Genomic DNA, 57,671 nt, shown 5'->3' with positions numbered 1-57,671 from the left:
TTGAATGCCAATAATAGTGGAGGTACCAGTAGCGGAATAAAGGCAATATGAATGGGGATTAAGTTCTGGCTAAAGCAGCTCATGGTGATGAGGCCTGCAAACAGCATGTACTTAATCATGCCACTCGTGCCAGCAGTATCTATACGCCTAATCACAGCACCTGCCAATGATTGCGGCAAACCCGAATGGGCAATCGCGACCGCAAACGCCCCTAGCAGCGCATACGACAGTGCAATCTCTGCGCCATTACGAATGCCTTCTTGAAAGGCATTTAGCGTATCGGTAATGCCGAGACCGGCTAGCAGTCCACCTGCCAGCGCCCCGATTAATAAACTGAGCACCACGTGCACTCGCGAAAGCGACAGCCCTAGCATAATAATAACGGCTAGCAATACTGCATTGATGGCCATGTGTTGCCCCTTGTTCTTTATACTTTGGTCGTATTGAGACCTATGAATATTGCAACTGATGAATAGCGCTCGATTGTCTATAACCTCTCAATATCAGAGCCTGTTTTAGACGCGCGCCAGTTTACCTTATTTTGGGTATAAAGCCTACGTATAGAACCGAGTAGATATCCACACAAGCAAGCAAGTTTGATCCACATCGACCAAACCCTCTTTATATTTGCTGACTGTCGTATCCTTCATAGACCAATGCCATCATTGACGAAACAGCATTACCGACATTAATAGCATTGTTTACTGGGTACTCAAGCAACTATTTAGCAAAGATAAGCAGGCGACTTTGCCAATCAGCCTTGCAATTTTTTGTGTGAACACCATTTATCTAAAGATGAACCACGAACTTGACTTTACAAGTCTGGGGAACGAGGAAAAATACATGAGTGAACATAATATTGATAAAGACAACATCGACATCGATGTATCATCTGCCCTTAACGTTGACACTGACACAACGACTGGCACTGACGCTAATATCAGTGCTGACGCGGATAATGAGACAGAGAGCTCATCCACGGATGAACTAACTGCCTCATCTGACACTGTCAAAGATGACGAAGATGAAAGCTATTTACCACTGCTGGCATTACGTGACGTCGTCGTCTATCCGCATATGCAAATTGCACTCTTTGTGGGACGCGCGCCATCGGTAAAAGCCGTTGAGCTGGCACAGGCTGAGTATGGCAATAAAGTACTGGTCGTCGCTCAAAAAGACTCACTGACCGAAGACATTGATCAAGACAACTTGTATCAGTACGGTACGGTATGCCGAATCGTCAGCACCATGCCGCATGACAGTGATGAGAATTGCATCAAAGTATTGATCGAAGGTCAGTACCGCGCCCGTGTCGATAATATCGAAAGTCATGACGAGCTATTGATGGCGAGATTTGAGCGTGCCGATCTTGATGTCAGCATGGATGAGAGCCAGCAAAAGAACACCATTCAGGCGTTAACAGCCCTATTCGAAAGCTATGCAGATGCGCGCCTGCGCAATGCCCGTGAGCTGACTCGCGTGGCCAAGCGTATTGATGACTTGCTTGAGCTTGTGTACTTCATCTCAACTCGTGTGTCGATGGACCTTGATATCAAACAATCTTTCCTAGAAAAAGACGATATCAAAACCCACATCAACACCTTGACGGAATATCTGGTCAAGCAAAGTGCTGAGCAAAACATCGAGCAGGACATCCAAGAAGCGGTTCGTCAGCAGATGGAAGACAATCAGCGCGAATATTTCTTGAACGAAAAAATGAAAGCCATCAAAAATGAGCTGTCAGACATGAATGACGGTGCATTCGATGGTGAAGATGATGTGGCTGAGCTAGAGCAGCGCTTAGAAGACGCTGACCTGCCAGAAGATGTGCGCAAAAAAGCTGAGCAAGAGTTTAAAAAGCTCAAGATGATGCCGCCTGCATCGAGTGAATCGTCAGTTGTACGCAACTACATTGAGTGGATTTTGGACACGCCGTGGAATGCGACGACCAAAGTTTCAATCAATTTAGACAAAGCCAAAACTGTATTAGACGAAGACCATTATGGCCTGCAAGATGTGAAAGACCGCATCTTGGAATACCTCGCCGTGCAATCACGTGTGAAAAAACTTCGTGGCCCGATTCTATGTCTCGTCGGTCCTCCAGGTGTCGGTAAAACCTCATTGGGTGAATCGATTGCCCGTGCCACTGGTCGTAAGTTCGTACGTATGGCGCTTGGCGGCGTGCGTGATGAAGCGGAAATTCGTGGTCATCGCCGTACCTATATCGGTGCAATGCCAGGTAAAATCGTTCAGTCACTGGCTAAAGTCGAAGTCAAAAATCCGCTATTCTTATTGGATGAAATCGATAAGATGGCGCAAGATTTCCGTGGTGATCCAGCATCAGCATTGCTTGAAGTGTTAGATCCCTCACAGAACGATACGTTTAACGACCATTATTTAGATATGGACTTAGATTTGTCGCAAGTGATGTTTATCTGTACGGCAAACAGCATGGATATTCCGCCTGCGCTGCTTGATCGGATGGAAGTTATTCGCTTGCCGGGTTATACCGAAGAAGAAAAAGTGAATATCGCACAGAAGTACCTCGTGCCAAAAGCGATCAAGAATAACGGTCTCAAAGAGGGTGAGATTGAGATTGTAGAAGCGGCTTTGCACAGCATCGTGCGTAGCTATACGCGTGAAGCAGGTGTCCGTAACCTTGAGCGCGAAGTGAATAAAATCTGCCGTAAAGTGGTACGCGGTTCGGTTGAAACTCATGGCGCACGTGCTCCGAAAAAAGCAGAACGTCAGCTAGTGACAGTCGATGACAAGAACATCGATGACTATCTAGGTGTGCATCAGTATGACTATGGTCTGGCTGAAGAAGAGCCTGAGATTGGCCGTATTACTGGTTTGGCTTGGACACAAGTCGGTGGTGAGTTATTAACTATCGAAGCAGTCGCCATGAAAGGTAAAGGTGAGCTTAGCTTTACTGGCTCACTTGGTGACGTGATGAAAGAGTCAATTCGCGCGGCGATGAGTGTGGTTCGTGCTCGCGGTGATAGCTTAGGTATTGACTACGAGACGTTTAAAACGATGGACATTCATGTTCATATGCCAGAAGGTGCCACGCCAAAAGATGGCCCATCAGCTGGTGGTGCATTGACGACAGCACTGGTCTCTGCGTTAACGGGTATTGCCATTCGTCCAGATATTGCTATGACAGGTGAGATTACCCTGCGTGGCAAAATCCTACGCATCGGTGGTCTTAAAGAGAAGCTACTCGCAGCGCATCGCGGCGGTATTAAGCATGTCTTGATTCCAGCGACCAATGAGCGTGATTTGGCTGATATCCCTGATAACGTTAAAGCAGGTTTGACCATTCAACCAGTTGCCACGATTGAAGAGATATTAAAAGTAGCATTGGTCAGTATGCCAGTTCCAATCAAGCCTACTAAAGTGACGGTCGATAAAACCAAAGGTAAAGCATTACACAGTTAATAAGTGGTTCTGTTATTCACTCAACCTAACTAATCCTAATAAGCCGCTCATCACATGATGGGCGGCTTTTTTATACGTTTATTTCAAAAAAACGTGTATTTGTGCTGATTTTAAAAGCATACGATACTTACATTTATTCACTGATTGTTGCGCTTTTGGTGAATAACTATAGAGTTAGCTTGGCTATACTAACTCCGATGTTAACGAATATTTATACGAGTCTTAATAGAACAATAACCATAAATATTCGAAAGCTAATGACGACTAAAAATAATGACTAAAATAATTGGAGAGAATAATGAATAAGACAATGCTTGCAAGTGCCCTATTATGCGGTTCAGCGTTAGTGATGACTGGTTGCCAGACAGTAGAAGGTCAAATGCAGACAGGCAATCCATTAAACCAACCTGCTCTAAAATCAACGATACACACCGTCAGTAGTGATAAAAAAGAAGTCGGTCAAGTATTCTTACGCCCAGTGGATGACGGCGTACAAGTATACGGTAAGCTGATGAATCTACAGCCAGGTCAAACCGTAGCGCTGCATATTCATGAAACAGGCAGCTGCGCCGATATGGGCAAAGCGGCAGGTGGTCACTTTAATCCAGACAATAAGCCACATTCTAACCCAGACGATATGAATGGTCATGCAGGTGATTTACCTAACTTAACCGCCAATGAAAACGGCGTGGCGACCATCAACTATGTGAACAAGAAAATATCTGCGGTTGAAGCAGGTAAATACAGCGTTAACCGTTTGGCCTTTATTGTACATGGTGGTACGGATGACTATACCAGTCAGCCAGCAGGTAATGCAGGCGACCGCGTTGCTTGCGGTATTATCGAAAAGAATTAATAGTGTCTGACCTTGGCTATTATTGATATCAAAAAAAACCTCTTAACTATTGTATATGGTTGAGAGGTTTTTTTGTTATCGATAGAAAAATATTTATTCTTCTACCCATTCGCCTTTACGCCAGTACACACCCCAACGTGTGGCTTTGCCGTTTTTCTCAGAGCCAATATACTGCTCTTTTTTCTTACGTGACCAGCGCAAAATCGTTGCATTGCCCTCAGGATCTTCATCTGGCCCTGCAAACAGATACTGGAACTTGTCTTCCATTTTATCTTTGATTTCTCGCAGTTCAGCCAGCTTTGGCGGACGTGTCTCGCGCACTTTCGGGAACTTAGACGCTGCTAAGAACATACCAGCTGCTCCTTCACGCAAGATGAAGTAATCTTCATGCTTGACCGATTTTAGCTCTGGCAAGTGGATTGGATCCATGCGCGGCGGAGCAGCTTCGCCTGTCTTTAAAACTTTGCGAGTGTTGTCACAATTCTGACAAGCAAAGTATGGACCAAAACGACCCGTTTTTAGCTCCATCTGCCCATCACATTTATTACAGTCGATAGTTGGCGCATCTGAGCCTGGTACTTCAAACTTACCTTCTTCTAGAATATAGCCGTCGCAGTCAGGGTTGTTACCGCAGATGTGCAGCTTTAGACCACCATCCACGATATAGCCGTTCATCGCTGTGCCACATTTCGGACAGCGTTTTTTCTCCATCAAATCTTTGACTTCGGCCGCTTCGTCATCGCCTTCTGGATCATCCAGATTGGCAAATGCTTCGACTGGCATTAGATTTTTAGTGCCTTTACAACGCTCTTTCGGTGGCAAATTATAGCCAGTACACCCTAAGAATACACCGGTTGATCCCGTACGCAGCTGCATCGGACGATCACAAATATCACAATGGACATCTGGCACATCGGTTGGGTCATTTGGACGCATGCCGTCTTTTTCTTTGGCACGATCCAGAGTGGTCTTGAACTCACCATAAAAGTCATCAAGCACATCTTTCCAGTTTTGCTCACCCTCTGCCACGTGATCGAGCTTGTCCTCGAGCGCCGCGGTAAAGGTATAATCCATCAAGTCTGGGAAGCTGGCTGTCAGTCTGTCAGTGACGATATCACCCATTTTTTCGGCAAATAAACGTTTGTTCTCAAGCTTCACATAGCCACGATCTTGAATGGTTGAGATAATAGACGCATAAGTTGATGGACGGCCGATGCCTTTTTTCTCCAGCTCTTTGACCAGACTGGCTTCGGTGAAACGAGGTGCAGGCTTGGTAAAATGCTGACTTGGGTCTAGCTTGTCTAAAATTAACTGGTCGCCTTTTTTGACATCTGGCAACAATGTATCGTCAGTCTTGGCAGGTGGCATCACTCTGGTATAGCCATCAAACACCAAGGTACGACCACGGGCTTTTAGCTCTACATCATTGGCACCAACGAATAGGTTCACGGATAAATATTTGGCAGGCAGCATCTGACAGGCCACGAATTGACGCCAGATCAGCTCATACAGACGTATCGCATCACGCTCAACCCCTTTAAGCTGGGTTGACTTCATGGTGACATTAGACGGACGAATCGCTTCATGCGCCTCTTGCGCGCCTTGCTTATTGCCATAGAAGTTTGGTTTTTCTGGTACATATTTTGCGCCATAGCTGTCTTCAATATGACCACGAACCGCCGCAAGCGCGTCACCAGACAAGAACGTCGAATCGGTACGCATATAAGTAATATGACCGGCTTCATATAAACGCTGCGCCAAAATCATGGTTTTCTTGACAGAAAAGCCTAAACGCGTACTGGCAGCCTGCTGCAAAGTCGAGGTAATAAACGGCGCGCTTGGGCGTGATTGCGTTGGCTTCTCTTCACGCTCTTTGACGATGAAGTCGCTGGTATTTAGTATCTCTAAGACTTTATCAGTCTGTTCTTTATTTACCAGCTTGAGGGTTTTACCGCCTTGTTTGGTCGCCTCTAGACGGATGCCTATTTGCTCAGCGTTTTTTTGGCTAGTAGCGATATGCGTGTCTGCATGAATCTGCCAGTACTCTTCTGGAATAAATGCACGGATTTCATGCTCCCGCTCGACCACCAATCGCATAGCAACCGACTGTACGCGACCTGCAGACAGTCCGCGGGCGATTTTTTGCCATAATAGTGGCGATACCATAAAGCCAACGACGCGATCCAAAAAGCGACGGGCTTGCTGGGCGTTGACACGGTCGATGTCGAGCTTTGATGGCTGCTTAAAGGCATTTTGAATGGCGGATTTGGTGATTTCGTTAAAGACCACGCGCTCATACTTACTATCGGCGCCGCCAATGACTTCTTTTAAATGCCAAGCGATTGCTTCCCCTTCTCTATCCATATCCGTTGCGAGATAGATTTTGTCAGCGTCTTTGGCTAAGGCTTTAAGCTCTTTAATGACTTTGGTTTTGTTTGGCAGCACTTCATACACTGCCGCCCAGTCATGCTCTGGATCCACGCCCATACGGCGCACCAATGCCTGCTGAGCCTTTTCTTCTTTGGTTAGACTCTCATCTTTTTTAGCCGTCGTTGCTTTCTTTGCGCTTTTGCTCGCACTGACCGGTAGGTCACGGACATGACCAATACTTGAGCGTACAATAAAGTCATCACCAAGGTATTTATTAATCGTTTTTGCCTTGGCTGGTGATTCTACAATCACCAAAGACTTTCCCTTTGGGCTGTCAACAGCTGCTGCTGGACTTTTTTTGGTTGTGGTTTTTGCCATAGTTGACGACACCATAATATAAGTAGATTAAAAGATATAAGTAAATTAAAAATAGAGGAATGTGGCAATTTATGAATACTGATACTCTTGGTTCAGTGATTTATAGTAGTAATAGTTACTGATAAAAAAGGTTATAAAACAAATAATAACCATAAAATAAAGATATAGTTATAAAGAAGTTACACTGCTAAGCGTGAAAATGTCAACTTTAAATAATTAACATACGACCAAGCGCTGAGTTATTACCGTTCAATGGCGATAGAAAATACATAGGCAACGTTATGATTGCTGCTTCATCTCTAATGCCCACTTTTCCAAATTGGCTTTGAGCGCCAGTAGATCCCTTTCAATCAATGTATGATGATAGGCAGGGTTGCTCAATGGGCGAACATAAGCGATGTCTTCCCAATAAATGATAATGCTATTGGCCTTGGTCAACATGCCTTTGACAAATGGCTCAATACTCACAGGTAGATCAAGAGGGGTTTTATCCAAGATAAATTGGGTCTTATTGACCGCTGCTGTGGTAGTGATATGGCTTGAGCGAATGGCGCTTGGAATGGTCAGCGTCTTGTCCTCTGAGCTTGTATCCACAAAACTGCTGTCCGGTCGCCATTGGCCATCGATGACCTGATAACGTGTGTGCGGCAGTTTGATATCATCCAACACGAGGCAATACTGACCCAGCATGCCGCGGCCATATTCATTGTCCCGACCTTTTATCCAATCAGGACAACCGACCAGCTTTGGATTGAGCTGTAGACGACGCGCGGTCATACGCAGCTTATCCAAGCGCTGATCGATACCGTTAGGTTTGAGCGCCATCATACTCCCTAATACAAATAGTACAATGATAATGCCAATCAACGTGCCCATAACGGTCTGACCTTTTGACGAAATGAAAATGATGCTATACAGCTTAAATATAGTTAACTCAGTTTAAAAGAGCGTCAGGTCAACCGAGTGCAGAGGTAACTGTGATACTTCAACCGAGGTTAACGCTGTTATAGAGGATTGACTATACAATATCGCGACTTATAACTGCCGCCTCTATATCTATAAAGACTTATAATGAGCGCAAACCTTTAAAAATCAAGCAGTCCTTATTAATAAGCACCCAACAACGGGCACTCTCACTCACTATAAACTCATTCGTTATACTGTTAAATCATATAGTTAACACGTATAGACAACCCTGTGATAAAAGCTGACAAAAACTTGTCTACCCAAAAAAGTGCTATGATAAACCATAATTTTAAACGCGCGCAGGTTTATTATGAATTATCTTATCAAGCCAAACTCATCGAGCAATCATAACGCTCGCAAGCTAACAAGCAAGCTCATGAGTAAATCCAGCGTAAGTCTGTTATTAATGGGCTTAGTCGTGCTGGCAATCTCGGGCTGTGCCACTACTCAAAGTCTAACCCCCCAGCAATGCCAAACCAGTAACTGGAAAGAAGTCGGTCATGCAGATGGTAGTATTGGTCGCTCAGGGGCATATTTTGGGCACTACGCCAACAGCTGCGCCAGCATAGGCGCTGCAACACCCAATCGCATCCAGTGGGAACAAGGTCGCCAGCTCGGGCTCAAAAACTACTGCACCGAGCTCAATGCCTATAAAATAGGCCGTGAAGGATATGAGTGGCAGCCTGTTTGCCCACTAGAAGGTATCGAGAAATTAGAAGAAGCGTACTCTCAAGGACGCTACTATCATATCCGTCAGCGCGATCTCGATTACTTGCGCTCGCCTTATCCCTTTGGCTACGGGCACCTAGGTTTGGGTTATCATCCATATCGGTATGGCTGGTAAAAAGAAAACCCCACTGAGTACTTAATTTGAGGTTTAAGTACTTAGTGAGGTTAAAAAGTATTTTATTGTTTTTATTTTATCGTTATATTAGCTACCATCTCGGTGGTTGGCTATCTAGCAACTGCCTGATGGCAATCATGTCAAAAACCATACCTTTTATAGCGTTGCTTTACTCATTGACAAAGGCTATCTTGCTCAGTCCCGCTTCACTGGCTGCTGCCAACACTTGAGCCACCGTGTCGTACTTACCTTCTTTATCCGCACGCAGTTGTATAGAAGGGTCTTTGCCAGCAGCCCCTTGCTGTTGCAAGCGCGTCTCCAGCTCCTCCATACTGATGGGATCACTGTCCCAAAATATCCCTGCATCTTTATCAATACTGATCTGAATGGCTTCTGGCGGTGTCTCGTTCACCGACGCACTGGTCTCTGGCAGATCTAAAGGTACTGTTGGATTCAGCACGGTTGCTGTCAATAAAAAGATAATCATCAATACCAACATGATATCGATCAGCGGAATGAGATTCATCTCATCCATGCTGCGTACATCATCATCGCCCAGTTGAAATGCCATAATTACTCTCAATGCTGTTGGTTCTTTTTATATAGCCAAAATAGCTCAGTGATACTCATACGCTGACTGATTCATTGGCTTATCTATCGATTCATTATTTTAGCGGGTGTAGCTATACTTATCGGTGCCTGTTACAGCTGCTTTGATACGGCGTTACTATAATGGCTCGTGTTTTGAGTATCTGCTGCCGATGAGCTCATAGATTTTGCAGCAGATACTGGTGCAGAATTATTGACCGCAGATGGTGCTGTGCCCGCTAGGCCAGTCGATTGTGCCAATAAATCATGCGCTCTATCATTGGCCTGATACATGATGCGGCGATTGATACGTACAGCAAGGTTATAAAACACCACGGCTGGAATGGCGACAGCAATACCAAGGCCTGTCATAATCAGTGCTTCACCCACAGGCCCCGCCACTTGTCCTAGTCCTGCCTGCCCGCTCATACCGATATTGTGCAAGGCATGGAAAATACCCCATACTGTCCCAAACAAGCCAATGAACGGTGCAATCGCTGCTGTCGTACCCAAAATAGGCAAACCGCGCTCGCTTGCAAAACGATAGCGACCGATGTGCTTGAGCAAAGTCTGCTCAGTCACCAAACGGCGAGTGGCAGCATCAGAACCTATCAAATCCTGCTGTCTTGCCTGCAGCTGATGACTTAAATCATCTGCCACGTTAGCCGCCAGTTTACGGCTTTGCAATACGCGGACGATACCTGTCACCCAAGAGAGAATAGATAATGCAAGCAACAAAAAGAACAACGTTTTTGTCACCATGTCGCTGATCTGCCAGTATTGCATAAAGTCCATTTCAGACTCCTTAATGTTTTGTACAATCAAATGCTACCGTAGCAAGCATCATGTCTAGACTGATTATGAAAGATTATTGGTACATACGTTGTTATAAAATATAACTACTTAAGGAACGGTATAGCTGATAGGCAGGGTCACATTGCCTACTACAGGTGCACCATTCTTATTAGTAAAAGGTTTGAACTTGCCTGATCGCACTTGACGCTGGGCTTCTTTATCTAGCAGAGGGTTACCCGAAGAGGTGGCCACTCGCACACTATCAATACCGCCTTGCTTGTTGACTCGTAATACCAACACCACATTGAGCGTGTCACCTGAGCGTGCACGACGGGCAGCACGATCAGGGAAGCTGAGGTTTGGCGCAGAGGCCCAGTTGGCCGAAGTGGCGGTGAAACTTACCGGCTCATCACTTTGCGCTGCTGCCTCAGCGGCAGCTTTAGCCTGTGCGGCTGCCGCAGCATCTTTTGTCGCCTTAGCTGCCGCTGCTTCTCTAGCAGCTTTTGCTTGGGCTTCTGCTTTGGCATCCGCGACTCTTTTCGCTTCTTGAGCGGCTTTCGCATGCGCTTCTAGTTCTGATTTTTTGGCTTGTGCCTCAGTGAGTCTGCGCTGCTCATCAGCGGCTGACGTATCGACCTCTGGTTTGGGCAATATTGGTTTTTGCTTGGTTTCAGACGGTGTCTGTTCTTTAGCGATTACAGGCAGCGTTTTAGGTTTTGGTTTTTTTACGACAGACTCTGCCGGTTTTTCTATTGTCTTGGGCGTCTTAGTAGGTTTTCTAGGTTCGGGCTCTGTTTTTTGTGGCTGTTTTGGTTGAGACTTTACCGGTGGTGGTGCTTCTTTTTTGGCAGGTGCTGGTAGTTTTTCTGCCTGTACTTGGGTTTTAGGCGACTCAGTCTTAGCAGGTAGCGTCACAAACTGTATCTCAACAGGTGGCGTATTTTTTGGGGGTTCAGGTATTGGCTTAGGTGTTTTGATCGCCACCAAGGCAACTGCTGTGAGCACATGTAGTCCTATGACGACTATCACAGCGAGCAGTATTGAGCTAAGTGGTGGCGCGTCTAAATCCGTTGAACTCATAACAGCCTAATGTTTATTACTCAGAGTAGAATGGCGTAGATAATAATGCAAACGATAATTATTATCAATAATAATTTATAATATTTTATCTTTCCAAACTGTCTTTAACACCTAGCTTTGACACCTAGGTTTTTTGGCAGCTGTGTTCATCAAATCTTTCGTTTTAATCGATATCATTTGTCCATTACGTCTCATCATCGAGGTCGTACATAACCCTCATAGCATCAGATGTCACCAGTTATTTTTTAACACGACAAGTATTGCTAATAAAAACCATTATCATTTATATTGATAATGAGTCTCAACTACTTTATCATGACGGCTGTCTGATTTGCTCATGCCGTTTTGCTAAAAATACGCAGCATCAAAAATTCAAAGTTAATTGCCATTTTTATGACTACTTTCACGTTGAAGACACGCCATAAAATATTGCTCACACATTTTTCGATATACCGAGTTTACTATGCCTACTACCCTATCATCTAGCCAACCTACTACGCCTTTTTTCAAACGCCCATTATTGACTGTTGTTATGACAGCGATGATAGCAACTGCCGGCTTGGCAGGCTGTAGCGCTCCTGATTCTAATGACTCTGAGCCAGCCGATGCCAAAACCGAAAACCCAACGGCTGATGAATCAGCGAACGTGGCGAGCAACGATGCCGTCTCTGCTGAAAAAATTATGATTGATACAGTAAAAGGTGATGTAGAGCTCGCAATCAATCCCTCACCGCTCGTCGTTTATGACATGACGCTGATGCAAGATTTGGCAGCGCTTGATGTGGCAGTAGATGGCGCGCCAAGTGGTCTAAAACTAGATAATTTGCACGCTAAGACTCAACCTGAGCCAAAATCTGTTGGTACGGTGTTTGAGCCAGATCTTGAAGCGTTGAATGCCATGCAGCCACAAGCCATCTTGGTCGGCTCGCGTATGGCAGAAAAATACAACGAGCTATCAAGTATCGCCCCAACATTAGATATGAGCATTGATACGGCAAACATCTATGAATCAAGCAAGCAGCGTTTGCATGATCTAGGTGCTCTATTCGGTAAAAGTGATCAGGCAGCTAAGCTACAACAGAACATAGATGGACTCATAACTGAGACCAAAAATCTGACGAAAGACAATAAAGGTACTGGCCTAGTCGTCATGGTCAATGGCAATAAAATGTCAGCCTATGGTGACAAGTCTCGCTATGGCTTTATCCACACTGTGTTAGGTGTACCGATGGCAGATGACAAAATTGCCGATGCGCCTCATGGTCAGCCGATCTCTTTTGAGTACATCCAAAAAGCCAATCCAGATTGGTTATTTGTCATTGACCGCAGTGCCGCGATTGGTGAAGATGGTATTGGTGCCAAGGCAGTATTAGACAATCCATTGGTTGCTCAGACCAATGCATGGAGCAAGCAGCAAGTGGTTTATCTTAGCCCAGACTCTTACTTAGCATTTGGCGGCTACTATCAATGGATGCAGGATTTGACAACGATTAAGGGCGCGTTTACTAGCACTAAATAATGTCGTTTGCTATACAGTCGATTGTTATGCTAGTAAGTATTACTACCTTTAACACTGCTCATTTTTAAGCCAGTAGAGATTATGTCGTTATTTTCACACCGTGCTCATGCTGGGATCAACCCCAGCAAGTCTCTAGACCATAAATATCGATGTACTGTCATACCACCGTGGTTCATCAATACAGCAAGCCTCATTGTCATGGGGCTTTTGGTGTTATTGAGTTTGTCTATTGGTGTGGCTGACTTTTCATGGTCAGGTATCCTGCAGAGCCTTCTGACTCAGAGTGCCAATTCCGATAGCTCACTCCTATTAGTCAGCCGCATACCCCGCACCATCGCTATTATTTTGACTGGTATTGCGATGGCAGTGGCTGGGATGATTATTCAAGTGGTGCTCAAAAACCGCTTCGTCGAGCCCTCTATGGTCGGTGCGACTCAAAGCGCTGCACTTGGTTTGCTGGTGGTCAGTCTGCTGTTCCCTGCCAGTGCACTCATTGTCAAAATGAGCGTGGCAACCATCGCTGCAGTGTTCGGTATGATGCTATTTATGCTGCTGATTCACCGTATTCCGCCTACCGATTTTTTGATGATTCCACTGATTGGCATTGTTTTTGGCGGTATTATTGAAGCAGTGACTACCTTTATCGCCTATCAAACTGAGTCACTACAGATGCTGAGCGTCTGGCAGTTTGGTGATTTTTCGGGCGTATTGGCCGGACGCTATGAGCTGTTGTGGCTGACGGGTGCGCTGTGCGTATTGGCCTATATCATAGCCGACAAGCTGACCATCGTCGGTTTGGGTGACAATATCGCATTGAACCTAGGTATCAGTAAGCGTCAGGTCACTTGGATTGGCGTTGGTATGGTCGCCATGATGAGCGCGGTCGTCGTCGTAACTGTTGGCATGATTCCTTTTATTGGTTTGGTCGTACCCAATATCGTGAGCCGATTAATGGGTGATAAGTTACGTCGTAGCCTGCCAGCAGTCGCGCTATTGGGTGCTTCAGCTGTGCTGCTATGCGATATTATCGGGCGCTCGATTCGCTATCCGTTTGAAGTGCCTGTCGCCACGGTCTTTGGCGTGGTTGGTACAGTGCTGTTTTTATGGCTGTTATTGCGAGCGCCCTCTGAGCAGTAGCATCGCGAGTGTCAACCTTTTAAGGGTCACTTACCATCGTTCATTTTTGGCTTTAATAGGGCTTGGCACCATAGGATTTTTGTATGTTCTCACCAACTAAGCTTATTGCTACAAAAACTGGTGCCACCAAAACCAGCACAGCGATAGGTAACTTATCTTCGCCAGACAGCCAGTATTCAACCGCTGATCAGAGTCGCCTAGCAAAACTATGGTCATTCATCGCTAATCATCCAAAATCTATCGCAGCCATCATTCTACTCATTTCGATGGCTTTGTTTCTGACACTTAATGTCAATGGTTACTGGGACTTTGCGCTGCCACTGCGCGGCAAAAAACTGCTGGCACTGATGGTGGTTGGCTATGCGATTGGTGTGTCGACCTTACTGTTCCAGACGTTGACCCACAATCCAATTTTAACGCCCTCCCTACTTGGGTTTGACTCACTCTACATTCTGTTGCAGAGCTTATTGGTTTTCTTTTTAGGTGCGATCAGCTTTACCAGTCTCGATCCTATTGCCAAATTCACGCTAGAGATTGCCTTAATGTTTGGGGCATCTCTATTGTTATTTAAGCTACTATTTTCTAAAAGCAGTCAGGATTTGACGCGCTTGATATTAGTAGGTGTGATCTTTGGCGTGTTATTTCGCAGTTTGTCCGCACTCATTGCACGGCTGATCAATCCTGATGATTTTGTGGTGGTGCAATCTGCTAGTTACGCACAGTTCAACACAGTTAACCCTCAGCTGCTGGGTATCAGTTTATTTATCTGTGCTATCACTGCGATATTTGTGTGGCGCTGGCGTTACCAGTGCGATGTATTGATGCTCGGTCAAGCGCAAGCGATCAACCTTGGCATTAACTATCAGCGACTGGCATTTGGCTTATTGACCGTTATTGCGGTGTTGGTCGCTACGGCCACTGCATTGGTTGGGCCAGTAACCTTCTTTGGTCTATTGGTCTGCGCCTTGACCAACCGTATCGCTCGCCATATGTATCATAGTGAACGACTGATATTGGTCAGCTTGGTCGCTATGATTTGCTTAGTGCTCGGTCAGACGATCTTTGAGCAAGTGCTCGACATGGCAGGTGTATTATCGGTGGTGATAGAGTTAGCGGGCGGATTGATGTTCTTGGTATTGATTTTTATGTCTCAACGTCGCTCTTTATAACTGAGTGTCACTGCTAAAAAAACTATCGCTTAGATGAGAGCTGCTTTGCGTCATTTATAAGATTTTTAAGATCAGACTTTTGAGATAAGACTCCCTATGATTACATTGAACAACATCTCGCATCATATTGGTAAACAACAAATCTTGCATGACATCACATTGTCTCTGCCACCTGCCCAAGTGATTGCGTTGATTGGGCCTAATGGTGCGGGCAAATCTACGTTGTTTTCGGTCATGGCTCGCCTGCAACCGCTACAATCTGGGCAAGTGTGCTTTGGTGAGCATGATATCGCCAGTTGCCATGCTCGGACGTTATCCAAGACGGTGGCAATGCTCGGGCAAGACAATCAAGTACAAGGGCGCCTGCGCGTACATGAGCTACTGATGTTTGGTCGTTATCCTTATCATCAAGGGCAACCGACCGCAGACGATCAGCAAAAAGTACAAGAAATTCTCGAACGCTTTGAGCTTGAGCCTCTTGCCGAGCGTTTCTTGTCAACGCTATCAGGTGGACAGCGTCAGCGCGTGCTGATTGCTATGATTGTCTGCCAGGATACGCCCTATCTATTGCTCGATGAGCCACTGAACAACCTAGACATGTATCATGCTGGTCGACTCATGCGTGAACTACGTCAGCTTAGCCACAATCAGCAGAAAACCGTGGTAATCGTCCTGCATGATATCAACCAAGCGGCACAGTTTGCAGATACAGTAGTTACGATGAAAGCAGGAGAAGTGACGGCTGTTGGTCGCCCTGCTGATGTTATTACTAAAGAAACGATGAAAGATTTATACAACGTCGATGTCACTGTCCTAAGTCATCAAGGACGTCCAGTAATTGTTGATACGGTTTAATGAGTGGTTAGACTCAAGTACGCAATAAAAAACTCAATATAGTGCCAGCACATTGGTACTAGCATTATATTGAGCACATTAATTTTATGTCTTAATATCTATTTAAGTTTTTGCGACGCTTTAAGTCGTTGCTGTCGACCTTTCCACCACAGATAGACGCCCGTCCCTGATAATACCGCCACCGCCAGACCAATGATGGCCAAGAACACTTGGTACAATCGATGTCCCCAACCTTGGCTGATATGCCCCATATGCAGGGTAGAGAGCCATTGGTCTGCTTTACTACCAAAGGCAGCTTGATGACCAAAATTAACCCGCTCGACAGTGCCTGTTGCCGCATCAACAGTGATAGAAGAAGCACCGCCTTTTTTGCCAATATCTCTGTTTGTTTTGAAACGCATCTGCCATTGCTTGTCTTCTTCGACCCAGCGGATACCCAATAGCTGCTGCACCGACACGCCATTCTGCTGTGCGGCACTATCGGCTTGCGCGCTTAGATAGGCAATGCTATTGGTCTTATTGACTACTTGAGTACTTACATCTGCATCATTTAAGCGATCATTAGCGGGCGCATTTGAATGTGCCGTTCTATCTGCTCGACCTTCTCGTTTTGAAGCGTTATCTGACTCAGGTTTGGCAGGTTTTCCCTCTCTTGGTGTCAGTCCGACCACCGCTTGCATCACTGGCTGATAGACCGCTTGCAAGTTAAACCCGACACTCGACCACGCAATGACAAACAGCATGAGCCATAACCATAGCCCAAAGGCATGATGCAGATCATAGTTGAGCTTAAAGAGATTGGTTTTGCGGCGGATTTTCCATGCAGGCAGCCAACGCTTCAAAAACGAGGCGCGCTTTTTGCCAGAGGCTATGTTGGTTTTATTTAATTTGACTGCTCGCGGGAAGGTTAGATAAAAACCAATGAAACAATTGATCGTCCAGACCACTGAAACAATGCCCAATATCCATTTACCAATATCCCCGAGCAATAACTCACGATGTAACCAAAATACTTTCCACATCGTATTGTGCCATGCCCACGCCTCCTTATCACGAGTACCGATGATGGCACTGGTATGGGGATTGACATACACCTCTTGAAAAGATGGTTTGGCCATATCCTTATCATCGCCTCGGCTTCGGTCAACCGAAAATACAACGGATTTATCCGCTGCGATCGACGTTGGCATACTTGAGAACTTGTGCTCTGGGTAAGTCGTTATCACCTTGTCATGAAGCTCAGCGATGGAGAGTACCGGCGTGTTTTGTGATTCTATATGGGCCAGCTTATGATTGAAAACATCATCGAGTTCATCATGAAAAGCCAGTAAAGTACCTGTAATACTGGCAATGATTAGAAAGGCTGCCATAGCAAGCCCTGTATAACGGTGAATCCATAGGCAGGTTTGACGAGGATTGAATGAAATCATTGGTCTTGGTTCTTTGTCATATGTTGTTTTAGTAGGTGCTTATAAGTTGGCATTTCATCGCTGTTGTAGCCACTTTAAAAGCTAATAGGCAATAAAAAGCCAGCTCTCATGTAAAGACAGCTGACTTTATAAATACGATTAGACTTACATTAAGCTAGATAAGCTAAATTAGAACTGATAAGTTAAAGACGTTTTGATATTACGTCCCATTTCAAAATCAGTATAAGCATCATCGATAGAGTTACGTGACGCATGGCTCGCATACGTCTCATCAAAGATATTGTATACACCTAGCGTGGCTTTTATACCTTCAACTTGCGTTGGCGTGTATGTCATAAAGATATCATGCACATCATAGCTTGGTTTTTCGTTGTCATCACTAGCAGTATTCGGTGTCACAGCGGCCACATAAGTACTGCGCCAGCCAAGCTCCGTGGTTTCAGTTGGCGCATAGCCAAGGTTGACCATGTACTTGTCACCAGACTCAGAGCTACTACCACTAACTGAAGCGATGTTATAGCCCGTGTCTTCGCCTTTGCTACGTGCACGAGCATAGCTTAGACCCATGTTAAACTTATCTGCTCGATAATCAGCTGACAGCTCTACACCTTTAATCTTGAAATCTTCGTCATTATTAATGACACCCTGACAGCTGCCATTTAGTTCTCCTGTTGCACAATCCAAACCGACTCGACCACTACCGGCACGTACAAACTCAATATAGTTTTCGATATTAGTTTCAAAGTACTTACCGCTCAACTTAAGAGAGTCATCTGCCATGGTCAGACCGCGAAGCGTTGTCGCAATACCCACTTCTGCATTGTCACCTTCTTCTGCTTTTAGATCGTCATTGACATACGTACCAGCGCCATCGGTATTAAAGATGGTTTGGCTAAGATCTGGACCATTAAATAACTGCGTATAGCTCGCAAATAGTTGGGTGCGCGGTGCAATCTCATAGCTGGCCGCTAGTGCGCCTACGACATTGTCATACGTTTTGCCCGCTGATACATACTCAGGAGACTCGTAACGGTCATAACGAACACCCGGCGTTAAGCTAAGCTTGCCCATTTGCCATTGGTCTTCTAGATAGACTGAGGTATTGGTTGCCTCATCGGTACTAGCATCAGCAAAGTCTCGTGACATCTCAGATTCTTTTTTGTAATGCTCAACCCCAGCGATTAGCTTATGGCTGCCTGACACACCATTGATAATGCTGCTATCGATAACACTGGTGTTTTGTACTTTGCCACCTGTAGTTTTGACTTCTGCATCAAACTCAAACCCAGGTACACCATCAGAGTTACGCAAAATCTGCGTGCTTGTCTGATAGACATTGGCATCTACATTGACCAACTGGTTGGCAGGTTTGTAATTGTAGTCAAGCGCATAGGTATCGCGTTTAACTTCCTGCGGAATGATTGGGTTCCAACCAGCATCTGCTGGGAAATCTGGACGTAGTGGGAATAACCCTTTGTTTTCAGTACGGCTAAAGCTTGCGCCTACATGATGGTCATCAGCAATATAAGCGCCCGCTTTCAATAGGAAGTTTTCGCCTTCACTATCTTGTGTTTGAATATCACGGCCTTTGCCATCTTCTCCAGCATTGGCATCACGCTTGCTATAATAAGCCAATAGATCCACATTTTCTGCCGGTGCGCCATAGACAGTGGCTGAGGTTAGCAGCTCATCGTTGTTGCTAGCATAACCTGTATGAAGCTTAGCACCTACTTTTTGACCGGGCTTGAGTAAGTCAGCTGCATCGACTGTCTCAAAAGCAACCGCGCCGCCGATGGCATCGTTGCCTAGCGTGACTGAGTTATTACCCACTGATACTTCAGCTTGTTTTAGCAAGTCGGGATCAATAGTGACATCACCCATATGGTAGAACAACGCGCCTTCTTGACGGGCACCATCAATCGTTACTTTTAGGTTGGTATCATCGAGTCCACGCACACGGATGCGTTGATTGACCGATGACGTACCGCCCACACCTACGCCTGGTACCACGTTTAAAAAGTCACTCAAATGGCTCGCTTGTGCCGCTGGCGTATAGTCATCTATATAGACAGAGTCTTCTTGTACATCTTTACGTACAGAACTATTGGCAGTCACAGTAATGGTCTGCAACGTTGCATTTGGCATATCTGCTGCCGTCGCAGCACTGGCAGCCTGCGTCCACAATACGGCGGCTACCCCTAGAGACAATACGGTCAACTGACTAGATAACTTTACTTCGCGCATAACTCACTCACTTTATTTACTATTAGAATTTTTAAAGCCGTCGATAAACGGTCTCTTATAACACTGCCTTTTAAGCGACTTGGTTTTGATATGTCCAAGCTCGCTACGCGAATAACATTATTAATGTTAATGATAATTATTAGCATTTAATTAGTGAGGCATCATAACGAAGTATTAACAATTTGGCAATAATTAATATAAAAAAATTGCACGAGTGCTGCAGGCTAACCGTCAATATAAAATGAAGCATTTTAGTGACTGTCAATACGGGGTTATTGACCGTTAAAACGACGACCAGCTTAGATTTGACTGAAGAGAGAAAATAGAAATTATTTTGATAAGTAATAATGATAAGGTCTGGCACTTGTTTTTCTTGTACTACTGTACTAGAATACTGAAACAAGATAGTTCTCAGCGAAAAATTGCTCGATGAGCGACTTATCTACTTTCTTTGGCTAAGATTACCTATTATGACTACCGATCCTTATCAGAGCTTAGTGAAACATTTGACGAACTGTACTAATGGCGCAGACATCGAAAAGCTACTCAGTGCCCTGCTGACCGATAAAGAGCAGCACGACATCGCCAATCGTATCCGGATATTTGACTTGCTTGGTCGCGGTATCACCCAACGTGATATCTCTGAGCAGCTAGGCGTGGGTATTGCCACTGTCTCACGCGGTGCTAAGGCCATGCAAAGCCATGACGTCAGCGCGTTATTGGCCACCCATAGAGACTGCTCTTAAGCCACTGCTTGCGATATTCTCTATCCTTTTACTGACTATTATCTTACTTATTAATCGACACACATTTGATGAATTTTGGACTTTGTTATGACCTCTAGTACCTATCAGCATACCCAACCTGCTCCTATCGATATTCCGAGCAAGCCAAAGCGTATCAAGCTCACACAAGACATTGATTTTTTTGCATTATTCAAACGTATTGAAAGCGCGTTTGACACTTGCTATTTGCTCGAATCATTAGGCGAAGACAGTCATATCTCACGCCATCATGCGATAGGCTTTGATCCTGTCATGACCATTGCAGCACTAGACCGCACCACGCTTGCTATCACTGACAATAAAACGGCTCAAACCGAGCAGTACCAAACTGATAACCCCTATCAGCTGCTGCGTAGCATCACGCCACAGCATGTCATCGCTCGCGATCAAAGCGGTGGCCTAGTCGGTTACTTGGGCTATGACTGCGTGAATTTTTTTGAGCCGAGTGTCAATGCAAAAGCCAGCGACGACTTTGAACCTTTTAAGTTTGGCGTGTATTTAGATGGCTTGACGCTGGATAAAATGACGGGGGAAATCTTCTACTTTTATTATCCAACCGAGCAACAAGAAAACCGTATCGAGCAAATCAAAGCCTTACTTGATACCACAGTGCCGAGCTATGAGTCACCAACGGTTGAGTTTTTGGGTGATGGCATGAGTCAAGAAGAACATGCCAAAGTCGTGATGCAAGTCAAAGAAGACATCATCTCTGGGCGTATCTTTCAGTGTGAGGTAGGTTTTAAGTCTAAGTATCGTATCGCTGGTGATAAGATGCCAATCTATGAAAAGCTGCGCGCGGTCAATCCATCACCGCACATGTACTTTATGAAATTTGCCCAGCAATGCATCATTGGTGCATCCCCTGAGCTGCTATTCCGTTTGCGCCAAGGTGAAATGGAAACTTATCCGCTAGCAGGGACTGCCAAGCGCGGCGTCGATGTGATAGAAGATCGTAAGCTTGCCCGCGCATTGCTCAACGATGATAAAGAAATCGCTGAGCATAATATGTTGGTCGATTTGCATCGTAACGATATTGGCCGTGTAGCGCGATTTGGCACGGTAAAAGTCCGTAGCTTGATGGATATTAAGCGCTTCTCGCACGTGCAGCATATCTCCTCTGAAATCGTCGGTATCTTACATCCTAACGAAGATATGTTTAGTGCGCTTGCGAGCAACTTCCCTGCTGGCACCTTATCAGGTGCGCCCAAGGTAGAAGCCATCAAAGTCATCAATGAGCTAGAGCCAGATGGTCGCGGTGCTTATGGCGGTGCATTAGGGTCTTTCAACTTTAATGGTGATTGTATCTTTGCTATTCCGATTCGTAGCCTCTTTATCAGCGGCGAGTCGGCTTATGCCCAAACTTGCGGCGGCAACGTTTATGACTCAAACCCAGCTGATGAGTACTTAGAGATTCAGCGCAAACTGTCGGCGATGAAAGTGGTGCTAGGCAGCTTTATGTAACTGTCGTTTGTACCAGCCGTAATCCATAACAAACGTACTTTGTACATTGACCATATTTTACCTAGCTATATTTTTACAAAAGAGTTTATGCCCCATGAATGTTTTAATTATCGACAACTACGACTCGTTTACCTTTAATCTCTACCAATATGTGGGCGAGATTTTGCAAACTTTAGGCGGTGATAAAGAAGCCAGCGTCATCGTCAAACGCAACAATGAGATTACCCTAGCAGATGTGCAAGCGATGAACCTTGATAGAATCATCATCTCACCTGGCCCAGGCTCTCCCGATGATCCGGCCTACTTTGGTATCTGTGCCGAAGTGATCGAAGTGATGGGTAAAACGACGCCACTACTGGGTGTGTGCCTCGGCATGCAAGGCATCGCGCATGTATTCGGTGGCGATGTGATACGGGCAAGTGTGCCGATGCATGGCAAAGTATCCTCCATTCGCCATGATGGTTTAGGCATCTATAAAGATTTGCCTCAAGAGCTTGAGATCATGCGCTATCATTCACTAATCGTAAAAGCCGATACCATACCAAGCTGCCTCACGATCACATCTGTGGTCGCCAATGACAGCCGTGCGGATTTGAGCTTTGATGAGTCAGCTCTGACTGGTGATGAGATTATGGGACTGGCGCACAAAGACTATCCAATCCAAGGCGTACAGTTTCACCCAGAGTCATTTGCGACTGAAGGTGCTAAGCGTCTGTTGAGTAATTTTTTAATGCAGGTATAGATCCATCATGTCTATCACATCCCCAAATATAAAGCGCGCATTCACACGTATGACAGTGTTTGCTAGCCTGATGCTAGTGACTTTTATGAGCTCAGCAGTGGCACCTATCGAGGCAAACTTTATATTGGGCATGGACGTTCAAGGTCAGCGCCTGAACCTTTATGAAGACTGTGCAGAAGGCAACGTGACTTGTGACAATATGCTACTGGTCGCACCTGATGTAGGGCTGTTGCTTCAAACAAAGCTGGCGGGCAAAAGACTCGGTAACACGCCTTATCCCGTTAAGCTTTATCCGGCCAAAACCAAGCACAGTGTCTGTAATGATGGCGTGACCCCTTGTGGGTTTCAGGGCTATACATTTAAGGGTGAAGACTTCAATGGATTTATAGATCCCTTAAATAATGAGCTATACATAACCAGTAACTGGACGACAGATAGCGATACTTTTCTCTACACAGAAAACCGCACGTATTTGCCATTGGCCTCGCAAGCCAAACTGATTGATACGATGTATAAAACATCCGACCAAACGTTAAATAATGGCTACAATAATACACGGCAGACAGTCAGACGCCTCTATGGCAAGAAAATGGAGTCCAGCTTAAGACAAGAGCAAGTAGAATGGATAAAGCAGCGCTCAAAAAACTGCGGTGCTGATGTCTCACATCAGCCCAGAACCCAAGCGGAGAAAGTGTGCTTTATCCAGCAAAATAGTGCCCGAGAGCAAGCGTGGTTTTTGTGGATTGATTAGGGCGTTTCCTAGACTTTTCTAATCCTTATAAATTCGATGCGTTCTTCTGCTATAGTCAGCGAACGACTAAACCGCTACGGTGTTACCCTCCCTAGAGGTACTATATGTACAATCTGCGGTCGGCTGCCTTGTAGCTGTTTTAGATTTCTTTGACTGTAAAGCTAATATCAGTCATGCCTATCGCCTATTTTCAACATACCTTAGTATTTCTGAGCGACTCAGTCATATTTTCATGATAGACTCAAATAACAAACAAAAGACAGCCTATAATAAGGCTGTCTTTTGTTTGTTCAGTATTGCTTGGCGCGTTTGAACCACGGGTAATCTTGCAAAAGATTGTATCATTCAGATAATAATAAGAAAACGATATGGCGAACATGGATACCGCAGTGCCATCACCAAATTCATGGATAGGCATCATTCAAATCATCACGGCAGCTATCTGCTGGGGCACGTTGGGTATATTTTCTACCTACCTCAATCAAATAGGCTTTAGCGGCTGGCAAGTGACCATATTACGTATCGTCACGGCTGCTTTTATTATTCTAGCCATGCTCCCAAAACTATGGCCACATCTCGTTAAATTGAAACCAAAGCAATGGATTGGACTGGCGATACAGTCTGTGATAGGTGTCCTTGGTATGTCGGTCTGCTATTTCTTTGCCGTCAGCTATGTGGGCGCAGGCCCTGCTGTTGCTCTGCTCTATACTGCACCGGTTTTTAGCTTGTTATTTTCGGCACTCTTGCTCAATGAATCTATTACGAGAAAATCAGCCCTGCTGGCGCTAATGGCTGTGTTTGGCGTGGGTTTGACCATGTTAGGCGAGCAGGCACAAGTCAACTGGGGTATTGTGTTGGGGCTATTATCAGGGATGTGCTACTCCCTATACGGTGTGCTTGGCAAACGCGCGATGCACGATGCTCACCCTGCCCCGTTGGTATTTTTTACCTCGATTATTATCAGTGCTGGTATGCTGCTACTCTTACCAGAAACTTCTCATACGTATGAGAAGCTACTGACCCTACCGCTAATGACTTGGGGCTATGTGCTAGGGCTTTCTTTGCTAAGCACCGTTGTACCATTTGGGCTATATATGAAAGCACTGGAGAAACTGCCTGCCAGTCGCGCATCCGTTTTTACCATCTTTGAGCCGTTGACAGCCATTGCCCTTGCGACCATATTACTACATCAATCCCTGTCATTGATTCAGTATGTGGGCGTGATACTCATTCTATTGGCCGCTTTATTGAATGCCATGCTGAACGGTACTGCGACTCGCGTGCCACGCTGGTTTAAAAAACGGCAAAAGATATAAATTTTTTGATATCTTTATAAAAAAGCCCCAACCATGACAACATGATTGGGGCTTTTTATTGCTTAGGGCTTTATATGACTCAGACCTTCACTTTACAGTAGAAGCACAGCACTCTAGCTCTATTGCTTTTCGATACGTTGTAAAAATGCCTGCGTACGAGGATGCGTTGACAGCTCAAACAACTGCTTGGCACTGCCTTCTTCGACGACCACACCATCTTCGATTAGCACCACATGGTCAGCGACGTCACGAGCAAAGTTAATCTCGTGCGTCACCACCACCATCGTCCAGCCTTCAGACGCTAGCTGCTTCATGGTCTCAAGGACGTCTTGTACCAGCTCTGGATCAAGCGCGGAGGTTGGCTCATCAAACAACAGTAACGACGGCTCAATAGCCAGCGCACGGGCAATACCAATACGCTGCTGCTGACCACCAGATAGCTGAAACGGATAGAGATCTGCTTTGTCCGACAGACCTACTTTCTCTAGTAATATCAATGCCTGTGAACGGGCTTGCGCTTTGCTCTGCCCTTGAACCACAGTAGGCCCAAGCATCAGATTTTCAATGGCCGTCTTATGCGGAAACAAATTATAAGACTGAAATACCATGCCTGATTTACGCTGTAAGGCCAATAACGTTTTTTTATTGGGCTTAGTGGCAAAGTCGACGCTCAAGCTGTCATCATCAAAAGCAATCACACCTTGATCAGGAATCTCTAGCGCATTGAGACAACGCAAAAACGTCGTCTTACCCGATCCTGAAGGCCCTAATATTACCACCACCTTGCCTTTATTAATGGTCAAGTCGATGCCTTTGAGCACTTGATTGCCACCAAAAGCTTTATGAATATTAGTGACTCTGATCATAAAAATTCCTGTTGTGCTGGTCTCTGTATTTCTAGTCTTAGTTGTGCTGATGCCTGTTGTGCCAATAGCAATGGTCTACTTTGCCACATAACGATCTAGCCTAGTTTCAAGCTTGCCTTGGATAAAGGTCAAGAACAGACAGATACCCCAATAAATAATCGCAGCTTCAGTATATACCAGCATAAACTCATAGTTACGAGCCGTGATAATCTGCGCTTGTTTGAATAGCTCAGTGACGAGTACCAATGACGCCAATGAGGTGTCTTTTACCAGACTGATAAAGGTATTAGACAATGGCGGAACTGACACTCTGAGCGCCTGCGGCAAAATCACATGGCGGAACGTCTGTAGATACGTCAAGCCAACCGTTGAACCTGCTTCCCACTGCCCTTTTGGAATCGACAAAATCGAGGCCCGCACCGTCTCCGATGCATACGCACCGATGTTCAGTGAGAATGCAATAATCGCTGAGGGAAAGGGATCAAGCTTGACCCCAACACTTGGCAGACCATAGAAGATAATAAACAACTGCACCAGCATCGGTGTACCGCGAATCGCAGAGACATAGACACGGGCTAATCGATAAATGACCTCATGGTACCAACTGGCACGCGGAATGATACGAATCAATGCTACCGCTAAGGCAATGGCCATACCAATCACAAACGAGATCAGTGCCAGCGGTATCGAATAATAGATACCGCCTTTGAGCATTGGCCAAAACGACGAGATGACGATCTGCGCCCGATCAGGACTCATAAATGGCAGTAATGCCAGTAATTCAGCCAGCATTGAGGTTATAGAGGCTAACATTATTTTTGCTGACTTATATCAGCACCAAAGAACTCTTCACTAAGCTTGGTGAGCGTACCGTCAGCAGCCAATGCCGCCATCGCTTCATTCAGTTTTGCCAACACAGCATCATCACCTTTGATGAGCACTAAGCCTGAACCAGTTTGTTCACTCGCAGGGGCTGTCAGTTTGATCTCAAGATCAGAATCTGGGAACTTCTTAAGATAATCAAGTACCGCTAGATTGTCGTTCATTGTAAAGTCAGCACGGTCTTGCTTCACTAGCTGAATCGCTTGTGCCATACCGTCAACAGGGACGATTTCTGCGCCATAACGCTCTGCCAACTCACCATAGTTACTGCTGAGTGATTGTGCGGTACGTAGACCTTTTAAGTTATCCCAAGAGCTATAACGATTGTCATCAGTCGATGCTAAAGCAACTGCACCTGACCAGCTATAAGCCGTGGCTTTGTCGTACTTCGCTTGACGCTCAGGCGTGGTCAAACTGACTTGGTTGGCCACCATATCAAAGCGTTTTGAATCCAAACCTGCTAGCATCGCATCCCATTGAGTCTCTTTGAACTCAACGTCTACGCCTAATTTATCCGCCACTGCACGCGTGACTTCGACATCGTAACCTGTCAGCTTGCCACTCTCATCATGATACGTGAACGGAGGATAAGTGCCCTCTGTACCGACGTTGATAGTGCCGCCATTATTGATACGTTGTAGCAAATCAGAACCGCCTGCAGCAGCGCTGTCAGTCGCACCAGTATCGGCTTCATTGGTAGTAGATTGGCCACAAGCGGCAAGGAACATAGTGCTGGCAGCAAGGGCTAAAAGCGTACGACGTTTCATAAGACGTCCTTATAAGAGTAAATGAATAGAGTGAAAATGATGAATATTAATAAAACGTATAATGCCAATAAATAGGGAAAAGCCGACATGTGAAGGCAGTAGTTAATACCTGCCCTGCGATATTCGGCTTTGGTTGCCCGATTTGAGGCTATTTGAGCTATTTTTCAATACTGTTTCTATATTATATTTTAATTTTTAACGATTGTTCAATTATTATAGCGCATTCAGTCAATGACAATTGCTGCTCATTAAATAGCAGCTTATGGATATAATATCTCACTTTAGACCGAAAAGACGTACAAAATCAGTGAGCATACGTAAGGTATAGTCAGTTCAATATAATTTCGATACAAGGAAACCGAGTGCAAGTTATACATTAGTATGCTTAGCGAGAATGACGATGTAGCGGATTTATATAGGCTTGACTATATCTGCTACAACTCGCCTGAGAACTGATAGCGATCTCCCGCATGCCACATTTTTACGAAGGTAACGACCTGACCGGCTGAGTAGGTCTGTCGACGCAGTACGAGCGTTGGTGACTGCGGCGCAATTTGCAAAAACTCAGCAATCTCATCAGGGGCTGCCAATGCTCGGATGGTATAGCTACCACTCTCTAGAGGGCTTTTGGCAATTAAGTAATCACTGGTATTGACCACACTAAAATCCTGATCAATAAACTTCGGCACTTTTTTGGCATCGACCCAGCGTTCTTCAAACTGTATGGGCTGACCATCGGCAAAGTGAATAATTTTTACTTCATACAGGACAGCTTCATCACTAGCATCTGTCTGAGCGCTTGTATTAGCAGGCACAGACTCTTCATCAATACCAAACTTACGACGCAACTCATTATCGAGCATAGCAGCAGTCACGGCGCGCTTGCTGACGACCTGCGCTTCATAGTCGCGATTGGCCGACTTCAAATCCTGTGCAATATTGCGCACTTCTACAAAGGTATGATTGAACTGCTGCTGCGCGACAAACGTGCCCGACCCTTGCCGACGCTCCAGTACCCGCTCCTCGCTCAGCTCTTTTAGCGCACGGTTGACCGTCATTCGTGACACACCAAACTCTTCAGCCAGTGCCATTTCTGTCGAAATCGCGTTGCCCGCTTGCCACTTACCAGAATGAATGTTGTCTAGTATGGCGTTTTTTATGCGTTGATACGCCGGAATCGTCTTTGTCATATCCGCCTTTGACCGTCAGTTTTGCTAATAGGAATGACCACATAATATCACGAGGCCACCGTGCAAGCCTTAGTCAAAATGTCTGAGCGTTCAGTATTAACTAAAGCATTTTTCAACTCACTCGATAGTTATCTAAATTGGCTGAGTGAATAACAAAAACAATCAGCTCATGAAAAAAAATCCTTGCATAGAAAAAGTATCTTTGATAATTTGTATATACAACTTTACGACAGTATTAATAATTCAGCACATTTAGCAAGCAGCTAGGTGAACGCTTAAACTGAACGTAAACCACTTATTTTAATTGCCCAATCGCCTCAAAATATTTCACAAGGATTTGACCATGACTACTGATATCAATAGCAACAAACCTAGCCGCCGTGACGAGAGCCGTAATATCGCTGCACCTACTGGTTCTAGGCTACATTGCAAAAGCTGGCTGACCGAAGCCCCTTATCGCATGCTGCAAAACAACTTGCACCCAGATGTCGCGGAAAACCCAAAAAGCCTAGTCGTGTACGGTGGTATTGGACGCGCAGCACGCAACTGGGAAAGCTACGATCAAATCCTAGAATCGCTAAAAGAGTTAGAAGACGATGAGACGTTGCTCGTGCAATCTGGCAAACCTGTGGGCGTGTTTCAGACACATGAAAATGCCCCGCGCGTTTTGATTGCCAACTCAAACCTTGTGCCGCGCTGGGCAACGTGGGAGCACTTCAATGAGCTGGATCGCAAAGACCTGATGATGTATGGCCAAATGACTGCTGGTAGCTGGATTTATATTGGCACCCAAGGCATCGTCCAAGGAACTTACGAGACTTTTGTGGAAGCAGGTCGTCAGCATTATGACGGTAGCTGGGCGGGTCGTTGGATTTTGACCGCCGGTCTTGGCGGTATGGGCGGCGCGCAGCCGTTAGCCGCGACCTTTGCCGGTGCAACCTCATTGAATATCGAGTGTCAGCAGTCTAGTATCGATTTCCGTTTGCGCACGGGTTATGTCGACAAGCAAGCAGACAACCTTGACCATGCTTATGAATTAATAAAACAACATACCGATGCGGGCGAAGCGGTTTCTATCGCCCTACTTGGTAATGCCGCAGATATCTTGCCAGAGATGGTCAAGCGCGCCAATGCAGGCGGCATGAAACCTGATCTAGTGACCGATCAAACCTCAGCGCATGACTTGATCAATGGCTATCTACCAAGCGGCTGGACAGTAGAGGAATGGAAAGCCGCACAAGAAGATCCAGAGCAACATGCAACATTGACCAAAGCAGCCGCTGAATCTTGTGCTGTACACGTACAGGCGATGCTAGATCTACAAGCGATGGGTATACCAACGACCGATTACGGCAATAATATCCGTCAGGTGGCGTTCGACAAAGGGGTCAAAGATGCCTTTAATTTTCCAGGTTTTGTCCCTGCTTATATTCGTCCGCTATTTTGCCAAGGTAAAGGCCCATTCCGCTGGGTAGCGCTGTCAGGCGATCCAGAAGATATCTATAAGACTGATCAAAAAATCAAAGAGCTATTCCCTGAAAACAAACATATCCATCGCTGGTTAGATATGGCAAAAGAACGTATTCAGTTCCAAGGCTTGCCTGCCCGTATCTGCTGGTTAGGGCTTGGTGAGCGTGACAAAGCAGGCTTGGCATTTAATGAAATGGTCAAAAGCGGTGAGCTAAAAGGCCCTATCGTCATTGGCCGTGATCACTTGGATACGGGCTCTGTTGCCAGTCCAAACCGCGAAACAGAAAGTATGAAAGACGGCTCAGACGCGGTATCTGATTGGGCACTATTGAACGGCATGCTCAACGTGGCGGGCGGCGCAACGTGGGTATCACTACATCATGGCGGCGGCGTTGGCATGGGCTACTCGCAGCACTCAGGTATGGTTATCGTTGCAGATGGTACTGACGCTGCAGCCAAACGCTTATCGCGTGTATTAGTCAATGATTGCGGCTCAGGGGTCATGCGTCATGCCGATGCAGGCTATGAGCTGGCGATCAAAACAGCCAAAGATTATGGTCTAAATCTGCCGATGATTAAATAATTCGAATCATTTTACTTTATAAAAATAAATAGCCAGATAGCTATGCAACTAGGATTACCCCTATGAACGACATCAAACAATTAACCCTACACCCTCGCCAGCTTAGCTTTAAGATGCTACGTGATATCTATGAGCAACCTGTCATATTGACACTACCTGAAAGCGCTTATGAGGCAATAGATGCCTCGCATGAAGATGTACGAACCATCATTGCACGAGACAAAAGCGCTTATGGTATCAATACCGGTTTTGGCCTGTTGGCAAAGACGCGTATTAGTGACGACCAACTTGAGCTACTTCAACGCAACTTGATCGTTTCTCACTCAGTGGGCACTGGTGAAGCGTTACCAGACAGCGTGGTACGACTGATTATGGTGATGAAAGTTGCCAGTTTGGCTCAAGGTGTCTCTGGTGTACGTCGCGAGGTAGTAGATAGTCTACTGGCCTTAATCAATAATCAAATCACACCAAATATCCCAGCCAAAGGTTCAGTTGGTGCCTCTGGTGACTTAGCGCCTTTATCACATATGACGCTTGCGATGATGGGCGAAGGTGATGTGTTTGTCGCTGGCAAAAAAGTGCCTGCCGCTGATGCCCTAGCCCAGCATGGACTTGAGCCTATTACTCTTGCAGCCAAAGAAGGCCTTGCACTGATCAACGGTACGCAAGTATCAACTGCATTGGCATTACGTGGTTATTTCTTAGCGCGTGATTTACTTGAGACTGCGACCATTGTCGGCTCGATGTCGATTGATGCTGCCAAAGGATCAGACTCACCATTTGATGCGCGTATTCACGAAGTGCGTGGTCATCACGGCCAAATTGAAATTGCCAAAGCACATCGTCAACTCATCAAAGGCAGTGCTATTCGTGCCTCACACGATGGCGAGCAAGATGACAGAGTTCAAGATCCTTACTGCTTACGCTGCCAGCCACAGGTCATGGGGGCCTGTCTTGATATCATCAACCAAGCAGGCAAAACCTTATTAATCGAATCCAATGCGGTGACCGACAACCCACTTATCTTTAATAACGAGGATGGCCCTGTCGCCATATCAGGTGGCAACTTCCATGCTGAGCCAGTCGCTTTTGCTGCTGATATTTTAGCCTTGGCTATCGCTGAGATTGGCTCTATGTCTGAGCGCCGTGTCGCCTTGCTGATCGATGCGACGCTATCAGGTGGTCTGCCGCCATTCTTGGTTGATAATGCTGGAGTAAACTCAGGCTTTATGATTGCCCATGTGACCGCCGCAGCACTGGCTTCAGAAAATAAATCTATCGCCCATCCTGGTAGCGTCGATAGTATCCCGACCTCTGCCAACCAAGAAGACCATGTGTCTATGGCCACCTATTGCGCACGCCGCCTATATGAGATGGCGCAAAACACCGCCACTATCATCGGCATTGAGCTATTGGCTGCTGGTCAAGGGATTGATTTTCATCGTGGATTAGATACTTCAGAGCCGTTGACTGTGGCACATCAAAAACTACGTGAGCAAGTGACTTTCTATGATAAAGATCGCTATCTAGCCCCTGATATTGAAGCAGCCAAGCAGTTGGTATTAAACGGTACGCTTTCTGAACATTGGCAGTCACTACGCAGCGATTGGTACGAGTCTAAATAAAGATTAATGGGCGGAGAACAGCGATGACAATAGCGAGAACAACAGCAACGACTACCACACGCATTAGCCATACACCTGCTGATATGACCCAGTGGACAGGACGTGCAGAGCCATTTGAGACTGCGCGCGCCCGTTATTGGTATCAGCTTGCTCAGCCTTACGAGGATCAAAATATTGGGCTAATTGGTTTTGCATGTGATCAAGGCGTCAGACGTAATCAAGGCCGCGTGGGTGCTAGAGCTGCCCCACCATTGATTCGTCAAGCTTTTGCTACGCTGCCAGTCATCGCTGATTTGCAACAACGCTTTGATGGTCAATTATCAACCTTATTGGGTGATGCTGGTGACATTCATTGTCATGACGAGGATAGCTTTGCCGACAGTATTCTTGAGCAAGCTCAGACCAAATATGCCGATGCAGTGAACACTATCGTCAAGCAAGGTGGATTACCCATCGGACTTGGTGGTGGTCATGCCATTGCTTATGGTAGCTTTTTAGGATTATGGCAGGCCTTAGAAAATACCAGCAAAACAAATGCCACGCCTACTATCGGGATTATTAATTTTGATGCCCATCTTGATATTCGTCAGTCTGATGTAGCGACCTCTGGAACACCATTTCGCCAAATTGCCGAGCACCTTGACGCACACGATCAGCCCTTTCATTATTGCTGTATCGGCGTCAGTCGGTTCTCTAATACGGCGGCGCTTTTCGATCGTGCTGAGCAATTGGGCGTACAGGTCATTAGTGATGAAGACTGTCATTATCAGCCTTGGGATACACTTGCTGAGCGGGTCAAAAGCTTTATAGATCAGGTCGATATCATATATTTAACCGTCGATATGGACTGCTTGCCATCTAGTGTTGTGCCCGGTGTGAGCGCACCTGCCGCCTTTGGCATTGAGCTGGGTTTCGTTGAGCGTATGGTCAAAACCATCATGGCATCAGGCAAAGTAAAAATGGCAGACATTGCTGAGATTAATCCTACCTTTGATATTGATAGCCGTAGCTGCAAAGTTGCTGCTCGCTTACTAGCGACTATTGTAGAGCAGCACTTACTTAGCGCTTAGGCCTTCAAATAAAGGTCTCTGACTCCACAATAATTAGGAGCATATTATGAATGAATCAAAGAACTCCGTATTGAAAAACTCTACAGAACAGATGCTAGACGAGTCTACTATGACATCTTTTGATCACGTTATTATTAATGCCAATATTGCGACCTTTTCAGCGCAGCATGGTTTTGGTATTGAGATAAGTGATGATGCAAATAAGCACGCTGATAGCATTCCATACGGTCAGCTACTTCACGCGGCTATCGGTATCAAAAGTGGCAAAATCGCTTGGATTGGGGCACATGACCAAATCTCTACTCATCTGCCTCATTATGAAGAGAACCAAGTCACAGACGTCGACGGCAAATGGATAACCCCAGGGCTTATCGATTGCCATACGCATATTGTCTATGGCGGCAACCGTAGTAATGAGTTCGAAGCGCGATTGCAGGGCGTTAGTTATCAAGATATTGCTGCACAAGGCGGCGGTATTGTCGCGACTGTCAGTGCCACTCGCGCCGCCAGTATTGAATCGCTATTTGCACAAAGTGAAAAACGTCTACTCGCGCTTATGAAAGAAGGCGTTACCAGTATCGAAATCAAATCAGGTTATGGCTTGGACTTAGACACTGAGCGCAAAATGCTCACGGTCGCTCGCCAACTGGGCAAAAAATATGACATTCATGTGAGCACCACTTACCTAGCAGCGCATGCCCTACCACCTGAATACAAGTCTCACATGCAGGACCGTGCGGACGACTATATTGAGCAAGTTTGCGAGTGGCTGCCAACTCTGCATGCAGAAGGTTTGGTCGATGCAGTCGATGGTTTCTGTGAAAACATCGCCTTTAGTACTGAGCAAATCAGACGAGTGTTTGAAGTGGCTCGCTCATTGGATCTACCAGTCAAACTGCACTCTGAGCAGCTGTCTGATATAGGCGGTAGTGCCTTAGTTGCTGAATATAAAGGGCTATCGAGCGACCATCTAGAGCATTTGTCAGAAGAAGATATCAAAAAAATGGCGGCTAGCAATACCGTTGCCGTGATATTACCAGGGGCGTTTTATACGCTACGTGACACTAAGTTACCGCCGATTGATGCATTACGTAAGCACCAAGTCCCTATAGCCATTTCAACCGATTGTAACCCTGGCACCTCACCGTTAACGTCGCTATTGTTGACCATGAACATGGGCTGTACATTGTTTTACCTGACGCCCGAAGAAGCACTGGCAGGCTCGACCGTCTATGCAGCACAAGCTTTAGGATTACCTAATAAAGGAAAAATAGAGGTTGGCTGTGATGCTGATTTAGCACTATGGGATATCGCCCGCCCTGCTGACTTGGTCTATCAGATGGGGCTAAACCCTATCCAATGTATTATGGTTCAAGGTAAATGGCGTGAAACGACATAGTGATTCTTTATTTATTCACACTCAATAAGCCTCTATCGTTTAGTGTGTGATGAAGCAAAATATGTCAGCGGTCTCGTACAGTCCATCGAATTCCTCAGTATGGTAACTTCTAACCACCATTGATATCTTGCCACTGCTGCCGAGTTATTTTATATAGCACGTGCTCGGCAAGCCGATGATCAGCGTCAAGCATTGGATGATGAAAATTATTGCCTGTATCAGTCATGCCAATACGCTGCATAATGAGTTGCGAGCGTTTATTGATAACCGCTGTAAATGAAACCACCTCTTCAAGCGCCAGCTCAGTGAAGGCGTAGTGCAGTGATGCACGCGCAGCTTCAGTCGCATAACCTTGTCCCCAATAATCTTTGTGTAGTCGCCAAGCAATCTCGACAGCAGGAGAAAACGGCATATCGGCATGCGCATGATTTAACCCAACCATACCGATAAAAGTATCTGTCTCTTTTAGACTCACCGCCCAAAAGCCCCAACCTTTATCTTTAATAAGCTGCGCGCATTTATTGGCTATCGCATCGCTCACTTTTGACGATAATGGCTTGGGAAAATACTTCATTACGTCAAGATCAGCATTCATTTCAGCGAATGTCACAAAGTCACTTGCTTGCCATTGTCTAAGGTACAACCGTTCTGTTTCTATCGTATTTATGATTTTATTCTCTCGCATTTCGTTGTTCAAAATGAATACTGTTCGAAATAAATTAGGTTAATCAGGCTAGCTATCAAGCCATCCTTGTTGTTTGGCATACGTCAGCTGCTCAGGCGTATCAATGTCGTAGCTAAGTTGGTTATTATCGACCCTGCCTATTTTTTCGGCAGGCAATCCTCTAATTAGATGACGAAGCCCTTTGTCGCCGATCAATTCTGACTGCCACTGTTTGAGCAATTTATAGTTAATTGCTAAAGGCAGACCAATGATATCAGATACCGTTTCATCTCGATTTTGATGTTTCTCTAAAGGTTGCCAGTTATGATAGTGACTGGCCACTACCGTCTGCTTGCCCGCTAGCAATGCTGTTATATGATGCTCGTCTAATAATACTTGATCGACTCCTATGATGAGCACTCGATCGATTGAAGTCGATTCAAAAGCAGTAATTGTCTCAATACCTAAACTCAAACTATGCGCCATACCAGTATCAGCTTGTGAGTTCATCACTATTTGAACTGCTGGATATTGATCAGCCAACTCTGTAATCGCACTAGCAATCAAACGATGATTATCAGGAATGACAATGACAATGGCTTGCGGATTGGTAGTTATTGCCAATCGAGTCATATAAGTAATTAACGGCTCGCCATTCTTAAAAAGCATCTGTTTGGGTTGACCGAGACGCTGACTGAGTCCACTTGCCAAGATGATGACCGCGTGATTTTGGCTCTGTCGCTCAGTACTTTCTGTATGTTCAGTACCTTCTGTAAATGCACTCTTGCTCATATGATACTCTGAATAATATCAGCATCCGTATCACTACTCACCACTGATGTATTCAAGAGATTACTATTCGAAAAACCTACTGGAGCGATTTGATTGTGCATGACCGCATTTATCTGTGCCATGATGCCAAGTGCCAATGCTTCAGGACCGTCTCCACCAAGCTTATAACCAATCGGATAATGCAATTTACGGATACCAGCTTTTAAAATAGTAGGATTGCTAATATTCATGCTGATTTCATCAATCAAGCGTTCAGTACGATAGCGCGGCCCCAATTGTCCTAAGTATCTATAATTGTCTAAATGCTCAAGCAGTATTGCTAGACGAGCACGATCTTGACTCAAGCTGTGTGACATCAGAGCGACTGCTGCGTTATTGCTTAGCTCAAGCAAAGCCCCACTGTCATTTAAAGGTAGCGACATCACAGCATCCGCTTGAGGAAAACGCATGCGCGTCGCATATTGCGCGCGACTATCTATAACTGTCACATGCCAGTCCTGTAGCTTGGCCATGGTCACCAGTGGCATCACATCATTACCTGCGCCGCAAATCAATAAACGCACTTGTGGTTGCAATCGTTGCACAAGCCACTCTGTATTTACCTCACCGTTTTCCACCGTCACATATTCGGCATTTTTATCAGACAGCTTATATTGTGCTAATTCTTCTACGGTATGGGCAAGTATGCTTGAAAACGCTGTTTTCCCTTGTGCAGAAATGCTTCTCAAACTGCGATGTTCATCTAAATTAACCCTCATCCCAGTTTGCAAATTATCACCGTTTTGCGATATAGAATCTTGATGCTGATAGTCGTTAGCACGAATTAAAGTCGCCACTGTGATCGGCTGCTGAGTACGTCGAACGTTACTGATGATATCTAACAATGGCTCAGCCGTTGCCAATCGCTCAAACAACACATGCACTCGTCCATTACAGCCCAATCCAAAATTTAGCTCATCAAAGTCTGCGTTGTCTAAACCGTCATCTAAATCGCTATCTGACTCATTATATATATCAGACTTAGTTTCGTTAACACCTACTTGCGCTTGGCCATTGTCAGCATATTCAATGTCATCACCCGTTTGATAGACTTGCACAGTAGCACCGTCACGCGTAAGCCAAAAGGCGCGTTTGATAATATGCGGCTCCAAGCAGCCACCACTAATCATCCCAACTGAGCGACCATCCTCACAGATAAGCATCATCGCGCCTGCACGGCGATATGCTGAGCCCTCGGTACGTACGACTGTTGCCAGTACAGCATCAATGCCTTGCTGCTGAGCCTTACTTGCCAGCTTAAGAATGTCAGCGACTTGATTCATAACACCTCTTATTTGATGGTTATCTTTTTGATAATGATGAAATAATACTGCTGATTGAGTTATAAAAACCCGCTCATTAAGCGGGTTCCTGTCGTACATATGGTTTAAAAAATTACTCTGGCATCTCGTAAAGCAGCTTATCAAGCGTAATCGGAAAATCATAAACACGTACGCCAACTGCGTTATAGACAGCATTAGCAATCGCGGCGGCAGCACCGGCAATAGCCGTCTCACCAATACCCTTGATATGCATCGGGTTGGTATAAGGATCATCCTCTTCGACCAATATCACATCCAACTGCGGAACATCAGCATTAACTGGCACATGGTACTCAGCGAGGTCATGGTTACACAGGCGTCCGTCACGTTTATCATGGATGACCTCTTCCATCAACGCTGAACCAATACCAAACACCATGCCGCCATAGCATTGCGAAGTCGCTGTTTTGTGATTAAGAATACGACCTGCGGCAAATGCGCCAGTCATACGTTTCACTCGAATCTCACCCGTAACTTTGTGTACGGCCACTTCAGCGAAGTTTGCACCAAAAGAAGACTGACGATACTTTTTACCATTTTTACCTGGCTTTATCTGTCCTTTGGCACTGACTTTTTGCTCCTCATAGCCTGCGACCACGTCAGCAAGAGCATATGATTCTATATTGTCAAAATCATATTTTTCTGATGCTGTCTGTTCTTCTAATACATTCTCTGAAAATGAGACTCCGGTCGTTTCAGATATTTTGTCAATAGTACTATCAGCGAACGCTTGACCGTTCTCTTTGGCTGCCTCTACCGCAGTCAGATCATGCTTACCTACTTGCTTAATTTGACCGTTATCTAGCTGAATCGTATCAGGGTATAGACCGACTTTTTCTGCTAGCATCTCACGCAACTGCTCACAAGCGAGATAGACGCCACTACCTGCACTCGCTGCGCCCCAGCTACCACCTGAACCTGATGCAGGCGGCAGAGCACTATCGCCTAATTTCATCTCGATATGGTCAATGGGCAACCCTAATAAATCTGCAGCTACCTGAGAAAACACAGTATAAGACCCTGTACCAATGTCCGTCATATCTGTCTCGATAACTGCTTTCACACCGAGCGCTTTTGACTTATCAACTTGCAAAGTTGCACGAGCTTCAGAAGACTGTAACTGATTACCACGTGCCGCAGCAGCCATGCCCGTTCCTATCCACCAGTCACCTTCTAATTGACTGGCAGGCTTAGCATTGCGCTGACTCCAACCAAACTGCTCTGCACCTTGCTCCATACAAGCGATAAGCTGACGTGACGAAAACGGAATATCTTTGCTAGGATCTTTCTCGGGTTCATTGCGGCGGCGCAGCTCGATAGGATCAAGATTCAACTGAACAGCTAATTCATCCATCGCACATTCAACAGCAATCATACCGACCGCTTCACCAGGTGCACGCATCGAGCCTGATAGCACTTGATTCATGTCGACCATTTCATAATTTACACGGCGGTTTTTACCACTGTATAGATAGTGCGTAGACAAGGCAGTTGGCTCAAAGAACGCTTCGTCTGGCAAATTACTAGAAACGGTATCATGAATTAAAGTATCGATAACACCGTCTTTATCACAGCCAATCGCAATGCGCTGACGAGTGTTTGAGCGTCTGACTGTCGCTTCCATCACTTGTGGACGCGTCATGGTAATCAATACTGGACGACCAAGCTCTTTTGAAGCAATCGCAGCAGCAATAGATTCAGGAGCAATACCGAGCTTGCTACCAAAACCACCACCGACATAGTGTGCAATTAATTGAACTTGATCTTTATTTAAGTCTAGCGCGTCCATCACTTGCTGCTTGCAAGACGCAAGCATTTGATTGGCCGTATAAAGAACGAGATTATCACCTTCCCAATGTGCCAATGTTGCATGTGGCTCCATCGCAGAGCTGTTTTGACTTGGCGTATGATAAAAGCGATCAAGTGTTACCTCAGCATCAGCTAGACCTTGCGCAGGATCTCCTTGGACATAATTTTTGTCAGAGCCTTTTTTTTCATCGACTGCATGAGCGTTGGATAATTCTTTAGTAAAATTTAACGCCGCTTGGTCAGTCTCATCTTTATAAGTAACTTTGAGCGCCTTCGCCCCTTCTGTTGCTGCTTCGAAGGTTTCAGCGATTACCACAGCAATAGGTTGACCATGATAAAAAATCTCAGTCGCGCCCTGCTTTGGTGCTTTTTTTAACCCGCCTTGTTGAGAGTTACGCAAAAAGTGCTTAGGGTCTGTCACAACCTTGATAATATTAGGAATGCCGTCTAAAGAACTGCTATCGATGTTCTCGACTTGACCTTTAGCAATAGTCGCACCGACCAAGACACCATACGCTTTATTGTCTAAGTGAATCTCGGCACTATAATGTGCTTGACCGCTAACCTTTAGCGAGCCGTCAACACGGTTGATCGGCTGACCGACCAGTTTGCTCGCCGTTGTACTAAATAAAGACTCAACAGGCTCATCCATGGTCATTTTTTTGGTCGGTTCTGACTGAGTAATTGATTCAAATAATGCCATGATTATGCTCCCTCGCCCGCTAGTGCGCGCTGAATGACTTGTTTTAGTAGGCGACGCGTCAACGGTATCTTAAAGTCATTTTGACCATTACCTTTGGCATCATTCAATAACAGATCGGCAGCTTGCGCGATAACGTCATTATTGCCATCGGTACCCGTTAACAGTGCCTCAACCGCTTCGTTACGCCATGGCTCAGTACCGATACCACCAAATGCCAATCGTACCGTTTGCAGATTGCCGCTATCATTAGCGTCTATCACTGCAGCACAGGACACAAGCGCAAATGCATAAGAGGCGCGATCGCGAACTTTGTCATAGGTGTGCATACCTTTGATAGGCGCAGGTAATACAACATGAGTGATTAACTCGCCTGCCTCTAATACGTTTTCGATATGCGGCGTATCTTTTGGTAAGCAATAAAAATCCTTCACATTGATAGCGCGAGTCGAGCCGTCCGCCTTAACTGTCTCGATAGTGGCATCTAGCAAGCGCATCGCCACTGCCATATCAGATGGATGCTGAGCAATACAGGCATCGCTCGTACCTAAAATAGCTAGCGTACGGTTTTCACCATTGATAGCAGGACAACCTGTGCCCGGTTCACGCTTATTACAAGCGCTGTCTGTCTGATAAAAATAATAGCAACGAGTGCGCTGCAAGAAGTTACCGCCAGTCGTTGCTTTATTGCGCAGCTGACCAGTCGCCCCTGCCAAAATCGCTCGGGACAATACTGGATAATTGGCAATAACTTCAGGATGCGCCGCCAAATCGCTGTTGGTCACAAGCGTACCGATACGCAAACCACCATCGGCAGTGGATTCAACCTGTTCTAATTCTAGACGGGTAATATCAACCAATTTAATTGGCGTCTCAATCTCCAATTTCATCAAATCTAATAAGTTGGTGCCACCCGCGATAAAAGAAGCCTCTTTGGCACTGGCGGATATTGCCGCTTGCTCTGGTGCATCAGCACGACTATATTCAAAGCGTTTCATTAGCGGCCTCCTGTCGTAGCAGTTGCTGTTTGAGTATTTACCGTCTTATTATTTGCTGGGGGTTTGCCGAGTTGCGCCTCGCTAGGCGGCGGTGACCAAATTCCTGTCACGCTTGAACGTTGTTTCGAATTGTCCGTTGATTGAGTATTAGATTCTGAAACCTGACTTTCAAGCACTTGTGAAATAGCTTTGACAATGTTTGGATAAGCAGAACAGCGGCATATATTACCGCTCATGCGCTCAGCAATTTCTTGTACCAAGAGACCATCAGGGTTTTGCAGATCTCTGCTCACATGACTTGGCCAATTTTGCTTTACTTCTTCTATCAATGCGGTCGCTGAGCAGATCTGACCGGGTGTGCAATAACCGCACTGAAATGCGTCATTGTCTTTAAACGCTTGCTGTAATGCTGATAATGAGTCTGGCATCCCGATGCCTTCAATAGTTGTGATGTCATCACCATCATGCATGACCGCAAGTGTCAGACAGGAATTCACCCGTCGTCCATTGATGAGCATGGTACATGCCCCGCATTGACCGTGGTCGCAGCCTTTTTTGGGTCCAGTGATTTGTAAATGCTGACGACAGACGTCGAGCAGTGTCGTACGGGCGTCAAGATTCTCGAGCTGATAATCCTGCTTATTGATTGTTAACGTCAAAGTAGACATGCTGGCTTCTCGCTGGCAGATGAATATAATGGGGTGATGAAAACGCCTCGTAAATACAGCGTCAATAAATTTATTATGACGGATGAAAACGGTTGTTTTGTTTTTACTTTGTAGTGATTACAGTGTAGTTTTTAATCCAAGGCAGTCTCTGAAAGTGAGTGCTACCAATAGCTGTAGGGTAATTGATAATCATTTACATTAGTAAGCCTCACCACTCGCCTTTAGCTAATAACCACCAAACTTAACCCATAAATTCTTCAAGACCATTTCTATAATTTGACTATTATTTGACATAATCACTTATCAAATTAAGTCTCCTCATCAATACAGTAGATAAGTTTTTAATGTAAAAAAGCCCCACAGACGAATGTCTGTGGGGCTTTTTTATAAACGCTTTAAATATAGTAACCATGCATTAGAACTTACTAAAATTTTCTTAGCAATTACTTAATTAGGCTTTCGTGATGATTGTTTGTTCATCAAAGCGTGATTTTGGCAGCTCAGCATTAAAGTCATCCTCACTACGATAGCCAAGCGATACGACCGCAACAGCCGTATAGCCCTTGCTACGTAAATCAAACTCTTCATCAAGTGCTTTTAAATCCGCCCCTTCCATCGGCACAGCATCAATACCCAAGGTTGCAGCTCCTAGTAGCAAAGCGCCCATATTAAGATATAGCTGCTCTATCAACCAGTGCGGTTCATCTTTCTGCTCATAACGGCGAATGTCCAAAAACATCTTACGCACTTGATGCATCTGCTCTTTGAATTTTGGTTCCGCAAAACGGCCATCAGTGTCCTCTTTGTCTAGTATTTCATTCAAGAACTCACCATCAGCATAGACACGACTACAAAATACGATGACATGTGAGGCGTCTTTTACTTTTGCCGTATTAAATTCATACATGCCCTCAGTGCCTTTTGCGATTCGAGCTTTACCAGCCTCATCATCAGCAATCACAAAATGCCAAGGTTGGATATTGGTGCTCGAAGGACTGAGACGTAAGATATCTTTTAGGCTCTGAAAATCTTCTGCTGAGATTTTCTTATTGGTATCAAATGCTTTGGTGCTGTAACGCCAGTTCATCGCTTCAGTAATATTTTTCATTTGTGCATCCTGTATAGAATATTAAGTTTTTATTATTTGCTAAATACTTGGTGTTAGCGTGGGTTATAAGTCACAACTACCCATGTCGGCAAAGCTACTGTAGATAAAAACCCATTTCATGGCCATGACAGATTGGTTAAATATTCATACGTTTTGTTATCAGAGGTTGATTTTTGACTGCCTTATCGCAAAAAAGCAGCTATGAACAATAGCAATCTAGCGAGCAATTGAGTCACTCAGAGCGCATTGTATTCACCTGGTTATGCTTTGAATGTGCATTAAAGCTTGATATTTAAAGCATGATTATTAGTGAGGCTTCTTGGTCGACGACTCTATCTAAGCGAACACATTTAGATGAGATATATGAGCAATTCAAAGCCTTGAATAAAATACAAATAACAATCCCTGCGAGGAAATATGAGCACATCAGAAAAATCACTCCGAATAGACATCGTTTCAGACGTCGTATGCCCTTGGTGCGTCATTGGCTATCGCCAATTGGCAGCAGCACTTGAGCAAACCAACACGGCTCACACTATCCATTGGCACCCGTTTGAGCTAAACCCAAACATGCCAAGCGAGGGTCAAAACTTACGTGAGCACATCATTGAAAAGTACGGCTCTACCAAGCAAGAGTCAGATGCTAGTCGAATCAGAATGACTGAAGCGGGCTCTGAGGTTGGCTTTGAGTTTAATTTTAATGATGACACGCGCATGCACAACACCTTTAATTTGCATCAGCTGCTACATTTTGCTGATCAGCAAGGCCGTATGCATGACTTAAAACAAGCGTTGTTTGCCGCGCATTTTACCAACAACAGAGATATCTCAGATATCAACGTACTTGCTGATATTGCAGCGGAGATTGGGCTTGATCGTAGTGAAGCATTGGCGGTGTTGGAAGGTCAGTTTTTTGCGAAAGAAGTACGAACAGAAGAGCAGCATTGGCAACAGCAAGGCATCCAAAGTGTACCAGCGATTATCTTCAATGAGCGTCATCTTGTCAGCGGTGCGCAAGGGGTCGAGAATTACATCAGTATTTTAGAGCAATTGGCTAATATGACTGAGTAAAACCTTTGTCATTATAAAAATGTCATTCTATAAAAGGACACTTTATGTCTTCTGAACGTTTTCCTTCGATTATTGTGTTTGATGTCAATGAAACATTGCTCGATATTGATACACTCACGCCTTTCTTTACGCGCGTCTTTGGTAAGCAAAGAGTGCTAAGAGAATGGTTCGCTCAGCTAGTACTGTACTCGCAAACTATGACTCTGTCTGGCCTCTATACACCTTTTGGTGAGCTTGGGGTTGGGGCATTGCAAATGGTTGCTGATATCAGACAAGTGACTTTGACAGAGCATGATATCAATGAGTTCAAAGAAAGAATGAGTGCGTTGCCTGCTCATCCTGACGCCGCGCCAGCACTGACTCGTTTGCGCGATGCAGGGTTTCGACTGGTCACACTGACCAATTCAGCAAGCAGTGCGTCTCCAACGCCATTAGAAAAAGCAGGACTCAGTCAATTCTTTGAGCAGCACTTTAGTATTGAGACAGTCGAAAAATTCAAGCCAGCGCCTGAAACCTATCAACTGGTGGCTGATACACTAGCCGTTGATACATCAGACTTATGCCTTGTCGCCTGTCATCTCTGGGATACTATAGGGGCGCAAGCAGCAGGTTGTCGCGCGGCTTTTCTCACGCGACCGTATAATGCGATTTTGAGCGCGCCCAATGTGCCAGTACCAGATTTGACCGCATCAGATTTATCAACGCTGGCGGATCTAATCATTAGCAAAAAAGGTGCTTGAGACTTTCAATCACTAAGCTATGTGTAAAAACAACGTTAAAAAAAGGCCGCTTCGAAATCGAAGCGGCCTTTTTATTTTAAAAAAGTATTTTTAACGTTACCGTCAGACATTTCTCTTGCACAATATCTCTTAGAAATGAATGACCGTACGAATACTTTCGCCCTTGTGCATCAAGTCAAACGCTTCGTTGATGTCTTCTAGTGGCATGGTGTGAGTAATGAAATCCTGCAATGGAATCTCGCCTGCCAAATAACGCTCAACATAACCTGGCAACTCGCTACGACCTTTAACACCGCCGAATGCCGATCCACGCCAGACTCGACCAGTCACTAGCTGGAATGGACGAGTAGAGATTTCTTGTCCAGCACCAGCGACACCGATGATGACTGACTCGCCCCAGCCTTTGTGACAGCACTCTAGTGCCGAGCGCATGACATCGACATTACCGATACATTCAAACGAGTAATCAACACCGCCATCAGTCAGCTCAACGATCACTTCTTGAATAGGTTTGTCGTAATCTTTCGGATTGATGCAGTCGGTTGCGCCCAATTTTTTGGCCAGTTCAAACTTGCTCTCATTGATATCGATGGCAATGATACGACTGGCTTTTGCCATCGCCGCACCGATGACCGCTGACAGACCAATACCGCCCAGACCAAAGATAGCAACCGTTGCGCCCTCTTCGACTTTTGCAGTGTTCATGACTGCACCCATACCTGTGGTCACGCCGCAACCAAGTAGGCAGACTTCTTCTAGTGGGGCTTCTTTATTTACTTTTGCCAAAGAAATCTCTGGCAACACGGTATATTCAGAAAAAGTCGAACAGCCCATATAGTGATAAATTGGCTCACCGTCTTTATAGAAACGCGTGGTGCCATCTGGCATTAAGCCTTTACCTTGGGTCTCACGTACTGCCGAGCACAAGTTGGTCTTGCCAGAGGTACACATTTTGCAGACGCCACACTCTGCGGTATATAGCGGAATAACATGGTCACCGACTTGCACACTGGTCACGCCTTCACCGATTTGCTCAACGATACCGCCGCCTTCATGACCCAAGATTGCAGGGAATACGCCTTCTGGGTCTTCACCAGATAAAGTAAATGCATCGGTATGACAGACACCACTGGCGACGATCTTTACCAATACTTCGCCTTTACGCGGCAGCATGACATCTACTTCTTCGATAGATAATGGCTCGTTCGGCCCCCACGCGATGGCGGCTTTTGATTTGATAAATTTGTCTGACATAGTTATCTCTCTTTTTAATTGATTGTTATCTCAAGAATCTGATACAACATCTTTAGTTATAAGTAAAAGCCCAGTCATTTTCAATTGAACGTTGTCTGTCCGTTTGTATTCATACTCGTAGCAAAAACATATCGATACAAACTGAGCTTATATTGCTTAGTCATCGTAGGCAAGTTTCAATGATCGTAGCGTGTTGTTTATTTGAATCGATACCAACCATTATATTTATTTCTGAGCTGATAACAATATGCTATATTTGCAAATATCTTTTACATATTGGTAATAATCATGCGCTGGGAAGGGATTAGCGAGTTTGTCAGTGTGGCAGAATCTGAGAGCTTCACCAAAGGGGCAAAGGGGCTTGGTATCTCGACCGCTCAAGTCAGTCGCCAGATAAGCGCGCTTGAGAAGCGATTGAACATCAAACTGCTCTATCGCACCACCCGTAAGGTCTCACTGACTGAGGAGGGCCGCGTGTTCTATCAGCATTGTCGTAGTGTGCTCGATGGCTTGGATGCAGCTGAACAAGCGGTGAGTAATCTACAATCCAAACCCCAAGGCCGAATCAAACTGACCGCCCCTGTGACCTATGGCGAGCAGCAACTGTTGCCGCTGATTAATGACTTTATGATGCAATATCATGATATCGAAGTGACGGCGTTTTTGAGTAATCAAAAGATTGACTTAATTGAGGGTGGCTATGATTTAGCCATTCGTATCGGCAAATTGAGCGACTCGACGATGATGGCAAAAAAGCTCAGTCAGCGTACCAATTTTATTTGTGCGGCACCCTCTTATCTAGACATACACGGCACACCTCAAAACCTTGGCGAGCTGAGTCAACACAACTGTTTGCTTGGCACTCGTGACTATTGGCATTTTATAGATGTTGGTAAAATAAAAGAAAACACTAGTACTAGTGGTAAAGCAACTGGCCAAAAAGCCAGTGTCGAAAGAAACCTGCGCGTCTCTGGGAGCATTCAATACAACAGCGGCTACAGTCTAGTCGACGCCGCTCTCAAAGGCTTAGGCATCGTACAGCTGCCTGATTATTATGTGCAAAAGTATCTAACGTCAGGTGAGCTGGTCAGTTTGCTCGATGATTATAGAGAGCCTGAAGAAAGCATCTGGGCCATCTACCCTCACAACCGTCATCTCTCACCGAAGATTCGGCTTTTGGTAGATTATTTGTCTGAGCATTTGGTTTAGCAATCTATTCAGATATATTGCAATAACCAGCCTGATTACGCACAATGAGTATTCGATATTACCAACTATCACAAACAATCAAAGGATATGATTATGATAAAACTTGTCTCTGTCGCGGCACTAGCATTGGCCGTGTCATCTTGTGCCAGTATCGACACGCTTTTGACCAAAACCGATAACACGGGCTCAATGACCAAAACCATGATGTCTATCAATGCTGAAAAGGGCTTGGTGACCATGCAAAGTAATCATTCTGTGCAAGACACTGCCGATAAACTGGTTTCAGTGATCGAGAATAAAGGCATGAAAGTATTTGCGCGCGTCGATCATCAAAAAAATGCACAAAGTGTCGATTTGTCATTGCGTCCAACGCAAGTCATTATGTTTGGCAACCCAAAAGCGGGCACACCATTGATGAATTGTGAACAAACCGTGGCGATCGATTTACCACAAAAAATTCTGATCAGCGAAGATGCTGACAAAAAGGTATGGCTCTCATACAACAATCCTGAGTATCTAAAAACCCGTCATCATATAAAAGGCTGCGATACCGTCATTGATAACATCTCAAAAGCACTGAATGCTGTCAGTACAGCGGCGGTTGCCAAATAATGCCAGACTAGAAAAGTATGATCTGAGCAAATAAAAAAGTGGGTAGCAAAAGCATCACCCACTTTTTTATATATTTAAAGCCGTGATTTATAAAATTTTCATACAGAACTATCAGACAACGCCATTTGATAATGTAGCTCTACTTTGAGCTTCTTTGCACATTCGATGATTTTTTTGCGATCTGCAGGTATGGCGCCATACTCAAGCGCGGTCTCTCTCATTTGTACCGTCACATCGTAATGAGGATAACTGGCATCACGATGGAATAAGCGCGCATCTAACTCAATCAGTGCTGCAAAATCATGCAGCTCCTCTAAACTGTCCGCCAACATATGGCACCATTTATAGCCTTTGAATTTTATCTGCACAAAATCTACGTATATCGCCATATCCTAGCCTCTCAGTTTCATTTACCGCCACGCTCAACACAATCTCTCATGGTTGTTATCAGACGCACCCTAACCACAATTCATAAGATGATATCTGAAGAAAACCTTCACAATAATTCGCGCACATTCTTTTTGAGTTGATGTAGCCGCGCTTTATATTCTAAGTGATTATGATTAAACGTACTCAAGCGTCCATAACGTAACTGACGGTAGTCTTGCCTGATTTCAAGCAGCTTTGCCTGAATCGCTACCGGATCATCACTGTCTGTCAACTGACTTGCCGTATGATTAGTATCATCTTCATGACGGCTATCAATAGCGGATGCCAAACGCTCAAGCCATGCCAATTGCCCTTCATTATCATCGCGGGCTAATAACTTATCACGCTTACCTATACGCTTTGATAACTGGGCAAGTGGCAAATCTACTGGGTGCCAATGCTTACGACGGCGCTGCCAAATGATGAATATCAGAAAAGCCATGACGATGACCGTACTGGCTGCCAGCCAAATGATTTGCTGCATGATGGAGCGGATATTGAACCATTTTAGTAGCGAGTCCGCCTGTGTGTCTTGATCATAGCCAACGACATCTTTTTGCCAATAGTAGCTCGCTTGGTCAGAGAGGCGACGTAGCGTTTGTAGCATTTGATACTGCTGATAGCTGATTTGCGCACTTGCGCCATCGCCAAACATCGCCGAGCCTTGCTTCTGCGTCATCGCATTCATGCCTTGCTCTACCCGTTCAGGCGCTACAAAAGCCGTGGGATCCACACGTACCCAGCCTTGACTCTCAAGCCACACCTCAGTCCATGCATGCGCGTCCATCTGACGAACTTCCCATACATTGCCATTGCGACTAGGCTCCCCGCCCTGATAGCCTGCGACCACTCGCGCAGGGATTCCCGCTGCCCGCAACATAAAAGTAAAGCTGGATGAGTAATGCTCACAAAACCCTGCTTTGGTGTTGAATAAAAACTCATCGATACGGTTGTTGTTCAATCGCGGTGGTGACAACGTATAGCGAAAATCTGTCTGATTGATCCAGTCCTCAATGGCAGCGATGTAGCGGACTGGGTCTGAGCCTGACTGTGCAAACAGCTGCTTGGCCAGCGCGCGTGATCGGGGATTACCCTCATTTGGCAAGGCCAAATTCTCGCGCCGAGAGGCCTCTGTCAAAACAGGGTCGATATTCATTGGCGAAAACTGCGCCACCTCATAGCTTAACTGCTGGGTGACAGGCTGATTGTTTAATAACGTAAAATCTGATGTGGTCGTGATATCTTGCTGCTGCGAAAAAGGATAATCAAGTCCAAACAACCAGTTTTGCTGCGTGGGCTCTAGAATCATGCGATAGTTATTGGGTGCAGACCTCACATCATCAGGAACGGTAGCAAAGGCGTTTTGAACCCAAGCAGGTGCTGGTGAACCGGCTACCCATTGGCTTTTTTTGGGACTTGGACGCCATGTGACGCCATCAAAATCACTAAATACCAAGCCGCGCCAATATAGGTCTTGCTGCGGCGGCTGACCCTCGGCAAACTCCACTCGAAAAGCAAGCTCAGTGGACTGACCTAAATTGGCAAAATCACCAGGAGACATGCTATCAGAGACACCCGTAGTCGCCTGCTGACCAGACAGCTGCACTGACCATAACGGCGGCAGTCTCGGGAAGAACAAAAACAGCACTACTAATAACGGTAATGCGCCAACCCCTAGCACACCCAAGGTACGCAGACGCCCATCACCGCGAGCGTTACTGTCATCATTGAGCGCGATGAAAGCCAGCAGTACCACTACCGCACCTACGATAACCTCAAGCGTCGTAACTAAGCCTTGATCCATCAAAAACAGTGCGGCCAATACAAACAATGACAAGTTTAGCACCACATAAGCATCTCGGCGCTTGTACATCTCCCAAAGCTTACTCACCAGACATAGCACCAAAAACGCCACGCCCATGTCTAGCCCAAACGCTGTGTTATAAGTCAGCCACAGACCGAGCAGACCAAATAAAAACCCCAGCATTTGCATGCCTTGATAGACACGCTTTAAGTGCGACTGTTTTTTGAATCGCGCCTTAACGCGTGGCAGCTGGGCAATCATGCTAACCACAGCAAAGCCCATCAGCCACAGTGGTAGATGCGCAGCATGCGGCAACACGACGACTACCTGAGCCATCATGACCCAATAGTACGCTGGCAATGCCAAGAGCTTACGATACCACTTAGACGTATTACGCTCAGTGCGAACCGTCACTTTTTGACCTAAAGCCAACTGCTCAAAGCCAGCCGTTTTTTTCGCATCGATTGTAGAGGAGTGTTTGAATTCAGTCATGGGGCTTTTGCCAGCCTTAGCAAGCACGCTTGCGCAAAGGTATCACCCTCACCTATGATGGGGGTAGCAGGGTGATCACTAGGCAAGCGCATTTGAAACGGTACCCCAAGTTGACCCAGCGTCAATGCGCCATGAGCCAACTGCGCAAGCTTCTGCTCATGATGACCAGCTGGCATATCTGCATAGTCGAGCGTTTGCTCATGACCGACAGGATCGGCAAAGTGCTTGGTCAGCATCCCTTGTCCTCGTGCCACATGACCCCAAGAAACCCGTGCCAATGACTCACCCTCAACATAGTTATCTAGCCGCTCAAAATCATCTTGACCTTGGCGATATTGGCCGCCTATCGGTAAATCCTCCACGCTTGCCACTGAATACTGCGCTTGCCAATCAAATGTGTCAGGCTTGGGATACACCCACGCCTTTCGCGCAAAATAAATGTAAGACCAGGCACGCATGATACCTAGAGGATAAACCGTTTTTATTTTTAGCCGTGGCAGCTCAAGTTGACCACGATTGTAAGTCTCGACAGGTAGTCTTATGATTTGCTCTTCTTGTAACCGCGTGACGAGTATGGCGTTTTGTCCATCCGTGCCAGCTTTATTCTGGTGCGCAGCTGGTTGCTCAAACTCAACCAGCAACTGTCGCCGTGGTTGACGACTCTCATTATTCAGTTGCAGCGTCACCCAAAGCGGCGTGCCTGCCTCTGTCATCGTGACATCCAATAGACGCACTTGCAGACCAGATATGTGTGCAAACGTCACATGAAAACTAATCAGCCAGACACTCACCAAATAAAAACATAGGCCAAGCACCAAGTTATTGCCATAGTTGATGCCCGCGATAAAGGTAATCACTAATAGCACTGCAAACAGCATGCCTTCACGGCTAAAAAAAATATAGACGTTACGTAGATTGAGAGTGGCACTGTCATTTCTGGGCGCACGCGAGGCAAACCAACGGCTAAGTGCTGACCTGATTGGTACGGTTAAGGCCTTTGGTAAAAAGCTCATGACTACCCTATTCTTGCCATATGATTGACTGTGCGATCGGTATAGTAAGTCTATATTCGATTAACCGGTTCGGTAATATATCTTTGTATGAGACCACGATTTAGACTGCGAACATGATAACTAAAGGGTGACTGGTACGTCTGATAAGATACACTGTGCGATGGTTTTTGTCGCCTGTCCACCCGTCACATGCGCAGGCACAAAGCGCTGACCAAGACGATGGTCAGTGACGGCAGCAAACACGGCTTGGATATCTTCAGGCGTCACCTCCATATGACCTGACACATAAGCATGAGCTTGAGCAGCACGCTGTAGTGACAACACACCACGCGGTGACAGACCATGATACTCTTGGCTTGCGCGAGTTTTTGCGACCAGTCTTTGTAGATAATCCAGTACCACGTCTGCCACATAGACCTGTTTAACCCCTTGCTGGGCGAGTAATACCGCAGCCGTATCGAGCACCGCATTCATTCCCTTTAGCAACTCGCGACGATCCTGACCTTTTAGTAGCTCACGCTCTGCCGCCGGTGACGGGTAACCCAATGACAGACACAGCAAAAATCTATCGAGCTGTGATTCAGGGAGCGGATAGACACCTGCTTGTTGTAGTGGGTTTTGGGTGGCGATAACAAAGAATGGCTGCGGCAAAGGGTAAGTTTGACCGTCTTGAGTGACTTGTCGTTCTTCCATCGCTTCTAGCAACGCGCTTTGCGTTTTGGGACTAGAGCGATTGATTTCATCCGCGAGCAATAACTGAGTAAAGATAGGACCCGGACGAAACTCAAATTGCTGCTTACTCTGGTCGTAGATACTCATCCCTAAGATATCCGCTGGCAGCATATCATTGGTAAACTGCACTCGGCTAAAGCTTAACCCTAACAGCTCAGCCAGCCCTTGAGCCAATGTTGTTTTACCCATGCCAGGCAAGTCCTGTAGCAACAAATGTCCGCCTGCCAGTATGCCACTGAGTGCTAACTTAATGGCTTGCGGCTTATCCAATACGATTTGGTTCAACTGTGCCATCAGCTGTGCAATTTTCTGCTGATTGTCTTGAAAATCGGCAGCACTAGGCATGGGCTGGCTGAGCGTATTCGCTGTTTTCTGATGTATAGAGGAGGATATGTCGTTAGCAGTATGGGTCATAGTCAGTTGTTGGCTCAGGTTTTGGCTTAGGAAAATCAGTGATCAGACATTATTTTTTGTCATCTGATGGTGTTGGTGCATCAGCTCGCAGTGTCGACAGATAGGCAATGATATCAGCACGCTCTTTGGCGTCTGGCATAGGATCTGATAGCATCTTAGAATCTGGTATGGCTTTTTGTGCATCCGCAATATACGGGTCAAGCGTTTTTGCATCCCACACCCATCCCGATGCCGTGAGCCCTTTACTGTAAGTGTAATCTTTCAACGTTGCAGCAGATGCACCATAGATGTTCATCAATTGCGGGCCTTTTTTGTTGAGACCCGGATTTAGCTGATGACACTGTCCGCAGGCATCTTTATAAATGATTGAACCGTTATCCGCGTCGCCTTCGGTATATGGTGGCAGTGTCACAGTCTCACGATAATCAGGCGGCGTATGGTTACAGGCAGTGAGCAATAGAGCAGCAGTGAGTAGACTGCTCATTTTATATTTAATGAGGATAGACATTTTGGCAATCTTTAGCTGAAGCGTATCAGCGACAAGTAAGAGGCGTCATTACCATGGCAATGACATTATATGGACTCGCAGAACGAATCGCTACGTATTGGTGGGTAGGCCTACAAGCAAGGCGCAAGTTACTTTTAAAAGAGCAAACCATGCTTTTATCAAAGCGATAGCGTACACCAATACTCAAGACATCTTAACCCATTAAACGGCAATCTTTATCGTTTGGCTAGGCTCTTCTAAATAATAGCCTTGTAAGTAGCGTGCACCCACACTCCATGCAACAGACATAGTAGCAGCATCTTCAATATAAGGCATGAGCACATCGACTTTCAGATCATTGGTACGCATGATGATTGATTTCACCGTGTCTAAATTATCTGCTGAATGGATATCTTTTATGTAGCTATGAGGCAAGCGCACCATGTCAGGCTGCACAAAATTAGCAATTTCAACCGATTTAGCAGAAGACCCAAAATTATTGATACCCATTTGGCAGTTGACTGCGCTGAGCGCTGAAAACTGAGACTTTGCCACGGTTAAGTGTTCTGATACGTCTTTTTCGTTGAACTGTAGCGTCAGCACGCCAGCAGCACCGCCTACGGCTTTGATTAACTGGCTTGCCACGTTGGGCAACTTTTTATCAATCAATGATGCACTGGTCAATTGCACCAGCAATCTCGCGTCAGGGTGAGACTTACGCACATCATTTATTTTTTTACAGGCATTAATGAGTACCCAGCGATCTATTTTTTCGAGTAATTTATGGGTTCTGGCAACGGTCATAAATTGATCAGGCGTCAATACGGTATTGTCAGCATCTGCCAATGGCAGTCGTAGATATACCTCAAAAAAGTCACTGCGGTCTTGACTGATATCATAAATAGGCTGGAATGACAGCTCAAAGCGATTGTTGGTAATGGCATTAACCAACGACTCTGCCAGTGCATGATCATCATCATTAGCATGTTCACTTGGATCATACAAATGATACGTGCCGCCCTGATTGGAGGTCTGTACCATTATTTGACTGATGGCATCCATCGCCCGCTCTAATATAACGGCAGGCTCCGCTGAATTTTTTTCAATTTTGACGATAGCAATACTGACAGTGGTATTTGTCGTACGATTTTCCACTTCAATAAACATATCTTTGATACGGGAGCCGATATGTTCGGCGAGCGTTTTTAGGGCTGCGGTCGTTTTGTCTTTTACCAATATCATAAATGCCGTATCGCTAAAACGGCTCACATGGGCATCAGCTGCCAGCTCATTCAAGGTATTGGCAATCTGCTTGACAGTCTCATCTATCCCTTGTAATCCCAAGCTGCTTCTGATTTTTCCAACGTTATCGAGCTGGACATACAACAAACCTGCTTTTAGCTCACCTTGAGTCGCTTGTTGGTGTACTAGCGCCATTTGCTCTTCAAATCCGCGGCGGTTATCAAGCCCTGTCAAGTTGTCTGTACGCTCAGCTCTGGCCAAGCGTTTTGCAACCTCTGCACTATTACTACTATTATTATTCTGTTGGATAATGATTTGGGTAACGGGCTCACCCTCTAATGTCGCAGAGGCAAGCTGTAATTTTGCGGCAAACGTACTGCCATCTGTACGTACGCTCTCAAAGTTAAACTCAACTTCTTGGCGATTGCCTTTATCAAACTGACGCAAAAACTGCTTAAAACCCTTGACGTCATCAACGCCTGAAATCAGATCGATGATCGGTACGCCAATGGCGTCATTCATCGACTTAAAGCCAAATAGCTGAAGATAAGGGTCATTGGCAAATATGTGCACCCCTTCATCTATATAAGCAACAGCACTCTTTGAGTTTTTAATCAATACATTGGCACGTTGCTCTGCGTCCAACAGAATTTGACGCAAGTCCTTTAGCTCACGACGACAGACCAAACTATCATGCTGCAGGCGAATAGCCATCACTGCAGCCATGTCTTGATCGGCATCCAGTGCTTTGACCATGGTGCCACTGATAACCATCGGCAACCCATCCTCATTACAGGCAGTGGCTGCTATCTCTGTATTCGTCAAGCAAATGATGGGTAAGTCAATGTCGTGCTCTTGTACGATGCCGACCACATCCGTAAAGCTCATGTCATAAGCCGTACCAAATACTAAAGCATCCCACGGCTGGCGCAGCGATTTTAGTAGCTCTTCTTTATCATCCAAAAAGCCCAAATTTATTGTGTCGTAATAACTATTGAGCAACTGTACAAGACGTTCGGCATAAAGCTGATCGTCGTTGATTACCAATAAGTTTAAGATGGACTGAGTACGCATAGGAAGCCTTTGAACCTTATAGTCGTGTGTTGTCTTTTATTTTAATAGCATTAGGGCGTGTGGAATATTCGACTAGGATACTTGTTGGGGTTGTATTTAGACAGTAAAGGCACTTTATAAGTCAGAGTAACAATATCTGTCATTATAGACAATAACTTTACCAACTGCAGATTAACTTAAGTAGGCTATTGATTAATATATTACCCAAAAACCCTACATATTTTCTGCTACACACCATCTATCTGTCTTGTAATAATTAATAAAAACTATAACTGTATCACTTCATACTGACTAAATTCATCAGTCATCATCACTCTATTCCCTAGACGCAAAGCAGTTTGTTTACTATTAATACGCATGACCACTCTATCATTGGTCTGAAAATAAGAGGACGGCACAATCAACGTGCTAGTCGTTTGTAATTGGCTGTCCTTACCAAGGATAAATGCCGGCACAAAATGACGTCCTCGGGTTGCGTCACCTTCCAAACGTAGACCACAGGCCACCAATCTGCGTCCAAGCAGCTGCCACTCAACTTCTGGATTTTCAGTGTCAAAATTGCGCCAACGCGCGATGCCCATTGCCCAATCAGATTGCCCATCTGTTGTAGGATAACAGACCAGTAGTAGGCTCATGATGTGTAATCTTGGCGGCGCAGTGGTCGATAAATCAATATACTGCGTCTCTATATCGATACCTTCTTGCTTGTTTATTTTTATCTTCAAAGGGTTTTTATCTTGGATGCTGTCCTTATCATTTATAAGCGTGTCGCCAATGCGACTCTCTTGTCCATGAGACTGCTCTTTACTGGTGCTCGCACTATCATTTTTTTGTGACGGCCGTCTTAGGGTATGAAATATCGATGCCCTACCCTGACTATCAAAGCTATCATTATTGTCGAAAGTCTCAATCTCTAATTCATAATGACTGCTTTTCTCTTTACCAAAGGTGTCATATAGCGGCCTCTCTTCCTCTGATAGGTTGTGTATCGCAATTAAATTGCTAAAACTCTGGGAATGACTCACGCGATAGTGAATCTTGTTATAGCTGGTTATCAGCACTGCTTTTTGGCGATTACTATATTGGGTAAGTGGCGTGAGCGGCGGCTGCAAATAGCGATAGCGAATGATCATCGCTATATTACTCAGCAGGCTATATTCCATACCTATACTACCATCCACGACAAAAGCCTGCTTGCGTGAGTCAAAGTACTGAACCAGCGGCGTCAGCTCAATGAATAAACAAGCGCGCCCCTCTTCATAAGGATTGATGTTCGAGTTGGCTGTCAGATAACTTGGCGGATTATTGCTCTGTAAATCAACGAAGACTCTCGTCTCAGTGGTTGGCTCTACCGTTGCAACGATGTGGTTTGCCCATTCGGGTAACAGGCGCTGCACCAGCAAAATATTCGGACGACGCATGGCACGTACATTTAATAGATGATGCAAACAAATTTGGCCGTATATCTGATGAAGATTACTGGCATATGGTACGGCTGTGTGATTACTTACATCAAGCTCAGCAATGCGCTGCTGCTGTGCAAGATAATACAATTGATTGATCTGAGACCAAAAATATCTCGATGGTTTTTGATAACAAAGCGCATCTTCATCCAATAGCTTTTGATACCTCAATAACGACTGGAAAATCGCAACAGCAAGTGTGGGTGAGGGTTGGCTGTCTACACCAAAATAACGCTGCCACCGTTTAATTAAAGGCTTTTCTACTTTATCATCTAATAGTGAGCTTTCATGACGTATGACTCTATCATAGAGCATAATAATGAGGTAATTGAGCGATTTTATCTGCGCCACATAGCCAATCTGTTCCTCACTAAGCGCACCTGTCTCATAGATGTAGTGCTGCCGAAAAGTAGCAATTAACCGGTCTGAGGCTTCAATCACTGTCATCGATAATTTGAGGCGTTGCGACTCCTCTATATTGGCATCACGCAATGCGATCAGAACGGTTTCTAGATACTCCGCTTGCTGCTCTTGGGTTTGTGACGTTAGCGTGCCTAGTGATTTAAGCAAATAGCGCTCTTGACCATTCACTAATCGACTCGAGGATGTTGGCAGTGCTGCTGTAGAAGACAGGTACTCTTGAAACATCGATAAAGTTATCATCAGTATTGCTACTCACTATTGATTAAATTAACGCAAAGAAAATAGGTGACCACATAATGTCAGGCAAAAAATACACATCAAAAACCGTTACAAAGGGTTGATAATATCTGTCATGAGCAGTCAGCCTACCTACTCATCAGTCGCCACTTACTATTAATATTTATTTACTGTCAATATTTACTTATTAACAGCCACTATTTGTTTACTAATTATCCAAAGTAACATAGTGCCTATATTACGCATTATTGTAAATATCAATTGGCATTTTAAAAGGCTTATCTGGCAATTCTCTT

At 45.4% G+C, this 57,671-nt stretch carries 48 protein-coding genes (2 of these 48 only partly in view); 20 read left to right on the top strand and 28 right to left on the bottom strand.

Translation table 11 applies throughout. The features are described 5' to 3' along the window. Positions 1 to 410, bottom strand: partial view of a Na+/H+ antiporter family protein gene (locus IP510_RS10855; protein ID WP_194364854.1) — the 5' end (the start) only. The gene continues 952 nt to the left of window position 1, outside the view; 410 of the gene's 1,362 nt are visible here — the first part of the coding sequence; it begins with the start codon at positions 408 to 410; its stop codon lies off the left edge, out of view. A gap of 433 nt (positions 411 to 843) precedes the next feature. On the opposite strand from IP510_RS10855, the gene lon reads away from it, so the two are divergent. Beyond that, positions 844 to 3,441, top strand: a complete 2,598-nt coding sequence (gene lon, locus IP510_RS10850) for an endopeptidase La (protein WP_227669671.1) — start codon at positions 844 to 846, stop codon at positions 3,439 to 3,441. A gap of 298 nt (positions 3,442 to 3,739) precedes the next feature. Beyond that, entirely contained in the window at positions 3,740 to 4,297 is a 558-nt protein-coding gene (locus IP510_RS10845) for a superoxide dismutase family protein (RefSeq protein WP_194364853.1), read from the top strand. A gap of 93 nt (positions 4,298 to 4,390) precedes the next feature. Here IP510_RS10845 and topA read toward each other — a convergent pair whose 3' ends face one another. Beyond that, entirely contained in the window at positions 4,391 to 7,045 is a 2,655-nt protein-coding gene (gene topA / locus IP510_RS10840) for a type I DNA topoisomerase (protein ID WP_194364852.1), read from the bottom strand. A 279-nt stretch (positions 7,046 to 7,324) separates the two neighbouring features. Beyond that, positions 7,325 to 7,921 carry a hypothetical protein gene (locus tag IP510_RS10835; protein WP_194364851.1) on the bottom strand — a complete coding sequence of 199 codons (597 nt, stop codon included), beginning with the start codon at positions 7,919 to 7,921 and terminating at the stop codon, positions 7,325 to 7,327. A gap of 400 nt (positions 7,922 to 8,321) precedes the next feature. On the opposite strand from IP510_RS10835, the gene IP510_RS10830 reads away from it, so the two are divergent. After that, positions 8,322 to 8,855, top strand: coding sequence for a DUF2799 domain-containing protein (locus IP510_RS10830; protein WP_227669669.1), 534 nt, complete (start codon positions 8,322 to 8,324; stop codon positions 8,853 to 8,855). Positions 8,856 to 9,024: 169 nt separating this feature from the next. On the opposite strand, the gene IP510_RS10825 is transcribed toward IP510_RS10830, so the two are convergent. The 3 genes from IP510_RS10825 to IP510_RS10815 all read right to left on the bottom strand — a co-directional run bounded on the left by IP510_RS10825 (position 9,025) and on the right by IP510_RS10815 (position 11,318). Further along, positions 9,025 to 9,426, bottom strand: a complete 402-nt coding sequence (locus IP510_RS10825; RefSeq protein ID WP_194364850.1) for an ExbD/TolR family protein — start codon at positions 9,424 to 9,426, stop codon at positions 9,025 to 9,027. Positions 9,427 to 9,557: 131 nt separating this feature from the next. Beyond that, positions 9,558 to 10,238, bottom strand: coding sequence for a MotA/TolQ/ExbB proton channel family protein (locus IP510_RS10820; protein WP_194364849.1), 681 nt, complete (start codon positions 10,236 to 10,238; stop codon positions 9,558 to 9,560). Between the two features lie 108 nt (positions 10,239 to 10,346). After that, entirely contained in the window at positions 10,347 to 11,318 is a 972-nt protein-coding gene (locus IP510_RS10815; RefSeq protein WP_194364848.1) for an energy transducer TonB, read from the bottom strand. Positions 11,319 to 11,781: 463 nt separating this feature from the next. Between IP510_RS10815 and IP510_RS10810 the strand changes: the two genes are divergently transcribed. The 4 genes from IP510_RS10810 (at position 11,782) to IP510_RS10795 (ending at position 15,998) form a co-directional block, all read left to right on the top strand. Beyond that, positions 11,782 to 12,837, top strand: coding sequence for a siderophore ABC transporter substrate-binding protein (locus IP510_RS10810; RefSeq protein WP_194364847.1), 1,056 nt, complete (start codon positions 11,782 to 11,784; stop codon positions 12,835 to 12,837). A gap of 81 nt (positions 12,838 to 12,918) precedes the next feature. Next, the gene (locus IP510_RS10805) at positions 12,919 to 13,974 is read left to right on the top strand and encodes an ABC transporter permease (protein WP_265087592.1); all 1,056 of its coding nucleotides are present in this window, start codon (positions 12,919 to 12,921) and stop codon (positions 13,972 to 13,974) included. A gap of 83 nt (positions 13,975 to 14,057) precedes the next feature. Then, a complete protein-coding gene (locus tag IP510_RS10800) occupies positions 14,058 to 15,143 on the top strand; it encodes an iron chelate uptake ABC transporter family permease subunit (RefSeq protein WP_194364846.1) in 1,086 nt (361 codons plus the stop codon). 96 nt (positions 15,144 to 15,239) lie between these two features. Beyond that, a complete protein-coding gene (locus IP510_RS10795) occupies positions 15,240 to 15,998 on the top strand; it encodes an ABC transporter ATP-binding protein (RefSeq protein WP_194364845.1) in 759 nt (252 codons plus the stop codon). A gap of 98 nt (positions 15,999 to 16,096) precedes the next feature. Here the strand turns inward: IP510_RS10795 and IP510_RS10790 are convergent, their stop codons facing one another. Both IP510_RS10790 and IP510_RS10785 read right to left on the bottom strand, forming a co-directional pair. After that, positions 16,097 to 17,428 (bottom strand): PepSY-associated TM helix domain-containing protein, encoded by a 1,332-nt coding sequence (locus tag IP510_RS10790; protein ID WP_194364844.1) that lies wholly within the window; start codon positions 17,426 to 17,428, stop codon positions 16,097 to 16,099. Between the two features lie 168 nt (positions 17,429 to 17,596). Beyond that, positions 17,597 to 19,672, bottom strand: coding sequence for a TonB-dependent receptor domain-containing protein (locus IP510_RS10785; protein WP_194364843.1), 2,076 nt, complete (start codon positions 19,670 to 19,672; stop codon positions 17,597 to 17,599). A 470-nt stretch (positions 19,673 to 20,142) separates the two neighbouring features. Here IP510_RS10785 and IP510_RS10780 point away from each other — a divergent pair, with 470 nt between their 5' ends. The 5 genes from IP510_RS10780 to IP510_RS10760 all read left to right on the top strand — a co-directional run bounded on the left by IP510_RS10780 (position 20,143) and on the right by IP510_RS10760 (position 24,727). Beyond that, positions 20,143 to 20,418: a Trp family transcriptional regulator gene (locus tag IP510_RS10780; RefSeq protein ID WP_194364842.1), complete on the top strand. Its 276-nt coding sequence runs from the start codon at positions 20,143 to 20,145 to the stop codon at positions 20,416 to 20,418. 87 nt (positions 20,419 to 20,505) lie between these two features. Continuing rightward, complete coding sequence (locus IP510_RS10775) at positions 20,506 to 21,918, top strand: anthranilate synthase component I family protein (RefSeq protein ID WP_194364841.1); 1,413 nt, start codon at positions 20,506 to 20,508, stop codon at positions 21,916 to 21,918. A 94-nt stretch (positions 21,919 to 22,012) separates the two neighbouring features. Continuing rightward, positions 22,013 to 22,660, top strand: a complete 648-nt coding sequence (locus IP510_RS10770; protein ID WP_194364840.1) for an anthranilate synthase component II — start codon at positions 22,013 to 22,015, stop codon at positions 22,658 to 22,660. A 7-nt stretch (positions 22,661 to 22,667) separates the two neighbouring features. After that, complete coding sequence (locus IP510_RS10765; protein ID WP_194364839.1) at positions 22,668 to 23,411, top strand: lysozyme inhibitor LprI family protein; 744 nt, start codon at positions 22,668 to 22,670, stop codon at positions 23,409 to 23,411. A 368-nt stretch (positions 23,412 to 23,779) separates the two neighbouring features. Further along, complete coding sequence (locus IP510_RS10760) at positions 23,780 to 24,727, top strand: DMT family transporter (RefSeq protein WP_194364838.1); 948 nt, start codon at positions 23,780 to 23,782, stop codon at positions 24,725 to 24,727. Positions 24,728 to 24,846: 119 nt separating this feature from the next. Here the strand turns inward: IP510_RS10760 and IP510_RS10755 are convergent, their stop codons facing one another. The 4 genes from IP510_RS10755 to IP510_RS10740 form a co-directional block, all read right to left on the bottom strand. Further along, the gene (locus IP510_RS10755; protein WP_194364837.1) at positions 24,847 to 25,593 is read right to left on the bottom strand and encodes an amino acid ABC transporter ATP-binding protein; all 747 of its coding nucleotides are present in this window, start codon (positions 25,591 to 25,593) and stop codon (positions 24,847 to 24,849) included. A gap of 75 nt (positions 25,594 to 25,668) precedes the next feature. Next, positions 25,669 to 26,352 (bottom strand): amino acid ABC transporter permease, encoded by a 684-nt coding sequence (locus IP510_RS10750; protein ID WP_265087595.1) that lies wholly within the window; start codon positions 26,350 to 26,352, stop codon positions 25,669 to 25,671. 53 nt (positions 26,353 to 26,405) lie between these two features. Further along, positions 26,406 to 27,242, bottom strand: a complete 837-nt coding sequence (locus IP510_RS10745) for an amino acid ABC transporter substrate-binding protein (RefSeq protein WP_194364836.1) — start codon at positions 27,240 to 27,242, stop codon at positions 26,406 to 26,408. Positions 27,243 to 27,676: 434 nt separating this feature from the next. Continuing rightward, a complete protein-coding gene (locus IP510_RS10740) occupies positions 27,677 to 28,432 on the bottom strand; it encodes a UTRA domain-containing protein (RefSeq protein WP_194364835.1) in 756 nt (251 codons plus the stop codon). 343 nt (positions 28,433 to 28,775) lie between these two features. On the opposite strand from IP510_RS10740, the gene hutU reads away from it, so the two are divergent. The 4 genes from hutU (at position 28,776) to hutI (ending at position 34,579) form a co-directional block, all read left to right on the top strand. Further along, positions 28,776 to 30,485 (top strand): urocanate hydratase, encoded by a 1,710-nt coding sequence (gene hutU / locus IP510_RS10735; protein ID WP_194364834.1) that lies wholly within the window; start codon positions 28,776 to 28,778, stop codon positions 30,483 to 30,485. Between the two features lie 62 nt (positions 30,486 to 30,547). After that, entirely contained in the window at positions 30,548 to 32,110 is a 1,563-nt protein-coding gene (gene hutH / locus IP510_RS10730; protein ID WP_194364833.1) for a histidine ammonia-lyase, read from the top strand. A gap of 23 nt (positions 32,111 to 32,133) precedes the next feature. Further along, complete coding sequence (gene hutG, locus IP510_RS10725) at positions 32,134 to 33,180, top strand: formimidoylglutamase (RefSeq protein WP_194364832.1); 1,047 nt, start codon at positions 32,134 to 32,136, stop codon at positions 33,178 to 33,180. 91 nt (positions 33,181 to 33,271) lie between these two features. Beyond that, a complete protein-coding gene (gene hutI / locus IP510_RS10720; protein WP_194364945.1) occupies positions 33,272 to 34,579 on the top strand; it encodes an imidazolonepropionase in 1,308 nt (435 codons plus the stop codon). 109 nt (positions 34,580 to 34,688) lie between these two features. Here hutI and IP510_RS10715 read toward each other — a convergent pair whose 3' ends face one another. From IP510_RS10715 to nfsB, 7 genes are all read right to left on the bottom strand, one after another. After that, positions 34,689 to 35,264 (bottom strand): GNAT family N-acetyltransferase, encoded by a 576-nt coding sequence (locus IP510_RS10715; RefSeq protein ID WP_194364831.1) that lies wholly within the window; start codon positions 35,262 to 35,264, stop codon positions 34,689 to 34,691. A 48-nt stretch (positions 35,265 to 35,312) separates the two neighbouring features. Then, positions 35,313 to 36,035 carry a nucleotidyltransferase family protein gene (locus IP510_RS10710; RefSeq protein WP_194364830.1) on the bottom strand — a complete coding sequence of 241 codons (723 nt, stop codon included), beginning with the start codon at positions 36,033 to 36,035 and terminating at the stop codon, positions 35,313 to 35,315. Further along, a complete protein-coding gene (locus tag IP510_RS10705) occupies positions 36,032 to 37,357 on the bottom strand; it encodes an XdhC family protein (RefSeq protein WP_194364829.1) in 1,326 nt (441 codons plus the stop codon). Before IP510_RS10705 ends, IP510_RS10710 begins: the two co-directional genes overlap by 4 nt. Positions 37,358 to 37,469: 112 nt before the next feature. Beyond that, positions 37,470 to 39,908, bottom strand: a complete 2,439-nt coding sequence (locus tag IP510_RS10700; protein ID WP_194364828.1) for a xanthine dehydrogenase family protein molybdopterin-binding subunit — start codon at positions 39,906 to 39,908, stop codon at positions 37,470 to 37,472. Positions 39,909 to 39,910: 2 nt separating this feature from the next. Then, on the bottom strand, positions 39,911 to 40,903 hold the full coding sequence (locus tag IP510_RS10695; protein ID WP_194364827.1) for an FAD binding domain-containing protein: 993 nt from the start codon (positions 40,901 to 40,903) through the stop codon (positions 39,911 to 39,913). Then, positions 40,903 to 41,571, bottom strand: coding sequence for a 2Fe-2S iron-sulfur cluster-binding protein (locus IP510_RS10690; RefSeq protein WP_194364826.1), 669 nt, complete (start codon positions 41,569 to 41,571; stop codon positions 40,903 to 40,905). The genes IP510_RS10695 and IP510_RS10690 overlap by 1 nt, the downstream gene beginning before the upstream one ends. A 451-nt stretch (positions 41,572 to 42,022) precedes the next feature. Then, positions 42,023 to 42,679: an oxygen-insensitive NAD(P)H nitroreductase gene (nfsB, locus tag IP510_RS10685; RefSeq protein ID WP_194364825.1), complete on the bottom strand. Its 657-nt coding sequence runs from the start codon at positions 42,677 to 42,679 to the stop codon at positions 42,023 to 42,025. 417 nt (positions 42,680 to 43,096) lie between these two features. Between nfsB and IP510_RS10680 the strand changes: the two genes are divergently transcribed. Both IP510_RS10680 and IP510_RS10675 read left to right on the top strand, forming a co-directional pair. Then, complete coding sequence (locus IP510_RS10680) at positions 43,097 to 43,750, top strand: DsbA family protein (RefSeq protein WP_194364824.1); 654 nt, start codon at positions 43,097 to 43,099, stop codon at positions 43,748 to 43,750. Between the two features lie 44 nt (positions 43,751 to 43,794). Further along, positions 43,795 to 44,490 carry a haloacid dehalogenase type II gene (locus IP510_RS10675; protein ID WP_194364823.1) on the top strand — a complete coding sequence of 232 codons (696 nt, stop codon included), beginning with the start codon at positions 43,795 to 43,797 and terminating at the stop codon, positions 44,488 to 44,490. 129 nt (positions 44,491 to 44,619) lie between these two features. On the opposite strand, the gene IP510_RS10670 is transcribed toward IP510_RS10675, so the two are convergent. Next, on the bottom strand, positions 44,620 to 45,744 hold the full coding sequence (locus IP510_RS10670) for an S-(hydroxymethyl)glutathione dehydrogenase/class III alcohol dehydrogenase (protein WP_055124643.1): 1,125 nt from the start codon (positions 45,742 to 45,744) through the stop codon (positions 44,620 to 44,622). A gap of 288 nt (positions 45,745 to 46,032) precedes the next feature. Here IP510_RS10670 and IP510_RS10665 point away from each other — a divergent pair, with 288 nt between their 5' ends. Both IP510_RS10665 and IP510_RS10660 read left to right on the top strand, forming a co-directional pair. Further along, entirely contained in the window at positions 46,033 to 46,953 is a 921-nt protein-coding gene (locus tag IP510_RS10665) for a LysR family transcriptional regulator (RefSeq protein ID WP_194364822.1), read from the top strand. Positions 46,954 to 47,046: 93 nt separating this feature from the next. Continuing rightward, complete coding sequence (locus tag IP510_RS10660) at positions 47,047 to 47,565, top strand: DUF302 domain-containing protein (protein WP_194364821.1); 519 nt, start codon at positions 47,047 to 47,049, stop codon at positions 47,563 to 47,565. Between the two features lie 98 nt (positions 47,566 to 47,663). Here IP510_RS10660 and IP510_RS10655 read toward each other — a convergent pair whose 3' ends face one another. The 8 genes from IP510_RS10655 to epmB form a co-directional block, all read right to left on the bottom strand. Next, a complete protein-coding gene (locus IP510_RS10655) occupies positions 47,664 to 47,954 on the bottom strand; it encodes a DUF4031 domain-containing protein (protein ID WP_194364820.1) in 291 nt (96 codons plus the stop codon). A gap of 107 nt (positions 47,955 to 48,061) precedes the next feature. After that, positions 48,062 to 50,290 (bottom strand): transglutaminaseTgpA domain-containing protein, encoded by a 2,229-nt coding sequence (locus tag IP510_RS10650; RefSeq protein ID WP_194364819.1) that lies wholly within the window; start codon positions 50,288 to 50,290, stop codon positions 48,062 to 48,064. Continuing rightward, on the bottom strand, positions 50,287 to 51,303 hold the full coding sequence (locus tag IP510_RS10645; protein WP_194364818.1) for a DUF58 domain-containing protein: 1,017 nt from the start codon (positions 51,301 to 51,303) through the stop codon (positions 50,287 to 50,289). The genes IP510_RS10650 and IP510_RS10645 overlap by 4 nt, the downstream gene beginning before the upstream one ends. A 120-nt stretch (positions 51,304 to 51,423) precedes the next feature. Continuing rightward, positions 51,424 to 52,380 carry an AAA family ATPase gene (locus IP510_RS10640; protein ID WP_194364944.1) on the bottom strand — a complete coding sequence of 319 codons (957 nt, stop codon included), beginning with the start codon at positions 52,378 to 52,380 and terminating at the stop codon, positions 51,424 to 51,426. Positions 52,381 to 52,498: 118 nt separating this feature from the next. Then, complete coding sequence (locus IP510_RS10635; RefSeq protein WP_194364817.1) at positions 52,499 to 52,957, bottom strand: c-type cytochrome; 459 nt, start codon at positions 52,955 to 52,957, stop codon at positions 52,499 to 52,501. 201 nt (positions 52,958 to 53,158) lie between these two features. Continuing rightward, positions 53,159 to 55,252: an EAL domain-containing protein gene (locus tag IP510_RS10630; RefSeq protein WP_194364816.1), complete on the bottom strand. Its 2,094-nt coding sequence runs from the start codon at positions 55,250 to 55,252 to the stop codon at positions 53,159 to 53,161. A 266-nt stretch (positions 55,253 to 55,518) separates the two neighbouring features. Then, the gene (locus tag IP510_RS10625; RefSeq protein ID WP_194364815.1) at positions 55,519 to 57,378 is read right to left on the bottom strand and encodes a hypothetical protein; all 1,860 of its coding nucleotides are present in this window, start codon (positions 57,376 to 57,378) and stop codon (positions 55,519 to 55,521) included. A 235-nt stretch (positions 57,379 to 57,613) separates the two neighbouring features. Next, positions 57,614 to 57,671, bottom strand: partial view of an EF-P beta-lysylation protein EpmB gene (gene epmB, locus IP510_RS10620; protein WP_194364814.1) — the 3' portion only. It continues 950 nt past the right edge of the window; only the last 58 of its 1,008 coding nucleotides appear in the window; its start codon lies off the right edge, out of view; the stop codon is at positions 57,614 to 57,616.

It is taken from the genome of Psychrobacter sp. NG254 (assembly GCF_015277735.1).
Lineage (GTDB): Bacteria > Pseudomonadota > Gammaproteobacteria > Pseudomonadales > Moraxellaceae > Psychrobacter.
This window is presented reverse-complemented; position numbering and strand designations above follow the sequence as displayed.

Bases quoted from the DNA above. Each gene is read 5' to 3' on its own strand.
- lon (WP_227669671.1), top strand. From the start codon at position 844: ATGAGTGAACATAATATTGATAAAGACAACATCGACATCGATGTATCA.
- IP510_RS10845 (WP_194364853.1), top strand. From the start codon at position 3,740: ATGAATAAGACAATGCTTGCAAGTGCCCTATTATGCGGTTCAGCGTTA.
- topA (WP_194364852.1), bottom strand. From the start codon at position 7,045: ATGGCAAAAACCACAACCAAAAAAAGTCCAGCAGCAGCTGTTGACAGC.
- IP510_RS10835 (WP_194364851.1), bottom strand. From the start codon at position 7,921: ATGGGCACGTTGATTGGCATTATCATTGTACTATTTGTATTAGGGAGT.
- IP510_RS10830 (WP_227669669.1), top strand. From the start codon at position 8,322: ATGAATTATCTTATCAAGCCAAACTCATCGAGCAATCATAACGCTCGC.
- IP510_RS10825 (WP_194364850.1), bottom strand. From the start codon at position 9,426: ATGGCATTTCAACTGGGCGATGATGATGTACGCAGCATGGATGAGATG.
- IP510_RS10820 (WP_194364849.1), bottom strand. From the start codon at position 10,238: ATGGACTTTATGCAATACTGGCAGATCAGCGACATGGTGACAAAAACG.
- IP510_RS10815 (WP_194364848.1), bottom strand. From the start codon at position 11,318: ATGAGTTCAACGGATTTAGACGCGCCACCACTTAGCTCAATACTGCTC.
- IP510_RS10810 (WP_194364847.1), top strand. From the start codon at position 11,782: ATGCCTACTACCCTATCATCTAGCCAACCTACTACGCCTTTTTTCAAA.
- IP510_RS10805 (WP_265087592.1), top strand. From the start codon at position 12,919: ATGTCGTTATTTTCACACCGTGCTCATGCTGGGATCAACCCCAGCAAG.
- IP510_RS10800 (WP_194364846.1), top strand. From the start codon at position 14,058: ATGTTCTCACCAACTAAGCTTATTGCTACAAAAACTGGTGCCACCAAA.
- IP510_RS10795 (WP_194364845.1), top strand. From the start codon at position 15,240: ATGATTACATTGAACAACATCTCGCATCATATTGGTAAACAACAAATC.
- IP510_RS10790 (WP_194364844.1), bottom strand. From the start codon at position 17,428: ATGATTTCATTCAATCCTCGTCAAACCTGCCTATGGATTCACCGTTAT.
- IP510_RS10785 (WP_194364843.1), bottom strand. From the start codon at position 19,672: ATGCGCGAAGTAAAGTTATCTAGTCAGTTGACCGTATTGTCTCTAGGG.
- IP510_RS10780 (WP_194364842.1), top strand. From the start codon at position 20,143: ATGACTACCGATCCTTATCAGAGCTTAGTGAAACATTTGACGAACTGT.
- IP510_RS10775 (WP_194364841.1), top strand. From the start codon at position 20,506: ATGACCTCTAGTACCTATCAGCATACCCAACCTGCTCCTATCGATATT.
- IP510_RS10770 (WP_194364840.1), top strand. From the start codon at position 22,013: ATGAATGTTTTAATTATCGACAACTACGACTCGTTTACCTTTAATCTC.
- IP510_RS10765 (WP_194364839.1), top strand. From the start codon at position 22,668: ATGTCTATCACATCCCCAAATATAAAGCGCGCATTCACACGTATGACA.
- IP510_RS10760 (WP_194364838.1), top strand. From the start codon at position 23,780: ATGGCGAACATGGATACCGCAGTGCCATCACCAAATTCATGGATAGGC.
- IP510_RS10755 (WP_194364837.1), bottom strand. From the start codon at position 25,593: ATGATCAGAGTCACTAATATTCATAAAGCTTTTGGTGGCAATCAAGTG.
- IP510_RS10750 (WP_265087595.1), bottom strand. From the start codon at position 26,352: ATGAGTCCTGATCGGGCGCAGATCGTCATCTCGTCGTTTTGGCCAATG.
- IP510_RS10745 (WP_194364836.1), bottom strand. From the start codon at position 27,242: ATGAAACGTCGTACGCTTTTAGCCCTTGCTGCCAGCACTATGTTCCTT.
- IP510_RS10740 (WP_194364835.1), bottom strand. From the start codon at position 28,432: ATGACAAAGACGATTCCGGCGTATCAACGCATAAAAAACGCCATACTA.
- hutU (WP_194364834.1), top strand. From the start codon at position 28,776: ATGACTACTGATATCAATAGCAACAAACCTAGCCGCCGTGACGAGAGC.
- hutH (WP_194364833.1), top strand. From the start codon at position 30,548: ATGAACGACATCAAACAATTAACCCTACACCCTCGCCAGCTTAGCTTT.
- hutG (WP_194364832.1), top strand. From the start codon at position 32,134: ATGACAATAGCGAGAACAACAGCAACGACTACCACACGCATTAGCCAT.
- hutI (WP_194364945.1), top strand. From the start codon at position 33,272: ATGCTAGACGAGTCTACTATGACATCTTTTGATCACGTTATTATTAAT.
- IP510_RS10715 (WP_194364831.1), bottom strand. From the start codon at position 35,264: ATGCGAGAGAATAAAATCATAAATACGATAGAAACAGAACGGTTGTAC.
- IP510_RS10710 (WP_194364830.1), bottom strand. From the start codon at position 36,035: ATGAGCAAGAGTGCATTTACAGAAGGTACTGAACATACAGAAAGTACT.
- IP510_RS10705 (WP_194364829.1), bottom strand. From the start codon at position 37,357: ATGAATCAAGTCGCTGACATTCTTAAGCTGGCAAGTAAGGCTCAGCAG.
- IP510_RS10700 (WP_194364828.1), bottom strand. From the start codon at position 39,908: ATGGCATTATTTGAATCAATTACTCAGTCAGAACCGACCAAAAAAATG.
- IP510_RS10695 (WP_194364827.1), bottom strand. From the start codon at position 40,903: ATGAAACGCTTTGAATATAGTCGTGCTGATGCACCAGAGCAAGCGGCA.
- IP510_RS10690 (WP_194364826.1), bottom strand. From the start codon at position 41,571: ATGTCTACTTTGACGTTAACAATCAATAAGCAGGATTATCAGCTCGAG.
- nfsB (WP_194364825.1), bottom strand. From the start codon at position 42,679: ATGAAAAATATTACTGAAGCGATGAACTGGCGTTACAGCACCAAAGCA.
- IP510_RS10680 (WP_194364824.1), top strand. From the start codon at position 43,097: ATGAGCACATCAGAAAAATCACTCCGAATAGACATCGTTTCAGACGTC.
- IP510_RS10675 (WP_194364823.1), top strand. From the start codon at position 43,795: ATGTCTTCTGAACGTTTTCCTTCGATTATTGTGTTTGATGTCAATGAA.
- IP510_RS10670 (WP_055124643.1), bottom strand. From the start codon at position 45,744: ATGTCAGACAAATTTATCAAATCAAAAGCCGCCATCGCGTGGGGGCCG.
- IP510_RS10665 (WP_194364822.1), top strand. From the start codon at position 46,033: ATGCGCTGGGAAGGGATTAGCGAGTTTGTCAGTGTGGCAGAATCTGAG.
- IP510_RS10660 (WP_194364821.1), top strand. From the start codon at position 47,047: ATGATAAAACTTGTCTCTGTCGCGGCACTAGCATTGGCCGTGTCATCT.
- IP510_RS10655 (WP_194364820.1), bottom strand. From the start codon at position 47,954: ATGGCGATATACGTAGATTTTGTGCAGATAAAATTCAAAGGCTATAAA.
- IP510_RS10650 (WP_194364819.1), bottom strand. From the start codon at position 50,290: ATGACTGAATTCAAACACTCCTCTACAATCGATGCGAAAAAAACGGCT.
- IP510_RS10645 (WP_194364818.1), bottom strand. From the start codon at position 51,303: ATGAGCTTTTTACCAAAGGCCTTAACCGTACCAATCAGGTCAGCACTT.
- IP510_RS10640 (WP_194364944.1), bottom strand. From the start codon at position 52,380: ATGCCTAGTGCTGCCGATTTTCAAGACAATCAGCAGAAAATTGCACAG.
- IP510_RS10635 (WP_194364817.1), bottom strand. From the start codon at position 52,957: ATGTCTATCCTCATTAAATATAAAATGAGCAGTCTACTCACTGCTGCT.
- IP510_RS10630 (WP_194364816.1), bottom strand. From the start codon at position 55,252: ATGCGTACTCAGTCCATCTTAAACTTATTGGTAATCAACGACGATCAG.
- IP510_RS10625 (WP_194364815.1), bottom strand. From the start codon at position 57,378: ATGATAACTTTATCGATGTTTCAAGAGTACCTGTCTTCTACAGCAGCA.